General features: G+C 36.7%; 53 protein-coding genes and 2 pseudogenes (2 of these 55 running past the window's edge). 29 read left to right on the forward strand and 26 right to left on the reverse strand.

What is annotated here, in order from left to right:
* The 7 genes from rsxC to QSH13_RS00535 form a co-directional block, all read left to right on the forward strand.
* On the forward strand, positions 1-300 hold the 3' end of the coding sequence (rsxC, locus tag QSH13_RS00505; protein WP_286038682.1) for an electron transport complex subunit RsxC. It extends 2,097 nt beyond the left edge of the window; 300 of the gene's 2,397 nt are visible here — the last part of the coding sequence; the start codon falls outside the window, past its left edge; its stop codon occupies positions 298-300.
* Positions 301-306: 6 nt separating this feature from the next.
* Positions 307-1,383, forward strand: a complete 1,077-nt coding sequence (gene rsxD / locus QSH13_RS00510) for an electron transport complex subunit RsxD (RefSeq protein WP_109397376.1) — start codon at positions 307-309, stop codon at positions 1,381-1,383.
* 16 nt (positions 1,384-1,399) lie between these two features.
* Positions 1,400-2,026, forward strand: a complete 627-nt coding sequence (gene rsxG / locus QSH13_RS00515; RefSeq protein WP_109397375.1) for an electron transport complex subunit RsxG — start codon at positions 1,400-1,402, stop codon at positions 2,024-2,026.
* A gap of 1 nt (position 2,027) precedes the next feature.
* Positions 2,028-2,732: an electron transport complex subunit E gene (locus QSH13_RS00520; protein WP_109397374.1), complete on the forward strand. Its 705-nt coding sequence runs from the start codon at positions 2,028-2,030 to the stop codon at positions 2,730-2,732.
* Positions 2,733-2,744: 12 nt separating this feature from the next.
* Complete coding sequence (nth, locus tag QSH13_RS00525) at positions 2,745-3,383, forward strand: endonuclease III (RefSeq protein WP_109397373.1); 639 nt, start codon at positions 2,745-2,747, stop codon at positions 3,381-3,383.
* Positions 3,384-3,496: 113 nt separating this feature from the next.
* Positions 3,497-5,443: an exoribonuclease II gene (locus QSH13_RS00530; RefSeq protein ID WP_109397372.1), complete on the forward strand. Its 1,947-nt coding sequence runs from the start codon at positions 3,497-3,499 to the stop codon at positions 5,441-5,443.
* Positions 5,444-5,625: 182 nt separating this feature from the next.
* On the forward strand, positions 5,626-6,174 hold the full coding sequence (locus tag QSH13_RS00535; protein WP_109397371.1) for an RNA 2'-phosphotransferase: 549 nt from the start codon (positions 5,626-5,628) through the stop codon (positions 6,172-6,174).
* A gap of 71 nt (positions 6,175-6,245) precedes the next feature.
* On the opposite strand, the gene yciH is transcribed toward QSH13_RS00535, so the two are convergent.
* The 5 genes from yciH to pgpB all read right to left on the reverse strand — a co-directional run bounded on the left by yciH (position 6,246) and on the right by pgpB (position 9,728).
* Entirely contained in the window at positions 6,246-6,569 is a 324-nt protein-coding gene (gene yciH / locus QSH13_RS00540; protein ID WP_109397370.1) for a stress response translation initiation inhibitor YciH, read from the reverse strand.
* Complete coding sequence (pyrF, locus tag QSH13_RS00545) at positions 6,570-7,304, reverse strand: orotidine-5'-phosphate decarboxylase (RefSeq protein WP_109397369.1); 735 nt, start codon at positions 7,302-7,304, stop codon at positions 6,570-6,572. It abuts the gene before it with no gap.
* A gap of 45 nt (positions 7,305-7,349) precedes the next feature.
* Complete coding sequence (gene lapB / locus QSH13_RS00550) at positions 7,350-8,519, reverse strand: lipopolysaccharide assembly protein LapB (RefSeq protein ID WP_109397368.1); 1,170 nt, start codon at positions 8,517-8,519, stop codon at positions 7,350-7,352.
* Between the two features lie 12 nt (positions 8,520-8,531).
* On the reverse strand, positions 8,532-8,789 hold the full coding sequence (locus QSH13_RS00555; RefSeq protein WP_268842906.1) for a LapA family protein: 258 nt from the start codon (positions 8,787-8,789) through the stop codon (positions 8,532-8,534).
* 219 nt (positions 8,790-9,008) lie between these two features.
* Positions 9,009-9,728: a phosphatidylglycerophosphatase B gene (gene pgpB, locus QSH13_RS00560; RefSeq protein ID WP_109397366.1), complete on the reverse strand. Its 720-nt coding sequence runs from the start codon at positions 9,726-9,728 to the stop codon at positions 9,009-9,011.
* Between the two features lie 266 nt (positions 9,729-9,994).
* On the opposite strand from pgpB, the gene ribA reads away from it, so the two are divergent.
* On the forward strand, positions 9,995-10,594 hold the full coding sequence (gene ribA / locus QSH13_RS00565) for a GTP cyclohydrolase II (RefSeq protein ID WP_109397365.1): 600 nt from the start codon (positions 9,995-9,997) through the stop codon (positions 10,592-10,594).
* A gap of 241 nt (positions 10,595-10,835) precedes the next feature.
* On the forward strand, positions 10,836-11,651 hold the full coding sequence (locus QSH13_RS00570; RefSeq protein ID WP_286038683.1) for a MetQ/NlpA family lipoprotein: 816 nt from the start codon (positions 10,836-10,838) through the stop codon (positions 11,649-11,651).
* A gap of 55 nt (positions 11,652-11,706) precedes the next feature.
* Here the strand turns inward: QSH13_RS00570 and QSH13_RS00575 are convergent, their stop codons facing one another.
* Complete coding sequence (locus QSH13_RS00575; protein WP_286038684.1) at positions 11,707-13,116, reverse strand: LbetaH domain-containing protein; 1,410 nt, start codon at positions 13,114-13,116, stop codon at positions 11,707-11,709.
* A gap of 204 nt (positions 13,117-13,320) precedes the next feature.
* Positions 13,321-15,993: an aconitate hydratase AcnA gene (acnA, locus tag QSH13_RS00580; RefSeq protein ID WP_109406335.1), complete on the reverse strand. Its 2,673-nt coding sequence runs from the start codon at positions 15,991-15,993 to the stop codon at positions 13,321-13,323.
* A 219-nt stretch (positions 15,994-16,212) separates the two neighbouring features.
* Here acnA and QSH13_RS00585 point away from each other — a divergent pair, with 219 nt between their 5' ends.
* Positions 16,213-17,043: a hypothetical protein gene (locus tag QSH13_RS00585; RefSeq protein ID WP_286038685.1), complete on the forward strand. Its 831-nt coding sequence runs from the start codon at positions 16,213-16,215 to the stop codon at positions 17,041-17,043.
* A gap of 61 nt (positions 17,044-17,104) precedes the next feature.
* Here QSH13_RS00585 and cysB read toward each other — a convergent pair whose 3' ends face one another.
* From cysB to topA, 3 genes are all read right to left on the reverse strand, one after another.
* Positions 17,105-18,079, reverse strand: coding sequence for an HTH-type transcriptional regulator CysB (cysB, locus tag QSH13_RS00590; RefSeq protein ID WP_006536954.1), 975 nt, complete (start codon positions 18,077-18,079; stop codon positions 17,105-17,107).
* Positions 18,080-18,316: 237 nt separating this feature from the next.
* On the reverse strand, positions 18,317-18,841 hold the full coding sequence (gene sodC, locus QSH13_RS00595) for a superoxide dismutase family protein (RefSeq protein WP_196544532.1): 525 nt from the start codon (positions 18,839-18,841) through the stop codon (positions 18,317-18,319).
* A gap of 155 nt (positions 18,842-18,996) precedes the next feature.
* Positions 18,997-21,594 (reverse strand): type I DNA topoisomerase, encoded by a 2,598-nt coding sequence (gene topA / locus QSH13_RS00600; RefSeq protein ID WP_109397359.1) that lies wholly within the window; start codon positions 21,592-21,594, stop codon positions 18,997-18,999.
* 307 nt (positions 21,595-21,901) lie between these two features.
* Between topA and QSH13_RS00605 the strand changes: the two genes are divergently transcribed.
* Complete coding sequence (locus QSH13_RS00605) at positions 21,902-22,150, forward strand: YciN family protein (protein WP_109397358.1); 249 nt, start codon at positions 21,902-21,904, stop codon at positions 22,148-22,150.
* 473 nt (positions 22,151-22,623) lie between these two features.
* Here QSH13_RS00605 and sohB read toward each other — a convergent pair whose 3' ends face one another.
* Complete coding sequence (gene sohB, locus QSH13_RS00610) at positions 22,624-23,670, reverse strand: protease SohB (RefSeq protein WP_109397357.1); 1,047 nt, start codon at positions 23,668-23,670, stop codon at positions 22,624-22,626.
* Positions 23,671-23,883: 213 nt separating this feature from the next.
* Between sohB and QSH13_RS00615 the strand changes: the two genes are divergently transcribed.
* Both QSH13_RS00615 and cobO read left to right on the forward strand, forming a co-directional pair.
* Positions 23,884-24,645 (forward strand): YciK family oxidoreductase, encoded by a 762-nt coding sequence (locus QSH13_RS00615; RefSeq protein WP_194294846.1) that lies wholly within the window; start codon positions 23,884-23,886, stop codon positions 24,643-24,645.
* A 25-nt stretch (positions 24,646-24,670) separates the two neighbouring features.
* The gene (gene cobO, locus QSH13_RS00620; RefSeq protein WP_109397355.1) at positions 24,671-25,261 is read left to right on the forward strand and encodes a cob(I)yrinic acid a,c-diamide adenosyltransferase; all 591 of its coding nucleotides are present in this window, start codon (positions 24,671-24,673) and stop codon (positions 25,259-25,261) included.
* Between the two features lie 23 nt (positions 25,262-25,284).
* Here the strand turns inward: cobO and QSH13_RS00625 are convergent, their stop codons facing one another.
* The 4 genes from QSH13_RS00625 to rnm all read right to left on the reverse strand — a co-directional run bounded on the left by QSH13_RS00625 (position 25,285) and on the right by rnm (position 29,262).
* A complete protein-coding gene (locus QSH13_RS00625; RefSeq protein WP_196544531.1) occupies positions 25,285-26,235 on the reverse strand; it encodes a hypothetical protein in 951 nt (316 codons plus the stop codon).
* 179 nt (positions 26,236-26,414) lie between these two features.
* Positions 26,415-27,338, reverse strand: coding sequence for a 23S rRNA pseudouridine(2605) synthase RluB (gene rluB / locus QSH13_RS00630; protein ID WP_109397353.1), 924 nt, complete (start codon positions 27,336-27,338; stop codon positions 26,415-26,417).
* 418 nt (positions 27,339-27,756) lie between these two features.
* Positions 27,757-28,377 (reverse strand): L-threonylcarbamoyladenylate synthase, encoded by a 621-nt coding sequence (locus tag QSH13_RS00635; protein WP_072062510.1) that lies wholly within the window; start codon positions 28,375-28,377, stop codon positions 27,757-27,759.
* A 24-nt stretch (positions 28,378-28,401) separates the two neighbouring features.
* On the reverse strand, positions 28,402-29,262 hold the full coding sequence (gene rnm, locus QSH13_RS00640; RefSeq protein WP_286047512.1) for an RNase RNM: 861 nt from the start codon (positions 29,260-29,262) through the stop codon (positions 28,402-28,404).
* Positions 29,263-29,567: 305 nt separating this feature from the next.
* Here rnm and QSH13_RS00645 point away from each other — a divergent pair, with 305 nt between their 5' ends.
* The 6 genes and pseudogenes from QSH13_RS00645 to QSH13_RS00670 all read left to right on the forward strand — a co-directional run bounded on the left by QSH13_RS00645 (position 29,568) and on the right by QSH13_RS00670 (position 36,722).
* Positions 29,568-31,145 (forward strand): anthranilate synthase component 1, encoded by a 1,578-nt coding sequence (locus QSH13_RS00645; RefSeq protein ID WP_109397351.1) that lies wholly within the window; start codon positions 29,568-29,570, stop codon positions 31,143-31,145.
* Positions 31,145-32,738, forward strand: a pseudogene (gene trpD, locus QSH13_RS00650) (bifunctional anthranilate synthase glutamate amidotransferase component TrpG/anthranilate phosphoribosyltransferase TrpD). Before QSH13_RS00645 ends, trpD begins: the two are co-directional and overlap by 1 nt.
* A gap of 4 nt (positions 32,739-32,742) precedes the next feature.
* Positions 32,743-34,098, forward strand: coding sequence for a bifunctional indole-3-glycerol-phosphate synthase TrpC/phosphoribosylanthranilate isomerase TrpF (gene trpCF, locus QSH13_RS00655; RefSeq protein WP_109397348.1), 1,356 nt, complete (start codon positions 32,743-32,745; stop codon positions 34,096-34,098).
* A gap of 39 nt (positions 34,099-34,137) precedes the next feature.
* Positions 34,138-35,328 carry a tryptophan synthase subunit beta gene (gene trpB, locus QSH13_RS00660; RefSeq protein WP_069369250.1) on the forward strand — a complete coding sequence of 397 codons (1,191 nt, stop codon included), beginning with the start codon at positions 34,138-34,140 and terminating at the stop codon, positions 35,326-35,328.
* Positions 35,328-36,134, forward strand: a complete 807-nt coding sequence (gene trpA, locus QSH13_RS00665; protein ID WP_109397347.1) for a tryptophan synthase subunit alpha — start codon at positions 35,328-35,330, stop codon at positions 36,132-36,134. Before trpB ends, trpA begins: the two co-directional genes overlap by 1 nt.
* Positions 36,135-36,407: 273 nt before the next feature.
* Positions 36,408-36,722, forward strand: coding sequence for a BON domain-containing protein (locus tag QSH13_RS00670; protein WP_109397346.1), 315 nt, complete (start codon positions 36,408-36,410; stop codon positions 36,720-36,722).
* 675 nt (positions 36,723-37,397) lie between these two features.
* Here QSH13_RS00670 and ompW read toward each other — a convergent pair.
* A complete protein-coding gene (gene ompW / locus QSH13_RS00675) occupies positions 37,398-38,057 on the reverse strand; it encodes an outer membrane protein OmpW (protein WP_286038686.1) in 660 nt (219 codons plus the stop codon).
* A 432-nt stretch (positions 38,058-38,489) separates the two neighbouring features.
* On the opposite strand from ompW, the gene QSH13_RS00680 reads away from it, so the two are divergent.
* Positions 38,490-39,263 (forward strand): YciC family protein, encoded by a 774-nt coding sequence (locus QSH13_RS00680; protein ID WP_286038687.1) that lies wholly within the window; start codon positions 38,490-38,492, stop codon positions 39,261-39,263.
* A 119-nt stretch (positions 39,264-39,382) separates the two neighbouring features.
* On the opposite strand, the gene QSH13_RS00685 is transcribed toward QSH13_RS00680, so the two are convergent.
* On the reverse strand, positions 39,383-41,203 hold the full coding sequence (locus tag QSH13_RS00685) for a SulP family inorganic anion transporter (protein ID WP_109397343.1): 1,821 nt from the start codon (positions 41,201-41,203) through the stop codon (positions 39,383-39,385).
* A gap of 308 nt (positions 41,204-41,511) precedes the next feature.
* Here QSH13_RS00685 and QSH13_RS00690 point away from each other — a divergent pair.
* Both QSH13_RS00690 and yciA read left to right on the forward strand, forming a co-directional pair.
* Positions 41,512-42,066, forward strand: a pseudogene (locus tag QSH13_RS00690) (septation protein A); the annotation flags it as partial.
* Between the two features lie 499 nt (positions 42,067-42,565).
* A complete protein-coding gene (yciA, locus tag QSH13_RS00695; RefSeq protein ID WP_006536988.1) occupies positions 42,566-42,997 on the forward strand; it encodes an acyl-CoA thioester hydrolase YciA in 432 nt (143 codons plus the stop codon).
* A gap of 129 nt (positions 42,998-43,126) precedes the next feature.
* On the opposite strand, the gene tonB is transcribed toward yciA, so the two are convergent.
* Together tonB and QSH13_RS00705 are read right to left on the reverse strand one after the other, a co-directional pair.
* Positions 43,127-43,840 carry a TonB system transport protein TonB gene (gene tonB, locus QSH13_RS00700; RefSeq protein ID WP_109397341.1) on the reverse strand — a complete coding sequence of 238 codons (714 nt, stop codon included), beginning with the start codon at positions 43,838-43,840 and terminating at the stop codon, positions 43,127-43,129.
* A gap of 112 nt (positions 43,841-43,952) precedes the next feature.
* Positions 43,953-44,135 (reverse strand): YciY family protein, encoded by a 183-nt coding sequence (locus tag QSH13_RS00705; RefSeq protein ID WP_036913581.1) that lies wholly within the window; start codon positions 44,133-44,135, stop codon positions 43,953-43,955.
* Between the two features lie 305 nt (positions 44,136-44,440).
* Here QSH13_RS00705 and cls point away from each other — a divergent pair, with 305 nt between their 5' ends.
* Both cls and QSH13_RS00715 read left to right on the forward strand, forming a co-directional pair.
* Positions 44,441-45,901 carry a cardiolipin synthase gene (cls, locus tag QSH13_RS00710; protein ID WP_109406340.1) on the forward strand — a complete coding sequence of 487 codons (1,461 nt, stop codon included), beginning with the start codon at positions 44,441-44,443 and terminating at the stop codon, positions 45,899-45,901.
* Between the two features lie 111 nt (positions 45,902-46,012).
* Positions 46,013-46,342, forward strand: a complete 330-nt coding sequence (locus QSH13_RS00715) for an HI1450 family dsDNA-mimic protein (RefSeq protein ID WP_369961051.1) — start codon at positions 46,013-46,015, stop codon at positions 46,340-46,342.
* A 98-nt stretch (positions 46,343-46,440) separates the two neighbouring features.
* On the opposite strand, the gene QSH13_RS00720 is transcribed toward QSH13_RS00715, so the two are convergent.
* The 4 genes from QSH13_RS00720 to QSH13_RS00735 all read right to left on the reverse strand — a co-directional run bounded on the left by QSH13_RS00720 (position 46,441) and on the right by QSH13_RS00735 (position 48,886).
* The gene (locus QSH13_RS00720) at positions 46,441-46,722 is read right to left on the reverse strand and encodes a hypothetical protein (RefSeq protein WP_109406341.1); all 282 of its coding nucleotides are present in this window, start codon (positions 46,720-46,722) and stop codon (positions 46,441-46,443) included.
* Positions 46,723-46,893: 171 nt separating this feature from the next.
* Entirely contained in the window at positions 46,894-47,349 is a 456-nt protein-coding gene (locus QSH13_RS00725) for a GNAT family N-acetyltransferase (protein ID WP_109397337.1), read from the reverse strand.
* Between the two features lie 205 nt (positions 47,350-47,554).
* Positions 47,555-48,091 carry an Ail/Lom family outer membrane beta-barrel protein gene (locus QSH13_RS00730; RefSeq protein ID WP_109397336.1) on the reverse strand — a complete coding sequence of 179 codons (537 nt, stop codon included), beginning with the start codon at positions 48,089-48,091 and terminating at the stop codon, positions 47,555-47,557.
* Between the two features lie 477 nt (positions 48,092-48,568).
* Entirely contained in the window at positions 48,569-48,886 is a 318-nt protein-coding gene (locus tag QSH13_RS00735) for a hypothetical protein (RefSeq protein WP_109397335.1), read from the reverse strand.
* A gap of 286 nt (positions 48,887-49,172) precedes the next feature.
* On the opposite strand from QSH13_RS00735, the gene leuE reads away from it, so the two are divergent.
* Together leuE and ttcA are read left to right on the forward strand one after the other, a co-directional pair.
* Positions 49,173-49,814 carry a leucine efflux protein LeuE gene (gene leuE / locus QSH13_RS00740; RefSeq protein ID WP_036913180.1) on the forward strand — a complete coding sequence of 214 codons (642 nt, stop codon included), beginning with the start codon at positions 49,173-49,175 and terminating at the stop codon, positions 49,812-49,814.
* A gap of 291 nt (positions 49,815-50,105) precedes the next feature.
* A complete protein-coding gene (ttcA, locus tag QSH13_RS00745; RefSeq protein ID WP_109397334.1) occupies positions 50,106-51,029 on the forward strand; it encodes a tRNA 2-thiocytidine(32) synthetase TtcA in 924 nt (307 codons plus the stop codon).
* A gap of 307 nt (positions 51,030-51,336) precedes the next feature.
* Here ttcA and zntB read toward each other — a convergent pair whose 3' ends face one another.
* A complete protein-coding gene (gene zntB, locus QSH13_RS00750; protein WP_109397333.1) occupies positions 51,337-52,320 on the reverse strand; it encodes a zinc transporter ZntB in 984 nt (327 codons plus the stop codon).
* A gap of 378 nt (positions 52,321-52,698) precedes the next feature.
* Between zntB and QSH13_RS00755 the strand changes: the two genes are divergently transcribed.
* Together QSH13_RS00755 and QSH13_RS00760 are read left to right on the forward strand one after the other, a co-directional pair.
* The gene (locus QSH13_RS00755) at positions 52,699-53,040 is read left to right on the forward strand and encodes a DUF4377 domain-containing protein (protein ID WP_286038688.1); all 342 of its coding nucleotides are present in this window, start codon (positions 52,699-52,701) and stop codon (positions 53,038-53,040) included.
* A gap of 289 nt (positions 53,041-53,329) precedes the next feature.
* The gene (locus QSH13_RS00760) at positions 53,330-53,890 is read left to right on the forward strand and encodes an Ail/Lom family outer membrane beta-barrel protein (RefSeq protein ID WP_109397331.1); all 561 of its coding nucleotides are present in this window, start codon (positions 53,330-53,332) and stop codon (positions 53,888-53,890) included.
* A 607-nt stretch (positions 53,891-54,497) separates the two neighbouring features.
* On the opposite strand, the gene QSH13_RS00765 is transcribed toward QSH13_RS00760, so the two are convergent.
* On the reverse strand, positions 54,498-56,066 hold the full coding sequence (locus QSH13_RS00765; RefSeq protein ID WP_286038689.1) for a peptide ABC transporter substrate-binding protein: 1,569 nt from the start codon (positions 56,064-56,066) through the stop codon (positions 54,498-54,500).
* A 274-nt stretch (positions 56,067-56,340) separates the two neighbouring features.
* Here QSH13_RS00765 and tpx point away from each other — a divergent pair, with 274 nt between their 5' ends.
* A complete protein-coding gene (gene tpx, locus QSH13_RS00770) occupies positions 56,341-56,844 on the forward strand; it encodes a thiol peroxidase (RefSeq protein WP_109397329.1) in 504 nt (167 codons plus the stop codon).
* A 79-nt stretch (positions 56,845-56,923) separates the two neighbouring features.
* Here tpx and tyrR read toward each other — a convergent pair whose 3' ends face one another.
* Positions 56,924-57,671, reverse strand: partial view of a transcriptional regulator TyrR gene (tyrR, locus tag QSH13_RS00775; RefSeq protein WP_109397328.1) — the 3' portion only. It continues 812 nt past the right edge of the window; only the last 748 of its 1,560 coding nucleotides appear in the window; its start codon lies off the right edge, out of view; the stop codon is at positions 56,924-56,926.

Below are 57,671 nucleotides of genomic sequence, written 5' to 3' on the forward strand. Positions count from 1 at the left end.
GTAAAAGCGAAAAAAGAGACTCAACAAACCCAATCAACAGTTGATGAAGCACCTGAGCAACATGCTAAAGCGGAAGAAGTCGATCCGCGCAAAGCTGCTGTTGCTGCCGCTATTGCCAGAGTTAAAGCGAAAAAAGAAGCTCAACAAACCCAATCAACAGTTGATGAAGCACCTGAGCAACATGCTAAAGCGGAAGAAGTCGATCCACGTAAAGCTGCTGTTGCTGCCGCTATTGCCAGAGTTAAAGCGAAAAAAGAAGCCGAACAACGTCGAGCTAAAGAAGAAGTTACCTTGGATTAATCACAGATGAAATTCAGACCGATACAAACAAACAGTAGTAAATTAAAAATTGCGAGCTCCCCTTTTACGCATAATCAACAATCCACCAGCCAGGTTATGCTATGGGTAACATTAGCGGCACTGCCGGGGATCTTAAGCCAGATCTATTTCTTTGGCTTAGGAACTATTTACCAAATTGTGTTAGCTATTATTGTGGCGCTTGTCACTGAAACACTCTGTGTAAAACTCAAAAAAGAAGATCCCTTACTTTATCTGAAAGACAATTCAGCGCTACTGACAGGTGTATTACTCGCCATTAGTATTCCGCCTTTAGCGCCTTGGTGGATCATTGTGTTAGGCACTTTTGTTGCGATTGTTATCGCAAAACATATTTATGGTGGCTTAGGACAAAATCCATTTAACCCAGCAATGGTAGGTTATGTGGTTTTACTGATCTCATTCCCAGTACAAATGACATCTTGGATGCCCCCTGTTGAATTACAAACTGTCTCTTACAATGTAATGGATAGTTTAAGCATCTTCTTTACTGGACAGACACCATCTGGCTTAACACTGGAAGATTTAAGACGCTCTGTCGATGGCATTACACAAGCAACCCCACTTGATAGTTTTAAAACGGGCTTACTCACTCATTCTATTGATGAAGTTTTAGCGACACCTATCTTACAAGGTGAATTTGCCGGTATTGGCTGGCAATGGGTAAATGTGGCTTATTTAGTTGGTGGATTAATTCTACTTTATAAACGCATTATTAGCTGGCATATCCCTGTTGCGATGATTTCTGTATTAGCGCTATGTTCGGTTATTAGCTGGGGTATCGATCCTACTCGCTACTCACAACCGCTATTACAACTTTTCTCTGGAGCCACAATGTTAGGCGCATTTTTTATTGCCACTGATCCCGTTAGCGCCTCAACAACACCTAAAGGTCGTTTAATTTATGCTGGGATGATTGGTTTATTAGTTTGGATTATACGTGTTTATGGCGGATACCCAGATGCCGTTGCTTTCTCTGTATTACTAGCCAATATTGCTGTACCTCTTATTGATAGCTATACACGTCCTCGTGTTTACGGACATTAATACCAAGGAGAAAATAATGATCGAAATCTTAAAGCGCCATGGGCTCACATTAGCTATCTTTGCAGCTTGTACTACGGGTTTAACCGCTGTGGTCTATCACCTCACTGAAAATACCATTGCAGAACAAGTTGCCTTAGAGAAACAAAAATTATTAGATCAAGTGATCCCCCAAACGATATATAACAACTCGCTTTCCAAAGATTGTTATCTTCTTACCGCACCTGAATTAGGTAATACCAAACCTCATAAACTTTATGTTGCTCGTTTAGACGGTAAACCTGTTGCAGCTGCATTAGAATCGACTGCGCCAGATGGATATTCAGGAGCAATTGAGCTTCTTGTGGGAGCCGATTTTAAAGGAAATGTCCTTGGAGTGCGTGTGACGGCTCATAATGAAACGCCAGGATTGGGGGATAAAATTGAAACACGGATTTCGGATTGGATCACAACACTGAGTAATAAATTCATTTCCAGTGAAAACGATCCGCACTGGGCAGTAAAAAAAGATGGCGGAGATTTTGATCAATTTACTGGTGCGACGATCACCCCTCGTGCTGTCGTTAACTCATCAAAGCGTACTGCATGGTTAATACAATCTTTACCAGAGAAACTTGATACACTCTCTGTCTGTGAGGCAAATTAATATGAACTCAATTAAAGAGCTCTTTTCTCAAGGATTATGGAAAAATAACTCGGCTTTAGTGCAATTACTTGGATTGTGCCCTTTACTTGCTGTTTCCTCAACAGCAACAAACGCTTTAGGCTTGGGTATTGCGACAACATTAGTTCTATTTTGCACAAATGTGGCCGTTTCTAGCTTACGTCGTTGGGTTCCCTCTGAAATTCGTATCCCAATTTATGTTATGATAATTGCGTCTGTCGTCAGCGCTGTGCAATTACTGATCAATGCATACGCCTATGGCTTATATCAATCTTTGGGGATCTTCATTCCATTGATCGTAACTAACTGTATTGTTATTGGTCGTGCTGAAGCGTTTGCAGCTAAAAATGAAGTTTTTCCTTCTGCTATTGATGGTCTAGCAATGGGATTAGGTGCAACGGCCGCACTCTTTGTTTTAGGTGCTATACGTGAAATATTAGGTAACGGTACATTATTTGATGGTGCTGATTTACTATTAGGTGAATGGGCACAAGTATTGAGAATTGAGATCGTACATTTAGACTCTCCCTTCTTACTTGCTATTTTGCCACCGGGTGCTTTCATTGGCTTAGGCTTTATGTTAGCAGCAAAATACCTAATTGATGAAAGACAGAAAAAGCGCAGCGCTTCGCCAACGAAAACTTACGAAAAAGAACAAGGCTGTGGTAGTCATATCGTTAAAAATTAATTTGTGAGCATAATGAATCAAGCAAAACGTATTGAAATTCTAACTCGGTTGCGTGATAACAATCCGCATCCAACGACAGAGCTAAAATTTGACTCTCCGTTTGAACTATTGATCTCCGTATTACTCTCTGCACAAGCTACCGATGTGAGTGTTAATAAGGCAACAGCTAAACTTTATCCTGTTGCCAATACGCCACAAGCGATACTGACTTTAGGCGTTGATGGTCTTAAGAAATATATTAAAACCATTGGCCTATATAATACTAAAGCTGAAAATGTGATTAAGACATGTCAAATCTTAGTCGATAAACATAACAGTGAAGTTCCTGAAAACAGAGAAGCCCTAGAAGCCTTACCCGGCGTCGGTCGCAAAACAGCAAATGTCGTTTTAAACACGGCATTTGGCTGGCCGACAATCGCTGTCGATACCCATATCTTTAGAGTGAGTAATCGCACAGGTTTCGCCCCAGGTAAAAATGTCAATGAAGTTGAACAAAAACTGTTAAAGGTTGTTCCGGCAGAATTTAAAGTTGATTGTCACCATTGGCTTATTCTTCATGGTCGTTATACCTGTATTGCACGAAAACCACGGTGTGGCTCTTGTATTATTGAAGATCTTTGTGAGTTTAAAGAAAAAACAGATCCTGAATAATTTTTTGCCGATTTGTCTGTTTTTCTGATGCAATATTACTTGCGTCACTACACACAATCGAATAAAACTATTGCCCACTTTTATTATTAAAACTGCCGACTTTCCGGAAAAATATGTTTCAAGACAATCCGCTGCTTGCACAGCTAAAACAGCAACTCCATGCCCAGACACCGCGCGTGGAAGGCCTTGTAAAGGGAACAGATAAAGGCTTTGGCTTCCTTGAAGTTGATGGTCAGAAAAGCTATTTTATTCCCCCTCCGCAAATGAAAAAAGTGATGCACGGCGACCGAGTTATTGCTGCCGTTCATACAAATGGCGATAAAGAGTCGGTTGAACCCGAGGAATTAGTCGAACCTTTCTTAACGCGTTTTGTCGGTCGTATTCAGAAAAAAGAAGGTGATAACCGTCTGTGGATCATTCCAGACCACCCGCTTTTAAAAGACGCTATTCCTTGCCGCCCAGCTCAAGGCTTAACACATAAATTTGTTGATCAAGATTGGGCTGTTGCCGTAATGCGTCGTCACCCACTTAATAAAGGTGATAAAGGTTTTCAGGCAGAGATAACCGACTATATCACGGATAAAGATGATCATTTTGCGCCTTGGTGGGTGACCTTAATGCGTCATCAACTTGAACGTGATGCGCCTGAAATGGGTAACGAAGCGCTAACATTACATGACGCTTTACCTCGCGAAGATCTGACCTCACTCTCCTTTGTCACTATTGATAGTGCATCAACAGAAGATATGGATGACGCGCTCTTTATTCGTAAAGAAGAGAACGGTCAATTAACACTATTTATCGCAATCGCTGATCCAACCGCTTATATACTGCCAAATAGTGAACTAGATAAAATTGCAGCGCAACGCGCGCTCACTAATTATCTACCCGGCTTTAATATCCCGATGTTGCCTCGTGAACTGTCAGATAACATCTGCTCATTACGTCCTAATGAAAAACGCCCTGCATTAGTTTGCCAAGTCAATATCACCGAAGAAGGTGCTCTACTTGAAGACATTCACTTCTACTCTGCTTGGGTAGAATCAAAAGCTAAACTGGTTTATGACAACATTTCAGATTGGTTAGAAGGTGAAAACTCACCATGGCAACCTGAAAATGAAATGGTTCATGAGCAAGTGATGTTATTAAAAGAGATGTGTGAAAAACGTCATGAATGGCGTGAAAAACATGCATTAGTCTTTAAAGAACGTCCTGATTATCGTTTTATTCTTGATGAAGGCGGTAATGTTTTAGATATCGTTGCAGAAAAACGCCGTATCGCAAACCGCATTGTTGAAGAAGCAATGATCACAGCCAATATCTGTGCCGCAAAAGTTTTGGCGAAAAACTTAGGTTTTGGTGTTTACAATGTTCATACAGGCTTTGATCCTCTCTATATCGATCAAGTTGTACAAACCTTAAAAGATAACGGTATTGAAACGACATCTGAACGTTTATTAACGCTTGAAGGTTTCTGCCAATTACGTCGTGAACTTGATAATCAACCCAATCAATTCCTTGATAGCCGTATTCGCCGCTTCCAAAACTTTGCAGAAATCAAAGCTGAGCCAGGCCCTCATTTTGGTTTAGGATTAGAAGCTTATGCAACATGGACTTCACCAATTCGTAAATACAGTGATATTTTAAATCACCGTTTACTCAAAGCGATTATCAGCAAAGAACCCGCTGAAAAGCCACAGGATGAAGATGGTATTCGTATTGCAGAACGTCGTCGTGCTAATCGTATGGCTGAACGTGATGTGGGTGATTGGTTATATGCACGTTTCTTAAAACCGTTTGCTGGCACTGAAACATCATTTAATGCAGAAATTATTGATATTACGCGTGGTGGTGTTCGTGTCCGTCTAGTTGAAAATGGCGCAGTTGCCTTTATTCCTGCACCATTCTTCCATGCGGTACGTGATGAAATCCAATGTAGCCAAGAAACAGGCACCGTCATTATAAAAGGTGAAACTGCTTATAAACTCAATGATATCATTCCTGTTCGCATTGAAGATGTAAAACTAGAAACTCGTAATATCGTCGCTCGTCCTATCTAATAGGACTTTAATCGGTATACAATATAGCTGATAGTTCTCTTAGAACTATCAGCTTTTTTATATCTTTAATTTCTGGTCAAACTAGTGATAAAAGAAGAACCTTAAAAAAAGGAATGTTTTTATGATACATCGCTATTTTCTCTTGTGTCATAAATTTAATAAATAATAAATGGATTACATCAATGAAAGACAATGTACAAATTAGTCGTTTTTTAAGTTATATCTTACGTCATGCCCCTGAAAGTATCGGTTTAACCTTGGATGATCAAGGATGGGGTGAAATATCAAAATTAATCTCATTAGCACAGAAAAATGGCACCCCGCTAACTCTTGAATTAATTAAAGACGTTGTAGATACCAATGATAAAAAGCGTTTTGCTATTTCAGAAGATGGATTTTTTATTCGTGCAGTTCAAGGTCACTCGCTTAAAACCACCATTAATTATCAAGCTATTACTCCCCCTAAAAAACTTTTTCACGGCACAGCAACGCGCTTTATCGAAAGTATTTTTAATCAAGGCTTGATCCCTAACGGTCGTCAATATGTTCACCTTTCACAAGATTATAAAACAGCCGTGAATGTCGGTAATCGTCATGGAAAAGTTGTTGTTTTAACCATTGATAGTGAACAAATGTTCAGTGAAGGTTTTGAATTTTATCAAGCAGATAATGGTGTTTGGCTAACACTTTCAGTGCCAGTAAAATATCTAAAAATTGATGAAAAAGAATAAAATGAAATGCAAAAAAATAGGTGACAATGTCACCTATAATCTTATTGATGGACGCACTGTTTTACTATAAATTAACCACCAGCAAGTTTAACTTTCATTCCTTTGGCTTCTAATAGCGATTTAATTAAATCACGCTTATCACCTTGGATCTCAATTAAACCGTCTTTGACACTACCACCACAGCCACATTTTTTCTTCAGTTCAGCCGCTAGTTTGGCTAACTCTGCATCATCCAGATCAATACCTGAAACGACACAAACCCCTTTGCCTTTACGTCCACTAGTTTGGCGCTGAATACGCACAATACCATCACCAGCAGGTCGTACTGGCTTTTGCGCTTCTTCTTTTATGCGACCTGTATCTGTGGAATAAACCAAACGAGAGTTATTATCCATTTACATACCTTGTATAGAACGATTAATTTGTCGCAATGTTTCAAGAGGATTATCACTACGTGTGATCGGTCTACCAATCACCATATAGTCAACGCCCGCTTTAATCGCTTGCTCTGGCGTCATTACACGACGCTGATCACCAACATCACTTCCTGCTGGGCGAATACCCGGAGTCACTAATAAGAAATCATCACCACAAACTTGTTTAAAACGTGTTGCTTCATGTGCAGAGCAGACAACACCATCAAGACCACAAGATTTGGTCAGTAACGCTAAACGCTCTGCTTGCTCAGCAGGCGTTAATGTTATTCCCAATTCAATTAAATCAGATTGATCCATACTGGTAAGTACTGTCACTGCGGTTAAAAGTGGTGCATCTTTACCAAATGTCACAAGACTCTCTTTGGCGGCACGCATCATACGACTGCCACCACTTGCATGAACATTGACCATCCATACACCTAAATCAGCAGCGGCGGCGACAGCTCTTGCAACGGTATTTGGAATATCATGAAATTTTAAATCTAAGAAAATATCAAACCCTTCTTTTTGTAATTGAGTCACAAATTGAGGTCCAAAACGAGTAAACATCTCTTTACCAATTTTTAAACGACAAGATGAGGGATCAATACGCTGTGCAAAATCTAATGCACTTTTTTGGTCTTCATAGTCTAGTGCCACAATTACGGGCGCGCAGGTAAGCTCGGGCGATTTTTTATCACAATGAAATGACATTTTAGGGCCTTTATTTATAGAGAGACTATTAAAAAAGTGACATCGTCACTGACCATCTAAACCGCGAATAGGTTTAACGGTATCCCATGAACGACAGGATGGACAATGCCAATATAATGCATGAGAGGTAAAACCACATTTATGGCAACGATAATCTGGTTTCGTGCGAATTTGTTCCCCCACCATATAGCGCAATAAGATAAGACTCTCTTTGGCTCGTCCTTCTTCCGCTTCAGCTAAATGGTAACGCATTAAACGATAGAATAGGCGCATGGTTGGATGACGTTCTAATTGGCGATTAATGTATAACTGGGCCGCTTCAATACCTTCTTTAGCTTCAATAATGTCAGCAAGGTAAAGCTCCGCAATTGCGCCACAATTACTATCTACACATTGACGTAAATAAGTTTCCCAACGAGAAGTATCACCTTGGGCTTGGAAACATTCAAAAAGCATAGGTAAGGTTTCACTGACCATCTCTTTATCTTGCTCAATAACTTTCATTAAAACATCAATAGCTTTTTGTTTATCATCACGAGCAATATAGATACGACCATACATAATTGAAACCCGGGCACAAAGAGGATCCATTTGCCCTGCTTTTTGCAACAAATTAAGCGCACTATCAAGATTATCACTGCTCATTTCTTGAAGTGCCAATTCACAATAAAAATGTGAAATTTGCTCTTTTAATTCATGCTGACCTAATTTAACCAGTTTTTCAGCCGTTTCTATAGCTTTTCCCCAATCACTGGTTAACTGATAAATAGCCAACAAGGATTGTAGAGCACTTTGGCGAAATTCTTGTTCATCTATAAGTTGCTGAAACATATTTTCAGCACGATCGTAAACACCCGCCGCCACATAGTCACGACCTAACTGTTGAACAGCAAGTAGACGTTGATCAAAGGAAAGCGCAGCACTTTCCATTAACGATTGGTGAATACGAATAGCGCGTTCGACTTCGCCACGAGAGCGGAAAAGATTACCTAAAGTAAGATGTGCTTCAAAAGCAGAACTATCTTCTTTAAGCATTTCAAGGAAAAGATCAACTGCTTTATCTTGTTGATCAGAGAGTAAAAAGTTAACACCTGCCACATACTCACGTGACAGGCGATCGGCATTCTGCTGTTTGTCCTGTTGAGCGCCACGACGCCCCATATACCAGCCGTAAGCCGCCGCGACAGGTAATAACAGAAACAGCAATTCTAGCATCAGCTATCGTCCTTATTTCGTAGCAGAAGCAACCGTTGGGCGACTTTCTTGGCTTTCTTGTTTTGTTTGGGCGCTTTCAAGACGTTTAATTTTACGCTTTGCTCGGCCTAGTGATAAGCGCACACGTAGATAAAAAACACCACTTACAATCCAACCAAGTACAAAGCCCACACCAAATAGGGTAGCTAACAAGGTAGAAATACGATATTCACCTTGAGCAATAAGGTAATTAAATGTGACTACCTGATCGTTATTTGAGCCTAAAGTCATGGCAATCACCACGATGGCAAGAACAAGAATAACCAAAATAAAAAGTAGGACTTTTTTCACATTATTTCCTTTTTTATTCTCTTTTCTTTAGTAGACAGATAAAGGTAGCATTTTCACTGCGCATAAAGAAAGTCATTTCTTAGAATCATCTGATTTTCGTATATTTTTTCACATAAATACCGAAAAAGACATTCTGTATCTCAAAAATAAGGGCTATCGTCAGGATTTGAGCAATAAACGTCGCTCAATCACCTTAAATGCACACCAAACCAGCACTGTGCTGATAAGAATACCGACAATCACATCAGATGCCCAGTGCATTCCTAATACAATACGCCCTACCGTGACATCTATCCCCCATAATAACCCGAGTGACGCTAAAAAATAATGACGGCACAACATAAAAAGGACAAAAACAAATAATGCGAGGGTGGCTGAAAATAAACTATGACCAGATGGGAAAGCATAACCCGTTTCAGCTTTCCAATATTGAAGTTGCCATTCAGGGATCACCGATGAGTTAACTAATCCATTTTGGAGTAATTGTGCTCGCTCAGGTCTTGATACTTGATAAAAATCCTCAGCGCTAATGTGCAAATTTTCACTCACCCAAACAACATAAGGACGAGGTTCTTTTACTGTATTTTTAACCGCAACCTTAATTAATTGGCCAATAGATAATGTAACAATTATTATCACTGCCAATTGAATAAAATGATTACGTTTTAATTTCAAGGCGATAAAGAGTAACGCCAAAAAAACAATAACCGTCACAGCTCCCCAAGGTTTCGCAGCACTATCTGCTATCCATAATGTACTTATGCCACCTAAAGGGTGATCGGTAGGTTGCCATTTCCAACCCAATATCAACACTACACTTGGTATGATTAAGAGCAACATACTACCTAATAGAATCAACTTTGTTATTTGCTTACTCAATACATTGTCCCTTCTTAAATACAAATGTTATCTTCTGCTTACAGCTAAAGGTTATCAGTATAAACGATGCAAGTTTAGCAATAAATCATTATGCAAGAAGGCACAAAATCTGATAATTTGTACGGGTGTGAATTTATAAGTGTGTGTTATCCCATTTCCTTGCCTATCAGACATGGAAGCATTTCAGTGTTTTATTTCTCTTTGTTCTCGTTATAAAGTGTATAATCTTGAACGAGAGTTTCACCTGAAATTATGAGTCAAAAATAATGAAATTAAGACGTATCGCAGAAGCAAAACTACCTACTCCTTTTGGTGAGTTTTTAATGGTTGGTTTTGAAGAAATCGCAACAGGTAAAGATCATGTCGCCCTTGTTTATGGCGATATTTCAGGCTCAGAGCCTGTATTATCTCGTATTCATTCAGAATGTTTAACGGGTGATGCTTTATTTAGCTTACGTTGTGATTGTGGTTTCCAACTTGAAGCCGCACTTTCACAAATAAGCAAAACAGGTCGTGGCGTATTACTTTATCATCGTCAAGAAGGCCGAAATATTGGGTTACTAAATAAAATACGCGCTTATGCGTTACAAGATAAAGGCTTAGATACCGTTGAAGCAAACATCGAGTTAGGGTTTAAAGCTGATGAACGCGATTTTACCCTTTGTGCTGATATGTATAACCTATTAGGTATTCATGAAGTTCGATTATTAACCAATAATCCGAAGAAAATTGAAATCATGAAAGCGGCGGGAATTAATGTTATTGAAAGAGTACCTTTGATTGTCGGACGTAATCCAAGTAATGCACATTATCTTGATACTAAAGCCGATAAGATGGGTCATCTTTTATTTAAAAAAGCACAGTAATACAGTAACTGCACGACATTCATTATTTTCAAATCCGAGCCTGAGTTGCTCGGATTTTTATATGTGCCTTTTATTCTAAACCTTGTAAATATATTCACTATCTATTTTCTTATATCTTATTTTTAGGTCTTTTTTATCATTAAATTATATCATGTGAAAATTTGTCATATGCAATTTCATTGACTCCCCATCAGTTCCTAAGTTATTTATTAATAAATAAATTTTTATAGGAATACATTATATGCTATTACATTTTTCAGGTAGGATTTTAGGCGCACTATTATTAGCTGGAACATTATTAACAGGGTGTGATAATAGCGATAAAAACAACTATTCAATCAAAGTTGGTGTCATTAATGGAGCAGAACAAGATGTAGCTGAAATCGCCAAAAAAGTCGCAAAAGAAAAATATGGCTTAGAGGTTGAATTGGTAAGTTTTAGTGGTTCTTTATTGCCTAATGATCCCACTGCAAATAAAGAGCTTGATGCCAATGTTTTTCAACATCGCCCTTTTCTTGCCCAAGATAATCAATCTCGCGGTTATAATTTAGTGGATGTCGGTAATACCTTTGTTTTTCCTATGGCGGGCTATTCAACTAAAATTAAACATCCTTCGGAGTTAAAATCCGGCGATACCATTGCAGTACCTAATGATCCAACTAACTTAGGTCGTGCCTTACTATTATTAGATAAAGAAAAACTGATCACATTAAAGCCCAATAGTGGTTTATTACCTACCGCTATCGATATCATTGATAATCCGCTTAAATTAAACATTATGGAATTAGAAGGTGCTCAATTACCACGTGTTTTAAACGATCCTAAAGTTACCGTTGCAATTATTAGTACCACGTACATCCAACAAATTAACTTATCTCCGACAAAAGACAGTATTTTTATTGAAGATAAAAACTCTCCTTACACCAATATTATTGTGGCAAGAGAAGACAATAAAGACTCTGACAATGTACGTGATTTTATTAAAGCTTATCAATCCCCCGAAGTGGCAACAGCCGCTGAGACTATTTTTAAAGGTGGTGCTATTCAGGGGTGGTAAACGCAACTTATAATTTATCAGGTCACTTATAATCAGTGACCTCTTTATTTAATAGTTATGACCCAAAATAAAACTTTAATTTATTATTTTCATCTGCTTTAATTGATACTTTAAGATCATTACCATATTGATCATATATAATACAATTCATTTCTTTATCTTCCCTACTGGATGTAAATGCTTTCCCATATTCTACACTATAGCTCCAGAAACATAACCCACTCTCATTTTTTTCTGATGTGACTGGAATTAAAGTATCAGGTTTAAAATGAAATTCCTTAGTGTAATAATAAGGCGCTAATGGAATTTCTTTAATATGATTATCAGTCGAAGTGCTAATTATCTGATAATTACCTTTTTGAAAATAATGAAAAGATTTATTTTCTTCACATTCTACACTCTTAGTTACCGTTTTATTATTGCCGTTAAACCTTAGATAATATTTCGTCAAGACATCACCTGATGTTTCTACATTTTTTTCTATTTTAGGATTTACCAACGGATTTATGTCTACATCTGCTTCTGTAAATATTTTTTTGGGTGCGACATCCAGCGTGATAAAGTTTAAATAATCACTGTAATTATTTTTAAATGCTGTAGTATATTCTTTTCCTTTAATGTGAGTTTGTGCGCATACATTAAAGGTGTCTATCACTTTATTAACAGAAAGATAAATAACACAAGTGGATGCATCTGGGGAGTTCATTATTACTTCTTTACTGCTTGGAAATACAAACCCATTATCTTTATCAGATAAAGAAATATTATTATTGTTAATAATAGGAAGGTTTTTTTCATTTACAATATGTACATTTCTATAAATATCTTCTTTGGATATTTTTATGATACGACCATTTTTATCTAAAGCTTCTATATAAATAGTAATAGGCACCTGATGTCTACCATTAACATATGCAGTCGCTATTTCATCATATTTATTAATATAAATATAAAACGCTCTTAGGCTATCAATATCATCCCAAGAGCCAGGTTGGCTATCAATAAACTCATCTTCCGATACAATCGTACTGCCCTCAATAGTCGCATAACCAGTCACCCAACTGTTTTTTTCAATTATTGCATCACCACGAACAATAGCCAATCCTGATACTTTAGCATTATCTTTAATAACAGCATTATCATATATCACAGCGTTATCAGATATTGTCACATTATCTTCCACTAACACATTACCATAAATCTCTGCATTGTCTTTTACTTTACTATTTCCCTTAATTATTGCATTACCGTGGATCTTCACATTATTCCTGATAATTGCATTACCAGTGACTTTAGCATTACCAAATACCATAACATTATCAAAAATAAAACAGTTATCTTCTCTACTTAAATTACTTTCATTTTCTATCCATCCTCCTGGACTATCCGTATATACTCTTCTAATTCTATATAAAGTAACACCATTATATTCTTTTTTTTCATTCGTTATTTTATATTTCTTCATAAATACCTCGATAATAAAAATCTGTTAATATTGTTATATTAACTTAACGCTCATTAAAAATACGTTTAGCATTTAATGATTAGTTTATAGTATTAAATGAAGTCATTTGTCGATATTATTAAATATAAAAATATTCTATTAAAAAAGAAGGCGAAGAATTAATTCATCATTCTTCGCCAACTAATTAATATCTACTAAATTATTTTATAGCATATTACGAATAACATAATGCAAGATCCCACCATGTTCAAAATAAGCTAACTCTGTTTGTGTATCAATACGGCAACGAGCCATGATAGTTTCACGGCGATCATCTGCAAAAGTGATATTTACAGCAACATCTTGACCCGGTGTTAGTGAGTTAAGACCTGTTATCTCAATTTTCTCATTCCCTTTTAAGCCTAATGTTTGACGAGATACCCCTTTAGGAAACTCTAAAGGTAATACCCCCATACCAATTAAGTTAGAACGGTGAATACGCTCAAAAGAGCCTGCGATGACAGCTCGCACGCCTAATAAACGCGTTCCCTTCGCCGCCCAATCTCGGCTAGAGCCAGAACCATATTCACTACCAGCTATAATCACCAGTGGCGTATTTTCTTGCTGATAACGCATGGCCGCATCATAAATAGCCAGTGTTTCGCCTGTTGGAATATGCTTGGTAAAACCACCTTCAACGCCTGGTACCATCTCGTTACGAATACGAATATTGGCAAATGTGCCTCGCATCATTACCTCATGATTACCGCGTCTTGATCCATAAGAGTTAAAATCTTTCGGCTCAACACCATGTTCACGTAAATAACGTCCTGCAGGACTATCCGCCTTAATATTACCTGCGGGTGAAATATGATCAGTTGTCACTGAATCACCTAAAATAGCCAGAATACTGGCTTGATGAATATCTTTAATCGGAGCCGGCGTTTTTGACATTCCTTTAAAGAAAGGAGGATGTCGAATATAGGTAGAATCTGGTTGCCAATCATAAACAGGAGTATCTTGTATTTGCAGTGATTTCCATGTCTCATCACCTTCAAACACGGCGGAGTACTCTTTATGGAACATTTCTGTTTTCACTTTTTCGACAGCATCCGCAATCGCCTTACTGTCTGGCCAAATATCTTTCAAATAAACAGGCTCACCCTGTTTATCTTTACCTAATGGCTCTTTAGTAAGATCGATATTCATATTTCCTGATAAGGCATAAGCGACCACTAAAGGTGGCGATGCTAACCAGTTGGTTTTCACTAAGGGATGAATTCGACCTTCAAAGTTACGGTTACCAGATAATACAGCCGCAATAGTTAAGTCATTATCCTTAATCGCACTTTCAATCGGTGCTAATAAAGGTCCTGAGTTACCAATACATGTTGTGCAACCATACCCCACAAGATTAAACCCTAATTTATCAAGATAAGGTGTTAGTCCTGCTAAATTAAGATAATCCGTAACCACTTTAGAGCCTGGAGCCAAAGAAGACTTAACCCAAGGTTTACGCTGTAATCCTTTTTCTACCGCATTTTTAGCCAGTAATCCGGCGGCCATTAATACATTAGGGTTTGATGTATTGGTACATGATGTGATTGCTGCAATAACGACAGCACCATCAGTTAACTCAAAGGCTGGATAATCATCAATTTTTACTTGTGGAAATTGCGCCAGTGGTTTCTTGTTGGTTTCAAGATCGAGTGCAGCTTTAAATGCCTTAGGTACGCTCGGTAAATTAACTCTATCTTGAGGACGTTTAGGCCCAGCAAGGCTTGCCTCGACGGTTCCCATATCTAGCGATAATGTTGATGTAAAGATAGGTTCATCACCAGCATGTCTCCATAGACCTTGCTCTTTGCTATACGCTTCAACAAGTGCAATCTCTTGCTCTTCACGTCCTGTTAAACGCAGATAATCAAGAGTAATATCATCTATTGGAAAGAATCCGCAGGTCGCACCATACTCTGGTGACATATTCGCGATTGTTGCACGGTCGGCTAAAGGTAATGATGCTAGACCATCACCATAAAACTCCACAAATTTACCCACAACACCATGAGTACGTAACATCTGCGTGACAGTTAATACCAGATCAGTAGCGGTGATCCCTTCACGTAATTTCCCTGTCAGTTTAAAGCCAACAACATCTGGAATGAGCATAGAGATAGGTTGGCCTAACATTGCGGCTTCTGCTTCAATGCCTCCCACCCCCCAACCTAATACACCAAGGCCATTGATCATGGTGGTATGAGAGTCCGTACCGACTAAAGTATCAGGGTAAGCCACATGATGTCCATTTTGCATTTCAGACCAAACAGCTTTGCCTAAATACTCAAGATTTACCTGATGACAAATTCCTGTCCCTGGTGGCACAACCCGAAAGCGTTCAAAGGATTGTTGTCCCCAACGTAAAAAAAGGTAGCGTTCATAGTTACGCTCCATTTCAATCTCTACGTTTTCAGCAAACGCATTTTTACTGGCATATTCATCAACCATAACTGAGTGGTCGATCACTAAATCAACAGGTGATAATGGATTCACTTTATCCACTTGTCCACCCAAAGATTTCACAGCTTCACGCATAGCCGCTAAATCAACAACTGCGGGTACACCGGTAAAATCTTGCATCAATACTCTTGCCGGTCGATACGCAATTTCACGTGATGCATGAGCTGTTTTTTGCCACTCAACTAGTGCTTTAATATCTTCGTCAACAACTGTATCACCGTCGAGATAACGCACTAAGTTTTCTAATAACACCTTCAGAGATTTAGGAAGGCGGGTAATATCACCTAATTGGCGGGCAACTTCTGAAAGACGGTAGTACTCATATTTTTGAGATCCGACTAAGAGCGTGGAATGACTCTCTTTTTTCAAACGTAACGACATAGCTCCTCCTTCTTATTTTTATACTGACAGCATGTTTAAACTATCAAGATAGGTAAGGTTATTTATTAAACATACCATATAACGCTGAATTTCGCTTAAAGACCACACAATTTGTTAACACGATGTTATTGCTATCATGTTGTTAATAAATTTTGGTCTCTAGATTTTCACTTAATTAAGTTTTAATGAAGGAGGTATAACGACGTAAGGATAATATTTATGAATAATAAGCAATCTGATTTACTCAAAAACATTATGAATGCTGATCACTATTTTGCGGAGCCGGTTACTCCTCCTTTTCCACAAACCTTATCTATGAATGCATTGCACTCTCAAAATATAAAAGATACAGAAGGTTTAGTGCAATTTATCATCGCATCACCAAAACCTTTTGAGCCTTCCGAAATAGAAAAAATGTCACAACTCAAAAATATTCAAATTGGACTCATTTCTATTATGGCAAACCACCTTGCCGCATTAAAAAAAGAAGATAATGAAGCCTATTATCGCCCCGAACATTGGTTAGATACTCTCAACCATTTACCACTACTAGGACACAATAAAGTTGAGACTAAGAAACTTCATAAACAAACCTTTGATTTTTCTGTTGCTCAAGCATTTATTCAATTATTACTAGGAGCTGCAATCAATGCCACTTCTCCTGCATTTGGAGAATTTATTGATTTTTTACGAACTCAAGGACAAAAAATAGAAATCGGCTTACGAAAGTCATTAGACAGCTATCAAACAATAACTGTTGCGGGGATCACGGAGATCCTCAATCATAATAATCATCTTATTTTTGTTCCAAAGCTGAAAATTTTGAGTCTACGTTTTTCTTATCAATCAGCGAAAATGCTTCTCGCCAGTTGTATAGGTAGTAAATTTACTCTCTCTTTAGAGTACACCACCATTACCTCTATTTTTGATATGAGTGCTCTTGATGATCCGCTGATTAATCAGCAGTTTTATGATTTTCTGAATAAGTATCGTCAGCTAAGTATTGCAAAGTCAGACGCTTTTTTTAGTGGGGATTTTTATTTGAAATGAGTCATCACAACAATTAGGTTTATGAACACGCTTGAAGGCGGGAATAACCCGCCTTTCAGTATTACACTAATGGTAATTCAATATCTTTAAATAACTCTTCAATCTCTTCATTAGTTCGTAACGCAACAGCTTGCTCAATCAAATTACGTGTAAGATGAGGAGCAAAACGCCACATAAAATCATACATATAACCACGTAAGAAACCACTACGACGAAATGCAATTTTAGTGGTGCTATAACTAAACTTATCACGCATATCAATAGCAACTAAATCACTATCGAGTACGGGATCAAATGCCATACTGGCAATCACACCAATACCTAAATGCAGTCTCACATAAGTTTTAATGACATCCGCATCAGTCGCAGTGAAAACTATTTTAGGTTTTAACCCTACTTTACCGAACGCATCATCAAGATCTGAACGTCCTGTAAAACCTTGGGTATAAGTAACGATATCGTAATCCGCAAGTTCTTTTAGTGTCACTTCTCGTTTTTGTGCCAATGGATGATCTTTTGACACCACTACAATACGGTTCCAACGATAACAAGGTAGCATCACTAAATCGTTATAAAGATGCAGTGATTCTGTCGCTATCGCAAAATCACTTTTACCTCTGCATACATCTTCAGCAATTTGCGTTGGCGAACCTTGGTTCATATGCAATGAAACATCTGGATAGCGCTCAATAAATCCTTTTATTACAGGAGGTAATACATAACGAGCTTGCGTATGCGTTGTTGCAATCGATAGTGAACCTCTATCAGGGTAAGTGTGTTCACCCGCAGCTGAGCGAATAGCTTCCGTTTTTGATAAAATCTCTCGGGACAGCCTTACAATTTCTTCACCCGCCGGTGTCACATGCGTTAAATGCTTACCACTACGAGAAAATATTTGTATACCTAACTCATCCTCTAACATGCGAATTTGTTTACTTATTCCCGGTTGAGATGTATACAAACGCTCTGCCGTGGTCGAAACATTTAAATCGTTATTCACCACTTCAACGATATAACGCAACTGTTGTAATTTCATGGAGAGGCTATCCCTTCAACAAAAGACTTATTATTCCGTTATTCTATTTATATTCATATAACTAAAAAGAATAATAAAGATGTAATTTATAACCACTATATCATTTATTTCATTTCGGTCTAACGTAATTAATAGCGTTATTTAGATTTTGTTATATCAAATAGTTATAAGCTATAAATAAGAATAAAAAAAGCCGACCTTAGTTGTCAGCTTTTATTCCATAATAGTGGCACTAAATTATTTAATCACACCACATGCCATTCTTGCGCCACCACCGCCAAGAGCCTCAGGAGCATCAGAATAATTGTCGCCTCCCACATGCACCATGATTGCTTTATCTTTCACTTGCTCAAGCTTAGTAAGTTTTGGGGCTAATACTGCGTAATCAGCTACACCTTTGTTATTTACAACTAATCCTGGTAAATCACCTAGATGCCCATCTTTATTATAAGGCCCCAAATGAACACCGACTTTTTCAGGATCTAAATGCCCTCCTGCTTTTAAAGCCGGCACAGGTTTGCCATCTTTCATATCTGGCTCACAAGAACCATTAGCATGAATATGAAAGCCATGAATGCCCGGTGTTAATCCAGTGAGTTTAGGTGTAAATAACAGCCCATAATCAGTTTCAGTGATAGTGACAACGCCAATATCGTTGCCTGCACCTGTCGGTAAAGCTTCTTTTAACGTAACATCTAACGTTGCAGCACTTGCCACAGAAGTGAAGAGTAAGCTAGATAGTAACAAAGGCATCAGTTTCATAGTATCTCCGTCTTATTATTAGCAAAGTAAAACATCAGACAAATAGAAATTAACCATTAATACTGTTTTGGTGTATTTAATTAGCATACCTTCTTAATACAAAAAAGCGACTAACTCTCATTAGTCGCTTTTTTATTCACCACGTAATGCCAATGTTATTTGGTTTTTTCAACCCACTTGCCATCGACATAAAATGCGGACCAACCTGTTGCCTTACCCTCTTTCTCTGAAGAAACATATTGCTGTTTTGTTTTACGACTAAAACGTACAATAGTTGGGTTTCCTTCAGGATCAGCCACTGGGGCTTCTGCTAGATAACGCATTTTCTCTGCTAAACGGTCTTTAAAGCGCACCAGTTCTTCTACTTTTGGTGCTCGCGTTTCTCTTGATTTAGGAAACGTGTTCGCCGCTAAGAATACACCCGCTGCGCCGTCTCGTAAGACAAAATAAGCATCTGATTTTTCACATGGTAATTCAGGAAGTGGAACTGGATCTTCCTTAGGTGGTGCAATTTCACCGCTTTTTAAGATCTTGCGAGTATTTTTACAGTCGTCATTAGTACAACCCATGTATTTACCAAAACGCCCCATTTTTAGGTGCATTTCAGAGCCACATTTATCGCACTCAATAACTGGACCTTCATAACCCTTTAAGCGGAATTCACCTTCTTCAACTTCATAACCATCACATGCAGGGTTATTACCACAAACATGTAATTTACGATGTGTATCAATCAGGTAACTATCCATTGCAGTGCCACATTTCGGGCAACGACGACGTGCACGTAATGCGTTAGTTTCTGCATCTTCCCCTTCAAGAATATTTAATAATTCATCTTCTGGGATCAGATTAATGGTTTGTTTACAACGCTCTTTAGGTGGTAAAGCATAACCCGAACATCCTAAGAATACGCCTGTTGTTGCCGTTCTAATTCCCATATGACGAGAACAAGTTGGGCATTCAATCGACGTGATCACCATTGGATTTGGTCGCATTCCACCTTCTTCAGGATCTTTTTCAGCAACCTCTAGCTGCTGACTAAAATCGGTGAAGAACGCATCTAATACTTCTTTCCAGTTTTCTTCATTATTGGCAACATGGTCGAGGTGGTCTTCCATTTGCGCAGTAAAATCGTAATTCATTAAATCGCTAAAATTCTCTTCTAAGCGATCGGTTACAATTTCACCCATTTTTTCTGCATAAAAACGACGGTTTTCAACTTTCACATAACCACGATCTTGAATGGTGGAGATGATAGATGCATATGTTGAAGGACGGCCAATACCACGTTTTTCTAATTCTTTAACTAACGTCGCTTCGCTAAAACGTGCTGGTGGCTTAGTAAAGTGCTGAGTAGGTTCTAACTCAGCTAAAGCCAGTTTTGCCCCTACATCAACTGCAGGCAAAGTTTTATCTTCATCTTTATTACGCATCGCTGGCATGACTTTCGTCCAACCGGCAAAACGCAAAGTGCGACCTTTAGCACGGAGTTTATAATCACCTGCTTCGACGGTTAATGTCGTTGAATCGTATTTTGCTGGTGTCATTTGACAAGCAACAAATTGATTCCAAATCAGTTGGTATAAACGTTTGGCATCGTTATCCATATCTTTTAAAGATTCTGCGATAACGTTGATATCAGAAGGACGGATAGCTTCATGCGCTTCTTGAGAATTTTCTTTGCTTGAATAAATATTTGGCTCTTTCGGCAAATATTTAGCGCCAAAATTCTCATTGATATAATCACGCGCCATTTGAATGGCATCCTGACTTAAGTTTGTTGAGTCAGTACGCATATAGGTTATATAACCTGCTTCATAAAGGCGTTGAGCAAGCATCATCGTCTTTTTCACACCAAAGCTTAAACGCGTACTTGCCGCTTGCTGTAAGGTTGATGTGATAAGCGGTGCACTTGGTTTACTTGATGTTGGTCTATCTTCACGATCTTTTACCGTGAAGGCCGCATTTTGTAATGCCTTAACCGCAACCTGAGTTTCATCAGATGAAACTGGGTTGAAGGCTTTATCATGATAATGCGTGACTTCCATACGCAATGGCTGCTCGTCAGGCGTTAACAGTGATGCATGTAATTGCCAGTATTCTTCAGGAACAAAGGCTTTAATTTCACGCTCACGTTCAACTAAAAGACGCACAGCAACTGATTGCACTCGACCCGCAGATAATCCACGAGCCACTTTTTTCCAAAGTAAAGGTGAAACCATATAGCCCACAACACGATCCATAAAGCGACGTGCTTGTTGCGCGTTAACGCGATCTATATTTAACTCACCTGGAGTTTGGAAAGCTTGTGTAATGGCATTTTTAGTGATTTCGTTAAAAACCACTCGACTAAATCGTTCATCATCACCGCCGATAACTTCGCGTAAATGCCACGCGATAGCTTCTCCTTCGCGGTCAAGGTCCGTTGCGAGATAGACATGATCAGCTTTCTCAGCCAATGCTTTTAGTTCAGCCACGACTTTTTCTTTGCCGGGTAGAATTTGATAGTTCGCATTCCATCCATTATAGGGATCAACCCCCATACGGCTGACTAAGGCTGATTTCTCATCCTTTTTAACTTTTTTCACGCCTTTCGTGGCGGATGAGTTTTCGCTCTTCTGGCTGCCAGAACCACTCTTGGGCAAATCACGAATGTGACCCACGCTAGATTTAACCACGTAGTCATTGCCAAGATATTTATTGATCGTTTTGGCTTTAGCCGGGGACTCCACGATAACAAGAGCTTTACCCATAATTACCTTTACCTAATTAAACTTTGTTATGACGGTATTGTTTAATACCCTCAACTAAGAAAATGTTTAAAATCTCTTTTTTATATTGCGTTAGTTTTGCAATATATCAACCTGTTTTTATTCAAAGCTTTTGTTTGAGCTCAAAACTCATGACTTTTTTTGAGGTATTTTAATCACCTCACAGCTTTGATCAGGAACAGGCAAATCATTGTTTGCTACATATAGAGTAGCTAAGCTTTTAAAAATGCCACACTCTACCTGATAAAAAGTGAGGCGCAACAAATTATTTTTCTAAGGAGCACATATTATGTCAACACAAACTACACCGATTACAACAGAGATGCTACTTGAAAAAGCGAATAAAATCATATGTGAACATGAAGATTATTTACAAGGTATGCGTGCTGATTCAGTTGAACAGAAAGGTAATGTCCTCGTATTTAAAGGCGAATTTTTTTTAGATGAACAAGGTTTACCTACAGCAAAAAGTACCGCAGCATTCAATATGTTTAAGCATTTAGCTCATGTGTTATCTGAAAAATATCATTTAGCATAAGTCATCTTCGTGATTATTTTTTATTGACTAAAGTAGATAAACTTACTCTTTATTGATAACAAAAAAGAGACTTTGCTTGCCAGTTATTGCCTTCATCTAGATACCAATAACTGGCATAATTAAACGAAATAAAAGAATAAAAACTCACTTTTATCGTAAGGTGGCATTGTCTGTCATATCTTAATTCACGATTACACTTACCTATCAATACAATCAGTAATATCAATTATTTTTATTTTCTGTTTACAGCTATATTGAATGCGCCTAGAAAGAGGAAATATTTATCCTGTTTTTATAAGTAATATCAATTATTTCTCTGATTGCCAGTGACTTTTTCACTGGCTTTTTTTTGCCTTAGCAAAATAAAAGTAAGAATATTTATTCGGCAAGTTTAGGGATCGTATTTAAGTCAGGAAGGATGATATCAGCGATAATTTGTATCACTGATATCATGTATTACATATTTATTTGGCTTATAGAAGTGGTTTTTTGCTTCTTTGTACCCAACGCATCATCAATTTATCAATGCTTTCCATTGCACCACTTGTAACGCGCTCAACCATTTTCTTTTTGGTAACATATTGGACAGAGAGAACTTCAAAGTCATTAATATGATTGATCAACCAATCATCACTCACGCCAACCTCATCAATTAAACCTCTATTTAGCGCTTCTGAGCCGTACCAATATTCTCCAGTTGCAACACTATCGATATCAAGTTGTGGGCGATATTTATGCACAAATGATTTAAACAATAGATGCGTTTCATTTAAATCTTGCTTAAATTTTTCACGGCCTTCTTCGGTATTTTCACCTAACAAGGTCAATGTTCGCTTATATTCGCCAGCAGTATGTAACTCAACATCAATATCATTTTTCTTAAGTAAACGGTGAATGTTAGGGATCTGAGCGACAACACCAATCGAACCAATAATCGCAAATGGCGCAGCAACAATTTTATCTGCCACGCATGCCATCATATATCCCCCGCTAGCAGCCACTTTATCGACAACTGCGGTCAGTTTAATCCCTTTTTCTTTTAAACGTGTTAATTGAGCTGCGGCTAATCCATATCCGTGAACCATACCACCCGGACTTTCTAAACGCAGTAACACTTCATCATTTGCTTGTGCAACAGAAAGAATGGCACTAATTTCTTCACGTAATGCCCCCACTTCGTGTGCATCCATACTACCGTTAAAATCAAGCACATATAAACAAGGTTTTACAACGCCTTTTTTACCTTCTTTTGCATTGTTTTTACTCTGTTTATTCTCTTTTTTCTGCTGTTTTTTAAACGCTTTATACCAGACTTTTAATTCAGCATCGTCCATTTTTGCTTGTTGCATAACACGCTGTTTTTCTTCGTAAGCTTCAGCAAGATCTGTAACTCTTAACGTCCCTTTACGATTTTGTTTTTTATTTCCAATCACAACGAAAAACAACACGATAGCGATAATCGCCACCACAACAGTGACAATTTCTGCTAAAAACAACCCATATTGCAAAATATACTCCACAAAGACCTCTTTTTAAGGTTAATAACACTGACTAAAACCAATATGCCTAGTTTAACGAAATTCTGCTTTAGCGCCAGCAACAAAGGCATGATTATGTTTAATACCATAAAGAAAATAGCCATAAATTGTAAACAAAAAATCTAGCAAAACTGGTCGCTAGGCAAATAAGACGTTACACTTTATTTACTTTTTACTAGACAGGATATCAATATGTTGCAATATCAACCCGATCATAGCGTGCTAAAAGATAAAATTATTCTAGTAACAGGTGCTGGTGATGGTATAGGAAAAGAAGCCGCACTAACTTATGCGCAATATGGCGCAACACTTATCTTATTAGGACGTACTCTATCAAAACTGGAAGATGTTCAAGAAGAAATCATCACATCAGGTGGTCAACAACCCATGTTATATCCACTTGATCTACTTACAGCAACAGAGAACGACTTTCAACAGTTTGCTGACACGCTCGTTAAGCGTTTCCCCCATCTCGATGGTGTATTACAAAACGCAGGCTTATTAGGCGTTATTGAGCCTATTATTAATCAACCAAGTAACCTTTGGCATGATGTGATGCAAGTCAACGTCAATGCAACTTTTATGCTCACGAAAGCACTATTACCATTGATGCTCAAGGCACCTCATGCAAGCCTTATTCTTACTACATCCAGCGTTGGTCGCCGAGGCCGCTATGGCTGGGGAGCTTATTCTGTTTCTAAATTCGCTACAGAAGGCTTTATGCAAATACTTAATGAAGAATATAACGAAAGTACCTTACGTATTAACTGTATTAATCCTGGTGGCACTCGTACCGCAATGCGGGCAAGTGCATTCCCTGATGAAAATGCACAAAAACTAAAAACACCTAAAGATTTGATGCCGTTATATCTCTATTTAATGAGTGATGACAGTATTGATGTGAAAGGACAATCTTTAGATGCACAACCCGGTCGTAAAGCGGGTCCCGCTGAATAACGTAATTTAAGTTTAAGGTAGCACAATGAATAATGCACAACACCAAAAACGCCAACAACGTTTAAAAGAAAAAGTCGATACCCGAATTGAGCAAGCTCAGCGAGAACAAGGCATTGTGATAATTTTTACCGGTAATGGTAAAGGAAAAACAACTGCAGCAATGGGCACAGCGACACGTGCAGTAGGTCATCAAAAAAAGGTCGGTGTTGTGCAATTTATTAAAGGTACGTGGGAAAACGGTGAACGTAATCTACTGGAACAGTTTGGTGTACCTTTCTATGTGATGGAAACAGGATTTACTTGGGAAACTCAAGATAAAAGTACAGATACAGTTGCCTGTTTAAATACTTGGCAATATGCACTCAAACTACTTAATGACCCAGAATATGATCTAGTTATTCTCGATGAAATTACTTATATGATTACCTTTAACTATTTACCATTAGATGAAGTTATTTCAGCTCTTAGTTCTCGCCCTGCCCATCAAAATGTCATTATTACCGGAAGAGGCTGCCATAGAAAATTAATCGAGTTGGCAGATACAGTGACAGAAATGCGTCCTATTAAACACGCTTTTGATAGTGGGATAAAAGCACAAAAAGGCATAGATTGGTAACCACTATGTAAAGAACTCGAATATTAAATAAGAATGGGCTCCCCTAAAATACCAGCACCAAATATACGCCCATTTTTTTTAATAAAATCTAAATACATCTCTCTATCAACAAAAATCTGACGTCTTATTTGTTGATCATAAAGTATTGCCATTTTCATGATATGTTTATGATACTCACTATAAAATAATTTTCTTTCTGAAGGATCTCTTGAGGTTAAATATTTTTTAACTACCTCCTGAATGCTTATCGCTTCTTTCATCAATTTTTCATCATTGAAGCTAAAGTTATCTTCTAACGGAGATAAATCATCTGTTCGTGTATTATTTTCATCGATCCAATTAAAATTATCTTCTGCTATATATTGAGTTAATAAATCATGCTCAGAATAAAATTTAATACCATAGGGAAATTTAATGATATATTGGTAAAAATCATCTTTTGTAAAACATTTGGTCAATGTACTTACTTTTTCATTACCTTCCCAATCAGATAAATAAGTAGGTAGTGGTTCATCGATTGGAATATCACAACTAAAAATATTATTATCAATAAAGAGAGAATCAGAACTATTAATCGCACCTTTTAAAAGAATACCATTTACCCATACAGTACGTTCATCTATACGGATTTCCTCAGATGGAGGATATTCTTGTTTAAATAACGTGGTGAAACTATAATAGATATCTCTATTGGGATTAATTATTCCTCCACGGTTTCCGGGATAAACCATAAATATACTTTGTTTACCTTGACTATCAACAAGTATATGTTCGCCATTATTAAGTTTAATTTTTTTTACTTCACCTTTCCCCATCACAAATTTAGTATTATCAATTTTAAACTCTAAAGGTTCCAATTGATTATTGTTGATGTAGAAAACACCATTTTGTTTTTCTCTTATTGCAGGATAATCACATCCTGTTACTAAAGAGGTTATATATAACACAGTAATTAAATAAAAATAACGATACATATTATTTTGAATACCTTATCGTTAAATATAAAGTTATTAATAAATACGTCCTAATAGTGTCATCATAAATAGATTTATAAAAAAAAGAAAGTAGTCAAAAAAATAATCGCCCTATTAAAATAGGGCGATTATTTTCAAAATGACATTTTAATTTAAAATAATAAATAATTATTCGTTTATTATTTTTTATTTCCTGCTGATTGACGACGACTTGATGCTCTTTTAGCAGGTGATGTTGAAGTGCGTGTTGAGATTTTAGTATGACGCTTAACCGCACGACGGATCTGATTCGCTTTGATGCGACGCTGATCTTTTTCCACTGCAACTTTTGTTACTGTTTCGTCGTTTAATTCAACTAACTGACGTAAATAGTTGATTTGAGCTAACCCCAGTTCAACCCAGCCACCACGCGGTAAACCTTTTGGCAAATCAATATCACCATAACGAACACGAATAAGACGGCTAACTTGTACACCAACAGCTTCCCACATACGACGAACTTCACGGTTACGTCCTTCAGTAAGTGAAACATTGTACCATTGATTAATCCCTTCCCCACCACGGTAAGAAACCGAACGGAATGAAGCAGGACCATCTTCTAATTGTACACCTCGCGTTAATTGACGAATTTTCGCATCATCGATTTCACCAAAAACACGAACTGCGTATTCACGCTCAACTTCACGGCTAGGGTGCATTAAACGGTTAGCTAATTCACCATCTGTTGTAAATAACAGTAATCCACTAGTATTGACATCAAGACGACCAACAGCAATCCAGCGAGCACTGTTAAGGCGAGGAAGACGTTGGAAAACAGTTGGACGACCTTGTGGATCACTGCGAGTACACAGTTCCCCTTCAGGTTTATAATAAGCAAGCACACGACAGACATCTTTTTGTGCTTCACGAATATTTAGAATGCGACCATCTAAGCGGATTTTTGCTGTAGTGGTGACATCAATACGATCACCTAATTTCGCTTTTGTGCCATCAATGCTGATACGTCCCTCTTGAAGATAACCTTCAATTTCACGGCGAGAACCGTGACCAGAACGAGCAAGGATTTTTTGTAATTTTTCAGTGCGTTGCGATTTATCGCTCATGAAACAACCTCATGTGTCGCCTTCACAGGCGTCATAAAATAGAATTAATTTTTAAAAATCAATCAAATAAAAATAACCCATGTTTATTAATATAAGAAATAAACACAGGTTTATTGATTCAATAGTGAACAATATTGACGCTTTTTCACATCAACAGTGTGATAAATAGTGGCGACAAAGCGATGTCGGTAAAAACCTAACGACAATTAGCCGTTTGTCTGCAAATCGAGTTATTGTATTTAGCGTCTAAAATACGCGTTGATATAACCGATTTCAAAAACAAACACCGTGATTTTTATCGCAATGTATAAATTTAACACAAGCGATAAATCCCTTCACCTTTTATCTCTTTATCTCGTGATAAATTTCTTCACTATCGCGCCATTTGCTTCTAATCCCGTTTAATCAACTCAATAATTTACTGAAATGGCGTAATATCACCCGTACCTTCGCGCACAATGACTGGGGTATCTTCTGTTAAATCAATTACCGTTGTCGGTTTTTGCCCTAAATAACCACCGTGGATCACCAAATCAACTTGTTTGCTTAATAAATCTTCGATTTCTTCCGGATCAGACTCAGCAAAATCATTGCCCGGTAAAATCAGGCTTGTTGACATTAATGGCTCACCAATATTTTCTAATAATGCCAATGCAATAGGGTTAGAAGGAACACGTAAACCTATGGTTTTACGTTTATCATTCATCAAACGCTTTGGTACATCTTTAGTCGCTTTTAAGATAAAGGTGTAATTACCTGGCGTGTTATTTTTTATTAAACGAAACACGACATTATCAACATAAGCGTAATTAGCAATTTCTGATAAATCACGGCACATCAGGGTAAAATTGTGTTTTTTATCTAATTGGCGAATACGACAAATTCGCGTCATTGCATCTTTATTTTCTAAACAACAGCCAATAGCATAACCAGAGTCTGTTGGATAAATCACCACACCGCCCTTGCGTAAAATATCAGCACTTTGTTCAATTAAACGAGCCTGCGGATTATCTGGGTGAATATAAAAAAGTTGGCTCATATATCCCTCAACAAATTTCTAAAGTTACTCTTGCCATAGCGACCAAACAGGTTCTACGCCACTGGGTAACCATAAATTACGCCCTAATTCTATCCACGAACAAGGGCGATGAAAATCAGAACCTAACGAAGCTTTTAACCCATAAAATTGCGCTAAGGCTGCGTGTTGTTCTCGTTCTTGTGGTGGTTGTTGGCATTGTGCCACTTCGATTGCATCACCACTGAGTTGTTTAAAATAGAGCATTAAACGTTTTAACCATTTAGAGGATAGACCATATCGTCCCGGATGCGCTAATACTGCAACACCACCAGCCTCATGAATTGCAGTGACAGCGTCACCTATTGAGCACCATTGTGGTGGCACATAACCTGTTTTACCTTTTGCTAAATAACGTTTAAACACTTTATTAACCGAAGCAACATGCCCTTCATTGACAAGAAAACGAGCAAAATGTCCTCTTGTAACTTGCCCCCCCTGGGCTAAGGCTTTTGCCCCTTCAAATGCATTGACAATACCCGCTTTTTCTAATCGCTCACCTATCATTATCGCACGTGTTTCACGACATTGACTTTGTGACAAAAGAAGCGTCTTTATTGCGTTATGGTTGATATCAATATTCAATCCAACGATATGGATTTCTATATTCTCCCACAAAGTCGATATTTCGACACCTGATATCAAAGTAAGAGGCAACTTTTTTTCTGCAATATATTCATTAGCAGGGGTAATCGCCGCCGTTGTATCGTGGTCAGTAATTGCTAAGACATTAATTTGACGCTCTATCGCTCTCTCAACCAATTCTTCTGGTGAAAGCTCGCCATCTGACGCGGTAGTGTGGCTGTGCAAATCATAAATCACTCTTAAATCAGATAGCACTTCAGTCATCGCTTCTCCCTTTTCATCTTAGCAAGATAATAAATTTTAAAGAGTATGCCATAAAGTACTTGACGAACCTAACGCAATCCAGTTTACTAGTACACAACACGAGCTAGTCTATTAAACATTATCTGTCGTTAGCTGTAAGGAGATCTTATGAATACTAATCAACATCTTATCGCTCTTTGGTGGCGCAATACTCTTTTATGGGCGGTTTGATCTCCGGCTTTACGTCAGTGATATCTAAAACCCGCCTACGCGGGTTTTTTTATGCACTAAAAACAGTTAGTAAAAAATAATATAGAGCGATAATAATGAATACATCAATTGCATTCTCATTTAATACCAAGGCAACGCCACTGCCTTACCATAGAGAACCTGCTTTACTTTTCAATACATTATGTGGAAATAAACATCACACATTGCTGTTAGAATCTGCACAAATTGACACTAAAGCGAACTTAAAAAGTTTGTTAATTGTTGATAGTGCATTACGCATCAGTGCAGTAAAAAATCAAGTCACTATTGATGCATTAAGCGTTAATGGGCAAGCGTTATTACCAGCATTAAAAATCGCACTAAAAGAAAAAGCTATCTTAATGCAAGAGAGCGATAAACAATGTGTTTTTACTTTCTCAGCACCCGCCCAAGATATTGATGAAGAAAGCAAATTAAAATCAGCTAGTGTATTTGACGCTTTACGCTTTTTTCTTGCTAACAAAGAGACGAAAGATGCTAATGCCATTTTTGTTGGTGGCTTATTTGCTTATGACTTAGTCAGTGGATTCGAACCCATTCCTGAATTAGACACTATTTTTTCATGCCCTGATTACTGCTTTTACTTAGCAGAACAATTAGTTGTGATCGACCATCAAAATGAAGATAGTCAGTTAATTTCTATTGCTTTTACTGACGATAAAACAGAATGTCAGCGTCTCACTGTTCGACAAAATGAGTTAATTTCGCTAGCTAAACAACCCTTAAAACATCCTATTCGTCGCGCTTTAACAGCAACAGAGTCAACAATACAAGGCAATATGGATGATAAAGGTTATGGCGATATCGTTGAGGCAATGAAAACTTATATTCGTCGTGGTGATATTTTCCAAGTTGTTCCATCTCGTCGCTTTCAAGTTGCTTGCCCTTCACCACTTGCTGCTTATCAAGTGTTAAAAGAGAAAAATCCAAGCCCTTATTTATTCTATATGCAAGATGCTTCATTCACAGTATTTGGCGCATCACCAGAAAGTGCATTGAAATATCAAACTAGCGATCGCCAAATTGAAATCTACCCAATTGCAGGAACTCGTCCAAGAGGACGTAACGCAGATGGTTCGATCAATGCAGATTTAGACAGCCGAATTGAACTTGAAATGCGCACTGATACAAAAGAGCTTTCTGAACATTTAATGCTCGTTGATTTAGCACGTAATGATTTAGCGCGCATTTGCCAAGCAGGTAGCCGTTATGTCGCGGAATTAACAAAAGTTGACCGTTATGCTTTTGTCATGCACTTAGTCTCAAGAGTCGTGGGTAAACTACGTGATGACTTAGATATTTTTCATGCGTATCAAGCTTGTATGAATATGGGAACGTTATCGGGTGCGCCTAAAGTCAGTGCAATGCAATTAATTGCTCATTATGAAAAAACAAAACGTGGCAGTTACGGTGGGGCTATCGGCTATTTTACTGGCGCAGGAGATTTTGATACTTGCATAGTTATTCGCTCTGCTTATGTTGAAAATAATATTGCCACTATTCAAGTTGGTGCTGGAATTGTGCTTGATTCAGATCCTCAAATGGAAGCTGAAGAAACACGCAATAAATCACAAGCTGTAATCAACGCTATTTTACAAGCACATACAGATACACAACAGCAGGAGGCTTGCTAATGGCGACTATCTTACTGCTCGATAACATTGACTCATTTACTTATAACCTTGTGGATCAATTACGTAGCCTTGGTAATAACGTGGTGATTTATCGCAATAGTGTCACCGCCGATTTTATTGAACAAAAATTACGTGAACTCGATAACCCTATTCTACTGTTATCTCCGGGGCCTGGCGCACCGTCACAAGCAGGTTGTATGCCTGAATTGTTAAAACGTGTATTAGGCACATTACCGGTGATTGGTATTTGTTTAGGCCATCAGGCCATTATTGAAGCTTACGGTGGCAAAGTTTCTTCATGTGGAGAGATCTTACACGGTAAAGCGACATTAGCTAAACACGATAACAGCGAAATGTTTGTGAATTTACCTAACCCTTTACCCGTTGCTCGTTATCATTCGCTTTCAGGAGAACAAGTTCCAGAACAACTCATTATTAATGCTTGGTGCGATAACACTGTTATGGCGGTGCGTCACCGTCAACATAAAACGTGTGGTTTTCAGTTTCACCCCGAATCAATTTTAACCACAAAAGGCGCGCAACTTTTAGAACAAACAATCGCATGGGCATTAACTCCTAAAGGAGACGAATAAAATGGAAACTATCTTCAACAAATTATTTAGTGCACAACAGTTAACATTAGAAGAAAGCCAAACTCTGTTTAGCGCCATTATCCGCGGTGAGTTAACGGAATCACAATTAGCAGCTGTTTTGATCAGCATGAAAATGCGTGGTGAGCACCCTCAAGAAATCGCGGGTGCAGCACGCGCATTGCTAGATAATGCACAACCCTTTCCTCGCCCTGATTACACTTTTTGCGATATCGTCGGCACGGGTGGAGATGGTGCCAATAGTATCAATATTTCAACAGCAAGCGCATTTGTTGCAGCTGAAGTTGGGATCAAAGTTGCGAAACATGGTAATCGTAGCGTATCCAGTCGCTCTGGCTCTTCCGATTTATTAGCTGCATTTGGTATCCCTTTAGATAGAAGTGCTGATGATGCACGCCAATTACTGGATGAGGTAGGTTTATGCTTTTTATTTGCGCCTCAGTATCACAGCGGTTTTCGTTTTGCAGCACCAGTTCGCCAACAACTAAAAACACGCACGCTATTTAATGTATTAGGCCCGTTGATTAACCCAGCTCGTCCGCCATTAGCATTAATCGGAGTATATAGCCCAGAGTTATTGATGCCTATTGCAGACACATTAAAAGTTCTAGGTTATGAGCGTGCAGCTGTTGTTCACAGTGGTGGAATGGATGAAGTTTCACTGCATGCACCGACTCAAGTCGCTGAATTACATCATGGTGAAATCACACGTTATGAACTGACTCCCAGTGATTTTGGTCTTCGTCCTTGTGCTATTACTGATTTAGAAGGTGGTACACCTGAAGTAAACCGTCAATTATTAGCAGATTTACTACAAGGTGAAGGGAAAAGAGCACATACCGAATCTGTTGCAGCTAATGTCGCTTTATTAATGCGTTTACATGGGCAAGAAGATTTAAAAGTAAATACTGAAGTTGCTATGCACGCCATTTATAGCGGTAAAGCAATAAATCGTGTAACTGCATTAGCAGCGAGAGGATAAGAGCATGACTGTATTAAACGCCATTGTAAAAGATAAAGCTGAATATCTAATTGCACGTAAAGCAAGCCAACCGTTATCAGAATTTGTGCAGCAAATAGTGCCATCAACGCGCTCGTTTTATCAGGCATTAACTCAGCCTAATACCGTTTTTATTTTAGAATGTAAAAAAGCATCGCCCTCAAAAGGTTTAATTCGTGCTGATTTTGATCCCGCTACGATCGCAAAAATTTATCAGCCTTATGCTTCTGCAATTTCAGTATTAACTGATGAGAAATATTTTCAAGGAAACTTTGATTATTTACGTCAAGTTAGTCAAGCCGTGCATCAACCCGTTTTGTGCAAAGATTTTATTATTGATGAATACCAAATCTATTTAGCGCGTCTTTATCAAGCAGATGCCATTTTATTAATGCTCTCTGTCTTAAATGATGAGCAATATCGTGCACTGTCAGCCGTTGCTCATCAATTAAATATGGGTGTATTAACCGAAGTAAGCACCGAAGAAGAGCGTCAACGTGCTATTAATCTCAATGCTAAAGTTATCGGTATTAACAATCGTGATTTGCGAGATCTCTCTATCGATTTAGTTCGTACCCAGCAGTTAAGCCAAGGATTACCTAAAGATGCAATCGTGATCAGTGAATCAGGTATTCATACCCACCAGCAAGTTCAAGAGTTAAGCCAATATGCTAATGGTTTTCTAGTAGGTAGCGCATTAATGTCACAAGAAAATATTGACCAAGCGGTGAGAGCGCTGGTTTTGGGAAAGCATAAAGTGTGCGGGTTAACTCGTACACAAGATGTAAAAGCGGTTTACCAAGCAGGCGCTTATTATGCTGGGTTGATTTTCGCAGAGAAATCGCCTCGAAAAGTGACGTTGTCACAAGCACAAGAATTGATAACACAAGCTCCCTTAGCATTTGTGGGTGTTTTTCAAAACCAACCTATTGAACTTATTTGTGACTATGCAGAAAAACTTAATTTATCTGCCATTCAATTACACGGACAGGAAGATGCTGAGTTTATTGCACAGCTTAGACAAAAAATTCAACCTAATTGTGAGATTTGGCAAGCCATAAATATGGCAATCCACTCGGATATTCTTCCCGTTTCACACGTTAATAAATATGTACTTGATAATGGCACTGGTGGCACAGGAGCCACATTTAATTGGCAAAAAATTCCGAATACATTACGTGAAAAAGCATTACTTGCAGGTGGTCTTAACAGTGAAAACTGTTTAGATGCCGTTAAAACAGGCTGTATCGGACTTGATTTTAACTCCGGTGTAGAATCTGCTCCTGGCATAAAAGATGCACAACGGCTGAATCAAATCTTTGCACAATTAAAGCTAAACTAAATTTCACAAAAATAAAATTTTAAATAGGATGACATCACAATGAGAAAACTTAACCCCTACTTTGGCGAATTTGGTGGCCAATATGTACCTGAAATATTAATTCCTGCATTGGATCAACTCGAACAAGCGTTTATTGATGCACAAAACGATCCCTCTTTTCAGCAAGAATTCCAAGATTTATTAAAAAATTATGCAGGCAGACCAACGGCATTAACCCTTTGTCGTAATTTAACAGAAGGCACACGAACTCGTTTATATCTAAAACGTGAGGATTTACTGCATGGTGGCGCTCATAAAACTAACCAAGTATTAGGGCAAGCTTTGTTAGCAAAACGTATGGGTAAAACTGAAATTATTGCAGAAACTGGTGCGGGTCAGCATGGTGTTGCAACTGCTTTAGCCTGTGCACTGCTTAATATGAAATGTCGTATCTATATGGGTGCTAAAGATGTCGAACGCCAATCGCCTAATGTATTTCGTATGCGCTTAATGGGTGCCGAAGTTATTCCTGTTCACAGTGGTTCATCTACCTTAAAAGATGCCTGTAATGAGGCATTACGTGACTGGTCTGGCTGTTACGATCGCGCGCATTACTTATTAGGAACAGCAGCCGGTCCTCATCCCTATCCAACCATTGTCCGTGAGTTTCAACGTATGATTGGTGATGAAGCCAAAGCACAAATCCTAGAGCGTGAAGGTCGCCTGCCTGATGCCGTTATCGCTTGTATTGGTGGTGGTTCTAACGCTATCGGTTTATTTGCTTCTTTTATTCCAGAAACGTCTGTGCAACTGATTGGCGTTGAACCTGCGGGTAAAGGAATTGAAACAGGTGAACATGGCGCACCACTGAAACATGGAAAATTAGGGATCTATTTTGGGATGAAATCCCCCATTATGCAGACGGATGAAGGGCAAATTGAAGAGTCATATTCAATTTCAGCGGGCCTCGATTTCCCATCAGTTGGACCACAACACGCACATTTAAATAGTATTGGTCGTGCTGATTATGTTTCTGTTACCGATGACGAAGCCATAGAAGCATTTAAAGCACTTTCTCGCCGAGAAGGAATTATTCCAGCCTTAGAATCTTCTCATGCTTTGGCTTATGCACTGAAATTAATTGCACAAAATCCTGACAAAGAGCAACTATTAATTGTGAACTTATCAGGCCGTGGTGATAAAGATATTTTTACTGTAAACGATATTTTAGCAGCAAGAGGAGAAATCTAATGAGCCGTTATCAAGTATGCTTTGAGGCATTAGCACAAAAACAGCAAGGCGCATTCGTTCCTTTTGTCACATTAGGTGATCCTTCTCCTGAACTGTCATTACAAATTATTGATGCGCTAATTGAAGGTGGCGCAGATGCATTAGAGATTGGTATTCCATTTTCCGATCCTCTTGCTGATGGCCCGACTATTCAAGGCGCTAATTTACGAGCATTGAATGCAGATGTAACCCCCTCGGATTGCTTTGCACTTTTAGCCAATGTACGCAAAAAACATCCTAATATTCCTATTGGCCTATTAGTTTATGCCAACCTTGTTTTTAGTAATGGCATTGATAATTTTTATAATAAATGTGAACAAGCAGGTGTGGATTCTGTCTTAATTGGTGATGTGCCTTTACGCGAATCAAAAGCGTTCCGTGAAGCAGCACAACGCGCAAATATCAATCCTATCTTTATTTGTCCCCCTAATGCCGATGATGAACTTTTACAAGAGTTAGCAACATCAGGTGAAGGTTATACTTATTTACTATCAAGAGCAGGTGTAACTGGCACAGATAAACGCGCAGAACAATCACTCACACATCTTACTGACAAGCTAAAAACCTATAATGCGCCCCCAGCATTACAAGGATTTGGGATTTCAGAACCAAAACAAGTGAAAGAAGCAATTGCAAATGGTGCAGCTGGCGCAATTTCAGGCTCGGCAGTTGTTCAGATTATTGAGAAAAACTTACATCAGCCCGATGTAATGCTGAAAACATTGACTCAATTTGTTAAAGAAATGAAAGTGGCAACTATCGCTTGATCACCCTTTTGATCCGCTTTAGAAGAATAGTTTGCTATTTTTCTAAGCGGATTACTCTGAAATCCACACCGCTTAACTCACACTTTTTATTGCTTATTTTTCTGCTAACCCGCATAAAATGGTGCTGTATTCTCTCTTCTCTTATTTCAACAGACTTGAACCGCACTGATAAAAATTTGGCAAAATTTTATTTTTTGCACATACTTCATAAAGCGCTTTATATTTTCTTTTCAGAAATACTCAATCAATAATGTGATTAAAAGGAGTTTGATGATGAAACTATGGGCAAAGATCTCCGCTGTTATGGTGGCATTACTTATGGCGTTTACTTTATCTGCATGTTCACCCACGGCAACATCAGAAGGTACTGGGGGTTATTTTGATGACTCCGTGATCACGACTAAAGTAAAAACGGCATTAATAGGTGAAAAAAATCTTAACTCAACACAAATTAGCGTCGAGACATTTAAAGGCAAAGTGCAATTAAGTGGTTTCGTCTCTTCCCAAGCAGACGCCAACCGTGCCATTGAAACAACCCGTAAAGTGACTGGCGTAAAAGGTGTTATCAACTCAATGGTTATTCGCTGATCCCTTCTTTAATTCTAGTCTTCCTTTAGCCTTACTTCTTAGACCACCCTTGCGGTGGTCTTTTTTTAGCCATCACGGTATTCTCAATCTTCCTTTTATCATAATTCAGATCAATTTTTATAAAAAACGCCAATAGATTAAAAAAAGGTATTTTCACTCCGACTTAAAAAAATGTTCGTAAAGAGAATAATTGAAAAGAATAATTAATCATTTAATGGTTAAAAACCAACCTTCTTATTTTTATGAATATTGCTTCTCTTAACCCTCTTTTATTCTTTTTTTATTTCTTTCTATCTCTTGATACACAAAGCACTTTCACTAAAACCAAATTAAAGTTGCATTTAAAATATACCTATTTAATACCCTATTTTATTTATAAAAAGAACATTGGTTTTTAATAAATAAAAATACACTTTTTTATCTTATTAAGAAGGTAAAAACAAAAGATGCGTATTAAATGCATCTTAATTATTATCTTAATATTAAATGTTATATTTAAAATATATCTTTTCTATTTATCTCTATTTTCAATTACTCATAAATGATGTATTTAACAATAAAATAGAAACTTTATATAATCTAAAAAAGAAAGGTTCTGTGCAAATTTAAAAGATAAAAAAAGCGAAGATAAACCTCGCTTTTTCATTATGAGATATTCTTTTAAAGAAAGAAGAATTAGAAACGGTAGCCCACACCAAACATAAATACAAATGGGTCTAAACGTGTTTTAACGTCAAAGTCTTTATCAGCAACACTACTATTAAATCTTGCTTTTGTTTCGATATTCATCCACCAAACAGAAGCATTCAACATCCAGTTTTTATCCAGGTTATAATCTAAACCTGCTTGTGCTGCAAAACCCCATGAATCCTTAAGATCAAGCCCATTTAAGCCTAAACCACCCGCTCCAGTGCCTACTGCAGGGTTGTTATTAAATTTCTCATCAAAGAAAGTGGTAAAGTTCAAACCAGCACCTAAATAAGGACGCAGTTTATCTTCACTATTACCAAAGTAATACTGTGCCATTAATGTTGGTGGTAAATGTTTAACTTTTGCAATTTCACCAACACCAGTTAATGATACTTTATGTTCAAAAGGAGTCGCTGCTAATAACTCAACACCAATATTATCAGTAATCATATACCCAAAGGTTAAACCTAATTGAGTATTATTATTTACTTCAAAATGGTCGCCACCTAATATTGCATCAGAACCCGCATTAGGACGAACTGTTGCTGTACCTGCACGGAATAAGAAATCACCTGCTTGGTGAGCAAAAGAAATAGAAGGCGCAAGAGTTGCAGCCGCTAAAATAAGCGCAGAAAGTTTTTTCATTATTTAACCCATTCCTGTAATAAGTAAAATCTCCGCTAAAAATATAACCATTTATTGATAATTATGATCTAATACCGATCACAACTTTGGAATTATTTTTGCAGAAAGTGTTATTTCTCTTATTATTATTTATCAATGCGATTATTTATAATTGATCTGCATCAAATTACAGATTAATACAATTTTTTCTTATAATTAAATTTATTTTTATTAATAATTTTTGAATAAAAAATACCCTAAAAAATGTATTTAAAAATAAGGTTGCCTTTATGTTAAAAGAATGTTTTATTTATTTTAAATAATAAGTATATTCTAATTATTGATAGTAAGAAAAAAACCAAATAAGAGAAGTAAGAGAAAATATCCCATTTTGTTGTTGTAGAAGGTACAATAGCGCGCATTGACACAGTCTATTTTTATAGGAGCAGTTTCATGCCTACCACGGCACGCACAATCTACCGAGACAGTCTGAATTTTTATAAGAATGAACGACGTAGCATTGTTACCCTTTCCGCTATCCTTGCTGCTATTTTAGCGATAGTTCATGTCTTAATTGGCCCCAATCCTCAAGAATACCAATTGATGATTGAATTTGTGGCTAATTTTAAAAATACGCAACTTTCCTCTGCTTCTCCTGCTGAGTTAGAAGCAATGTCAAACAGTGTCGTGGGTATTGCCAAAAAAGTATTATCACTGTATGCATTTGAAACATTACAACAAAGCATTTTGGTTCTCACCTTATTGATGTTCGCTATGGCAATCTCTGCTGGTCACAATGTGACTCTAGGACAAACATTTAACGCATGCTTATCTCGCTTGCCAAAAATGTTTTTATTGATTGTACTGTGCTCTATTTTAATTAGCGCAGGTTTTATGGTGATGATTATTCCCGGTATTATTTTGCTCATTGGTTTTGCATTAGCACCGGTTGTTTTAGTACGCCAACAAAATATGGGAAGTGCAATACGTTTAGGTTGGAAAATTGGGTTTAGTGAATCTGGCTCACTTATTCCAGCTTTAGGTATTTGGATTTTATTGCAATTTGGCATCGGATTTGTGAGTAATCTGACTATTCAACTACCTGATCTTATCCATAACTTCTTATTCTATCTTCTGAAAAACATGGCTTCAGCATGGATGATTATTTACCTATTTCGTTTGTTTATGTTGATTGAAAACAAATACATAACGCAACAAACGCGCTAATTTATTCAAAACATAGCTACCCATCAAATTTACCGATAAAAAATCCCGTGTATAAGCTAACGACTTATCGCGGGATTTTACTGTTTATTAATTACCATTCATAAAATTAGCTGAAATACTTAAGGTGTTGAGGTCTGACTCTCTATTGGTACTTCTGATATCGATGCTTTGTTACTCTCGGCTTCTTGGCTTTCAGCTTCTTGCTTTAACGCTTCTTTTCTTGCTTCTTTCTGTTTTTCTTTGATCTGCTGTCGGCTTTGATAAAGTCGGATCACAAAATAGAGATCAGGAGCAATAATTAAGTCATCTTCATTGAGCGAAATTCTGTTACGTTCAATCCAACGATTTAACTCTGTTCTGCGTCCAGCTAAAACCAACTTAACGCCTTTTATTCGCAACTCTCGTATTAGTTCATCAATAGCGGCAAATACACTGACATCATCATAGGTAAAGCTTACAGCCGCATCTACCGCTAACCAAGCTGGACGTTGAGGTGCACTATCAACAAGTTGAAGTACCCGTTTTTTAAAATAACCCACATTAAAATAAGTCAGTGGTGAATTAAAACGGTACATCATTAAGCCATCGATAGGCTCAATACCATTATCCTTATTCATTGAGTGAACCATTCCTTGTTCGTCAACACCTAATAGTTGATCACTTGGTCGAAAAACAATACGTAAAAATTGTAATAAGCCTAATAAGACCGCAAAGCCTATACCATTAATCAACCCTGCTAATAACACTGCTAATAAAGTAAATGATGCCAATGTAAATGCTTGTTTATTACGTTTACGATAAGACCAAATATGACGAATACTCAGCAATGACCATGATGAGACGATCAACACAATTCCGAGCGAAGATAATGGAATATAGGCGAGAAAATCTGTCATAAATAATAGCACCAGCAGAATAACCAGTGCTGCAATAATAGAAACTAATTGCGTTTTACCACCGACAGAATCATTGACTGCGGTACGACTACTTGCAGCACTTACAGCAAATCCTTGTGAAAGTGCTGCCGCAATATTGGCAATACCTAATGCTTTTAATTCTTGATCTGCATCGACATCATAACCATTTTTGCTGGCAAAACTACGAGCTGTCATCATAAAACTCACAAAGCTAATGACAGCCAAGTTTATAGATGGAACCAATAATTCTCGTAATACACTAGGATGAAATCCACTCATCGACACGACTGGCAGAAATAGGTCAACATTTCCTGCCTCTTTATTCACAATAGCAATACCATAACTTGCTAAATCGAATTGCCAGCTAAGATAAGTCATCACAACCATGGCAATTAGTGGTGCAGGCCATCGGCTACGAAAATAACGAATACCTAATAATAAGGCGAGTGTTACCGCTGACATCAATACCGTAGGTAAATGCGCATCCATTAATCGAAATGGAACTTCAATAAGTTTTTCAATTAAGTGATCGGGAGAAGTATCAAAACCAAATACTTTACTAATTTGCCCGACCATAATGGTGATCGCGACACCATTTAATAACCCTTGAAGAATAGGACGAGACAAAAAGTCAGTGAAAGCCCCTAATCGAAAATGGCTAGCTAAAATACACCAAAACCCCGTCATTGCAGTCATAATAATGGCAAGTTGCCATCGTGTATTTTCATCACCAGCAGATAATGGAATAACGACTGCAGCAATAACGGCACACGTTGCTGCATCTGGCCCCGTAATTAATTGGCGAGAAGTACCAAATAATGCATAAATAATCATGGGGAAAATACAGGCATACAATCCAACAATAGCATTAATGCCTAATAATTCAGTATAAGCAATGGCAACAGGTAGCGCGACGGCAGCAACCGAAAGCCCTGCTTTTAAGTCATAGCCAAAATATTCACGCTTATAGTTAAATAATAAGCCTAATCCTGGCATCCATTTTATTATTCTTTTTCCGTTCATTGATTTCCTCTTATCAGAAATACTTTTTATTTATGCATTCATCAAAAAGTGGCGGGTGATAATGATGAGTAATCAAATCATATACTAGAGCAATGTTTAAATCCTCTTTCATAACTCAAGCTTGAGTTTTAATTTTACATAAATACAATTACGTTTATTTTTCATTGAGTTATTTCAGATAAAAATCGCGTTTTTTGTATAAATTAACACTCTGTCGTTAAAGATATGCAATTGTTTACCCATTTTCTGTCGCTTTGCATTAGAATAGCCAAGTTTATGAATTTAATTACCATAGGTTCCTATCTGTTATGAAAAATGGCTGGCTAAAACAATTACTTGATTTTGCTCCACTATTAGTGTTTTTTATCTTCTATAAATGGCAAGATATTTTCTATGCTTCAGGTGCATTAATTATCGCGACGTGGATCTCAGTCGGTTTGACATGGCTTATTTTCCATAAAGTTGAGAAAGCTCCGCTCATAACTGCCATCGTGGTCACTATTTTTGGCTCATTAACGATCTTCTTCCATTCTGCTGATTTTATTAAATGGAAAGTGACAGCTATTTATGCCATTTTTGCTATCGTTTTAATTGGTATGCAGTTATTTACGCCAAAAACGTTAATGGAAAGAATGCTAGGTAAAGAGCTCGCTATGCCACCTGCAAATTGGAAAAAACTCAATATTGCATGGGTGATTTTCTTTTTTGCTTGTGCTCTTGGTAATATTTATGTGGCATTTTCTTTAGCGGAAGAGACTTGGGTTAATTTTAAAGTCTTTGGCTTAACTATTTTAACCTTTATCTTTACGATCGCCAGTGTGGTTTATATCTGGAATAACCGTTTACCAGAAGAACAAACTAAAGACGAAACGGCAGAAAATAGTGAACACGAATTATCAGATGATAGGGTAAAACGAGTATCTAAACCGACATCACATGATGCTCATTCAAAATCTGAATAATCATTTTTATTTTATTGGGAGATGTGTGCTCTAAATAATTCAAAATGTAACCAACAACGTTACAGCTTGAAGTATGACGAGACTCTTACTCTAAATAATTCGAGGTGTAGCTAGGCGACGAGTGAATGAGACGCTAGGAGCATACATCAGTATGTGACTAGTGCAAATGAGCGAAGTCAACAACGCTGCAACTTGAAGTATGACAAGACTCTTACTCTAAATAATTCGAGATGTAGCTAGGCGACGAGTGAATGAGACGCTAGGAGCATACATCAGTATGTGACTAGTGCGAATGAGCGAAGTCAACAACGCTACAGCTTGAAGTATGACGAGTAAACTTGAAGTATGACGAGTAAACATCTCCTTGGTTTCAACATTATTTACAGATACATTATTCCCCATGACTGAACAACAATCTTTGCCTAATGGTGAGCTCGTTTTACGTACCCTTGCCATGCCTGCTGATACTAACGCTAATGGTGATATTTTCGGTGGCTGGTTAATGTCTCAAATGGACATCGGTGGTGCAATTTTAGCAAAAGAAATTGCGTTAGGTCGTGTCGTTACTGTAAGCGTAACAGGCATTACCTTTCTTAAACCTGTTGCTGTTGGCGATGTCGTTTGTTGCTATGCACGTTGCTTAAAAACAGGTAACTCTTCAATTACTGTTAATATTGAAGTCTGGGTTAAGAAAGTTGCCACAGAACCTGTTGGCCAACGCTATCGTGCAACAGAAGCGGTGTTTACCTACGTTGCCGTTGATGAGAATAATTCAGCTCGTCGATTACCTGAAGGTAAAGCTCACTTTACGTTAACAAGCACAATGGAATAAAACACCATTACCAAATTAACGAAAAGTATGTAAGTTGAAATACTAAAAAAGGCACTTATTAAAAGTGCCTTTTATTTATCTGGTATTAAATAATGATATCGCGTTGTGTAACGGCTAGCGTTATAAAAATTAGCTTGTGGATATCCCTGTCATTTTAAACTCAATAAGAACCACTTTTCCTTTATAAGGAATTTTTTCATAACGCCACTGGCGCATAGCTCTTTTTACTTCACGTTCAAACACATTTTTTGGATCAGCAGAAATAATTTCTACATTGTCCACTCGCCCATCAGCATCAACATCAAAACGTACTTTTATAGAGCCTTCAATTCCCACAGCTTTTGCTCGCGAAGGGTATTCAGGTAAACCTTGGCGTACTACATTAGGGACTTTGCCTTCACCACTGCTTGCCACTGCAACTGGCTTTTCATCACCTTTATCGCTTGGCTTTGCCGTCGGGTTAAGATTTTTGAGATCATTACCTTTATTAACAACTAAAGGTTGTAGTCGCTCAACAGGCGGTTTGGGTTTGTCCACTGGTTTTGGCTTAGGTTTCGGTTTTGGTTCAGGCTTTTTCTCAATTGGTTTTTCGATAACAGGTTTTACATCAGGAATAGGTTCTGGCTCAGGTTCAGGCTCAACAACTGGCTCTGGCTCTGGCGGAGTAACTTCTTCAACTACAGGCTCTGGTTCGCCTGCAGGCTCATCTGCTGCAAATGCCAACATCTGTATAGAGATAGGCTCAGGTGTAACGGGCTTATCTTCTACAACATATAACATCGCAGCCGCAACAAGTGAGGCATGTAGACAAAGTGATATGAGTACCCAAAGCTTCCAACGCATAACTGATCTTATTTCACCTAAAGAAAAAATATGCCTCTAGTTTAAATGCAAATAGCAATCATATTCAATAACGTTTAGCAAAATGATTGATATTAACTGTTAAAAAGTGAAATTATGAGTTCCATTCTATGTGTTGTACAAATAAAAGTGCTCTATGTTTTCTAGAAGTATCAAGTTTACGCAGTTTATAAATTCGGAAATTACGGCGAGATTGCCCTTCTAACCATCGACGTCGTTTACGTATAGCTTGTCTCATCATTCGCCAACGAGCTACTTCAGTCCTACTGTGTCTCATACTATCAGCACCTATTTTTTCGAATAAGTGGACTATTATAAGACGTTCATTTTGTGATCCAAGGGGGGATTTATGATTTGCTTAAATTTCATCCAGTATTTAAGCATTTCTCACAAAGAAAAAATGAATAAAGAATTGTATCTTATTACTTATTTAATGCTTATCTCTTAAGAAAGAGATTTGACAGAGATAATAATCCTGATTTAATAACAACATTCGGCAAATAACAAAAATAATGAACTATTTTTAGTAAATTGCCTTTAGCTTCTCCATGCAATTCATTTTCAACGGAAAATAGCTCTACTATGACAACATTTTATACTGTATTAAGTTGGCTAACCTTTTTCTTCTATTGGCTATTAATTGCAGGGGTCACATTTCGTGTCCTAATGCACCGACGACCTGTTACATCAACAATGACATGGTTATTAATCATCTATATTCTGCCATTAGTCGGAGTTATTGCGTATTTTGCTTTTGGTGAATTACACCTAGGGAAACGACGCGTTGAACATGCTAAACAGATGTGGCCTTCTGTTGTTGCGTGGCTTGAAGACTTGAGAAAATGTAAACATATCTTTGCTACAAGTACGAGCGATATTGCAACCCCACTTTTCCAATTAACCGCTAAACGCCAGGGTATTAGAGGTGTTAAGGGTAACAAAATTGAACTTCTAACTACCTGTGACGATTCGCTAAATTCAATTACACGAGATATTAATAACGCTCGTGATAATATTGAAATGGTCTTCTATATTTGGCAATCAGGTGGTTTAGTTGACGAAGTCACCGATGCCTTAATCAGAGCAGCTAAACGTGGTGTAAAATGCCGAGTCATGGTTGATTCTGCGGGTAGTTGGAATTTCTTCCGTACTAATGGCCCAGAAGTAATGAGAGCCGCAGGTATTGAATTCGTTGAATCACTGCATGTTAATTTATTTCGTTTCTTCTTACGCCGTATGGATTTGCGTCAACATCGAAAAATCGTATTGATCGACAATTACATTTCCTACACAGGAAGTATGAATATGGTTGATCCTCGTTATTTCAAGCAAGATTCCGGTGTGGGTCAATGGGTTGATATTATGGTAAGAATGGAAGGCCCAGTTTCTACTACATTAGGTATGATTTATGCCTTTGACTGGGAAATGGAAACGGGTGAGCGCCATCTGCCCCCTCCTCCTGATGATAATATTATGCCTTGTGAGCAAGAAAGTGGTCATACAACACAAGTCATCGCCTCAGGCCCAGGGTTTCCTGATGAGCTAATTCAGCAATCACTTATTACAGCAATTTACTCCGCAAGAAAAGAATTGGTACTGACAACTCCTTATTTTGTACCTAGCGATGATCTAGCTCATGCAATCTCAACGGCTGCGATGCGAGGGGTTAATGTCAGTATTATTATTCCTCGCAGTAATGACTCTTTCCTTGTGCGTTGGGCAAGCCGTTCTTTCTTTACAGAAATGCTAGAAGCGGGTGTAAAAATATTTCAATTTGAAGATGGTTTATTACATACCAAAAGTGTAATGGTTGATGGACAACTCAGTATGGTAGGTTCAGTTAACCTTGATATGCGTAGCCTATGGTTAAACTTTGAAATTACAGTTGTCATTGATGATGAAGGTTTTGGAAGTGATTTAAGCATTGTTCAATATGATTATATTGCTCGCTCGACAGAATTAACCATGGATGAATGGGAAAAACGCCCCTTCTTAAATCGTGTATTAGAGCGTATCTGCTATTTCTTTAGCCCTCTGTTATAACAGAAATGTTATAATCAATAGACGACTAAGAACGGGTAAGATATAACGGTGCTACATTAGTCAAAAAGCGATAAAAATAACGCGATAATTATTGGAACAATAGACACAGGCATTACCATGAATGAACCAACCTTAATCAGTGAAGACGACGCTTTAGAACAAGCTTATGATCTATTTTTAGCCCAAGCAGCTGATAATTTAGATGTTGCAGATCAATTATTATTTAACCTGCAATTTGAAGAACGAGGCGCAGCTGAAGTGGTTCCATTAGGTAATGATTGGCAATTTATTGTTGGTTTGCCTGTCACATCAGCCCGTTTTAGCGAAGTGATTATTGGTCTTGCTCCAGATGATGATTCTGATATCGATGATATTTTTGGTCGAGTTCTAATTAGTCGTGATCCACTACAACCTATGTTCCATATCATTTGGAAATCATAATCATTTTTCTCTTCACCTGCTGATGTTTTAGCAAAATCCGCTGTAGACCCTCGCCTAATATGGGCGAGGAACAGCCATATTGTTTCACTTAATATCTGTTATTCGAAGCATTTAGATGAATGCGCGATAGTTAAAAACATGGTGCCTTCTCTTGTCAGTGTACTGTCTTGTTTTATTGGTGGTGATTTGACCATTCTATCTATTTCAGTTGAAGAAAATTTATCACTTGCTTCATTATAAAAACACAAACATTGATCTTTACTCACATGACTATAGATATTTAATGTGTCCATACAATATTCAATAACTTTATTTTCTTGTGATTCAGAGCAAGAGGGTAATAAAAATAAAGAAAAAATAACAATTAAGGTTTTTTTCATAACTATTCCACTGTTGTGTTCGATTTATTTAATTATGAAAAAATTATTTCATTAAAGTAGGTAAGTTATTACGATATAAATCAAGTTTGAGTGGATAATTATTACTTGCATAAGATAAATAAAGAGAGTTCTTACTTTTCTTCCTATTTTATATCTTTAACATCTTTTTATTTAGTATTTATACTTATTTTTATTTAATCTTAAATGTAACAATGGAAAAGGATTTCCTTGCCCATCTAATTCTGAACGCCCTACTTGCTCAAATCCAATATAAAGATAAAAGCCAATCGCTTGAGGATTTTGTTCATTGACATCTAACTCATCAATATGCAGTGTATTTATCGCAAAAGTTGTAAGCAATTTACCACAACCATGCCCTCTAGAATTAGCATCGACAAAAAGCATTTCTAACTTATTTTCCGCCGTACCTAAAATTCCATGAATGACATTATTATTGTCTATTGCAATATAGGTATTAAGCATAGGAAAATAGTGTTCTACAATATCTTTTTTAAGCGATAAGATGATATCTTCAGATAAAAATGTATGTGTCGCTCTAACTGACGATTCCCAAACTTCAATCATTTCATCATAGTGCGAAGGTTCTGCTTTTATTACAGTTAACATAATTTCTTCTCCATAAAATATGAGATCTTAAATATTCTTTATTGACAGTCAAGTGTCCCGAATAAAAAACACACATTTAGTGTATATTAAATACATTTTGATAAGTGACATCTCAAATATAGTAATAAATATTTATGTTTATACTTAAATTAACAAAAAGGTCACATTACGTGACCTTTTGAAAATATTATTTATCAGCTTAAAATTAAAAACGATAACCGATGCCTAATACCCAAGTACCAAATTTTGCATCGTCAAATTTTGAATACTCATAAGATGCATCAATTGCTACGTTTGGGATTGGATTAATTTGTAAGCCTAATCCATAAGCCATAGAGGTTTTACTGTATTCGTCATTAACATAATAGTACTCATCATCTTGGTTAACATGACCAAAGCCGATTAAACCATAAGCACTAAAATAGTCATTAAAACGATAGCTAGGCCCTGCCGTTAATGAAACATAATCGATTTCAGTTGAACCCACTTTTCCCCAACGACTATAATAATTATAAGTTAATTTTGTGTATGTCAGTGATCCAATAACGCCCCAATCATTATCAAACTCATGATTATATTTAAAGTTAAATCCTTTAGGGTTATTATCGAATTTATCTTCACTCACTTTAATTGAACTCTGTGCATAACCTACTGACAAAGTATTATCTAATGCAGCTTGTGCATTAAAAGAAAATGTAGAAATAGCTAACAATGAAGTAGAAAGAAATATATTACGACGCATCTTTATTCTCTATGTAAAAAAGGATAGACAAATGGAACTAAATTAAAATTTAGCTCTCTTATTAAATCGAGTGTAACACTCGATAAATTTTATTTATTAATAATACGTTATTAATAATATTTAATAAAGAAAACCTTATGATTTAAATAATAATTAAAATACCATTTGTCTCAACAATAAACTTACCTTATTTTTCACTATTACTAAAGAAATATTAAGTTCATAACGTTATGAGAAAAGAGGTAACACCAATTGTTCTTTAGTTTCAGCGCTGTTTAAACATGATTAAAAGTTCAATTGAAATTCTATTGGTTATTAATCAGTAAAATAAAAGATACTCACTAAGTAAAATTAATTTGTCTTAATCTATATAACATTGACTAATATTTAAGTATATTTCTAATCTGGAATTTAAGATAAATAACCTTATTAATATTAATGTGTATAAAAAAGCCACTTATAAAGTGGCTTTTCCTTTTATATATTATTAGCAAGTTGCATTTTTAACCAAAAACTTTGCTGGCATAAATTAAAAAATTCTTTTCTACAAGGAGAAATCGGTTTGTTATTTGACTCTACAATTTCCCAAGTGATCCAACATTCTGGACATTGAGCGTCATTATCATAGTGTTCTGTTTCTATCTCTTCTGTGCATTTCAAGATGACACCATCAGGAAATAACCAAGTACAAGTTGCTCTGGTTATTTCTGTTAAGTGATCTACAAAATTCTGGGTACTTAAAATTTGATAGCTATCTTCTTGATTTACAATTTGAGATATATACTTCGCTAACATCACCTTCTCTCTTGTTTTACTTCTTCTTATCTAATGTACTCACTATAAATGAGCCGAGTTTCATGACTTTTGTTTTTCATCAATAGACAGAGACTCTTTCTTAGTCACTTCAACAAGTCCACGATAAAGAGATAAAACAATTTCTATCGCTTCTGTTTTAATAAAATCTTCGCAATGACTTATTTATCTTCTATCTGAGTGAAAATATGCGTTTAAATAATGCTGATTCTCTTTATATAATAGAAACTCATTAAGTAACACAGAGAAAATAGTATTGGGGGTTAACGTGTGGCTTGAACAATTTGGTGTACTCAATATCTGGACATACCTTGCAGGCATGTTTTTTATTATCCTCGTTCCTGGCCCTAATACACTCTATGTGCTAAAAACAAGCGCATCTGGCGGTGTTCGCGACGGGTATCGTGCTGCATTTGGTGTGTTTTTAGGTGATGCTATTTTGATTTTTCTCGCCTTTATTGGTGTCGCATCTGTTATAAAAGCCTCTCCTGTACTCTTTACTATTGTTCGTTTTTTAGGTGCTTTTTATCTCCTTTATTTAGGAATAAAAATTATCCATGCCACTTTTTTCTCCAAAAAAGTACATTCAGAACAAACAACAACAGTACAGAAACACGTTTTTAGAAAAGCACTTACATTAAGTATGACCAATCCCAAAGCGATTCTGTTTTATATTTCATTTTTTGTTCAATTTATCGATTTTAATTATGCACATACTGGATTATCTTATTTAATCCTCGCCTCCATGCTTGAAGCATTTAGTTTTATCTATCTCTCTTTTCTAATATTTGGTGGTGTAGCCCTTGCCCGTTTCTTTGGCTCACGTAAAAATATCGCTAAATTAGGTAATGGTGTTATCGGGCTTTTCTTTATGGGATTCGCGACTAAATTAGCAACATTATCATCATGATTTTATAGTTTAATAGCCTTACTCAAGTTATAAGGCTATTACTTCTTACTTTTTACCACCTTGAAAGCGCTTAACTGTAGTTATCTATATCGAAACTACCCTACCATCTGGTATCATTGGCGACTTATCCATTTTCTTGCCATAAATAACTTTGTTTTTCACACAACTTATTATTTGAATCTATAAAATATTTTATTTATTTATCATATTGTTAAGATATCAAAACACCGAAGAACAAAGCCTTGGTTAGCAAGTTACAGAATAATCAGCAACGATATAGAACCGTAAAAAATGAGCATCCCAAAAGAGCAGTATAATTTCAACAAACTACAAAAACGCTTACGCCGTGATGTTGGGCAAGCTATCGCTGACTTTAATATGATTGAAGATGGCGACAAAATCATGGTCTGCCTTTCTGGTGGTAAAGATAGCTACACGCTACTTTCTATCTTAATGAATCTGCAAAAAAGTGCGCCAATCAATTTTTCACTTATTGCGGTCAATTTAGACCAAAAACAACCCGGATTCCCTGAGCATATTTTACCTGAGTATTTAAATGAACTTGGTGTGGAATATAAAATTGTTGAAGAGAATACCTATGGGATCGTTAAAGATATTATTCCTGAAGGTAAAACAACCTGCTCTTTATGCTCACGTTTACGCCGTGGTATTTTATATCGCACAGCGACAGAACTTGGTGCAACTAAAATCGCTTTAGGCCACCATCGTGATGATATTTTAGAAACATTGTTTTTAAATATGTTCTACGGTGGCAAGCTTAAAGGTATGCCTCCTAAATTGATGAGTGACGATGGCAAACAAATCGTTATTCGCCCTCTTGCTTATGCTCGTGAAAAAGATATTGAGCGTTTTGCACAAGCTAAACAATTCCCAATTATTCCATGTAATCTTTGTGGCTCACAACCTAATCTGCAGCGTCAAGTTATTAAAGAGATGCTAAGAGATTGGGATAAACGTTATCCTGGTCGTATTGAGACTATGTTTAGAGCAACACAAAATATTGTCCCATCACACTTATGTGATACTCAATTATTTGATTTTGCGAATATCAAACATGGTGATGAAGTCATTAATGGTGGTGACTTAGCTTTTGATAAAGACGATATTCCAGCTGTTCCAGTGATGTTCCAAGAAGAAGATGATGAACGTCCTGATTTTAGCCAAAACAAACTCGATATTGTTGAAGTGAAATAATGCACTATCTCCTAAGCCTTGTATTCAAGGTTTAGGATTTTCATGACCAAATAATCGCCAATAATAAGTGTAAGCAAAAAAAAACCGATGTTAATAAACATCGGTGTAATAATGGTCAATTATTCTGTATTAAGAACTCAATATGAGAAAAACTACAATTATGGAGCACAACGTTCATCGCTCAACGTTGTATTCACCTGCGAGAGTTATAATGCCAGATGTTCTATTTTAAAAAATTGATATATCTCAAACAGGGTTAGAGAATTCTTTTTTAAATCCATTTAGTTACGATTAATTTGCTGAAAATTTACAACCACCTGCTACGTTTTAACCACCAAGTAACAATCACAATCAAAATAAAAAGAGATAAACAAAAAATGGTAAAACCATAAGGAAACTCATTTCCCGGTATTCCACCTAAATTGACACCAAATAGCCCAGTTAGAAATGTTGTTGGTAAAAATAACATCGCCATTAGTGACATAGTATAAGTACGTCTATTCATTGCATCAGCCATCATTGATGTTATTTCATCAGCAATCACCGCAGTACGAGAAATACTACTGTCCAAATCCTCTAAACGTCGAGAAAGTCTTTCTGAGATTTCTAGCATCGTAACCCTATCGCTATCACTCATCCACGGTAATTTTTCAATAGAGAGTCTTGAGAATACATCTCGCTGAGGCGCCATATAACGCCGTAAAACAATTAACTGTTTTCTTAATAATGCAAGTTCACCTCTTGCTGGTATTTGTTGGTCGAGGATCATATCTTCCAATTCAATTAATTGGTCATGTAGCGTCTCAACAAATTCACCTATTTCATCGGTTACTGCATCAGCCATTGTAATTAACCAATCACCACTACTTTCAGGCCCATTACCTAGCTCTAAAGTATGAATAACAGAATCTACTGAATTGACTCGACGGTGACGACTTGAAACAATTGTTTGACCGTTAATATAAATTCTAAAAGCAACAAGCTCATCAGGACGATCATTAGGATTATTATTAATTGTTTGCAAATTAATGACGACACCTTCACCAATGCGCTGTGCTTTTGGCCTAACGTTCTCTGCAAGTAATATATCTTTCGCAACAGGAGGAAGTAATTCTGTCTCTTGTATCCATTGAGCACTTCGTGGTTTGCGGTAATCTAAGTGCACCCAATAGGGTTTTTCATTTGTTGCAACAGTCTCTGCCGTAATTTCTGTTGCTCCTCCATGCCCATCAAGTTGAGTCATATAAATAGCATCTGAATCTTGTATAACAGAGTCATTAATTGTTTTCACTGAGCTTCCTCCATAACTTTTGCCTTAAATGTAATACTTGAATTCAATGCTCAATTAACAAATAGGATTAATCTACCTTCATTTTATAACGCTATGTTTTGAAACGCCATTCTATACTTTTTGGCTAGCTAACTGTATATCAACACTATTTTTGTTTAATTCATCCAAAGTTTCTATTTATCTTCATTACTTTAGGATTATTACACTAAATTGAATACTGATAGTTACGTTAAGATAGTAATACTTAAAACAACAGCAGGTAACTTATTTTATTTGTAGGAAAAAAATTACCTGCTGTAATTTATAATAACTATTTGCCTAGTGTATACTAAATATTCTTTAATATATTTATTGCACCCTAAAAATAAGGTCATCAATATGAACAAATTTATCGCTATTCCTTTATTTGTGCTTTTAGCTGGATGCAATGACACAACTTCAACTGAAAGTGCAAATACAACACCATCTACGGGAACAACAAAAACACTTCTCGTCGATTCACAACTGTATGATTGTGTTGGTGTCGCACCAATGAAGTGTATGAAGGTGAAAGAGTTACCTTCTGGTGAATGGTCGCTGTTCTATCAAAACATTGATGGCTTTGAATATAAAGCAGGCACTGAATACACCTTAAAGGTTAATGTTACAAATATCCCTAACCCTCCAGCAGATGCATCAAGTGTAAAATATACACTGATTGAAGTTGTAGATAAAAAATAAAACACCGCACTAAAATCTGGCTCACAATAGGTGTTAACGCTTATTGTGAGTATTCCCACCTATTCTATTTTCTCCTATTTAAATAATATCTCATTATTACATCATCATTAAAATTATTAATGAATTTTATATTAATTAATGATTAGCTATTTATGATAGTTTGATTTTTTATTTAGTCTAAAAATTAGCACTCAAACTTTTTTTAAGAGTAATTTCAATCAATTAATATTGAAATCAACACTTATTTTACTAAAAATAGTGCTCTACATATCAACATAGAAACTCTATAATGAATAAATTAGCTCTTGTTTTAATTAGCTTAACTTTATCTTATTCCTCTACATTACACGCCTATGATAAAAGTCATACCCTCTCTATTGGCTATCTTTATGGTAAAATAAAAGGTGACACTGCAAAAGGAGAAATAATCAATTATCGTTATGAAACAGAAAACACTTGGGGGATATTAATTTCCCTACTGAATTTAAATGCCAACCGTAAAGAATATTTTATTGATCCTCGTTTTACCACACCTTCAACAGTAAGGTACCGGACTAAAACGACAGGCCTATTAATCGGCCCTACTTATAGGATAACACCTGAAATTTCTGTTTATGCTCAAATGGGGCCTAATAAATTAAAACACCAAGAGGATAAATATCACCCTAAAATAAATACAACCGATTCCCACACTGTTAATACAACTAGTGTAATTGGTCAAGTTGGCATCGATTATAATCCTGTTAAGGATATATCATTTAGCATCGGCTATCTTTACTCAGATACGACAGCAAATAAACGACATCTTGAATTAAATGTTTTACAATTATCTCTAGGCTACCGTTTTTAAATGATTTTCTAATAATTATTGCAAATCGGTAATTTCATTTAATAATAAAGGAAAACAAATAGATAATTCAGATTATGAATTCTTCATGCACCATAATTAATATATTAAATATTATTATAACTAAGTATTTATATCTATAAATAAAACAATACATAATATTTAACATCAAGCACATTGCACAATTAGTCAAAACAATACCATAAAAATGTATTAACATATCATCTGCAATGTTTATTCCTTTTGAGTCTCCTTCTGTTTTTATAACAGAGGGATTTTTTTTATAAATATCTTATTAATCACTGTAACAGTTAGATACAATTAAAAGCGTGCAATAAAGGCATAAAAAATATAATTTATATTTAGACAATAATTCATCCTGCTTTATTTTGCTACGCCCCTTTTTAAAAGGGGTTCTTTTTTATACTTTTTTTATTTTCTTAGCTTACCTACTAACAATATATATCAACTTATAAATTAAAAAATTTTCACTTTTACTATTGATAATAGTATAAAAAAATACCTCAAAATAAATTTTAACTTTGAGGTATAATTTATAATCAATAATTTTATATTAGTTTAGTTTTAAGCTTCTAATTTAGTATTTACATTAATGCTTAAGAATATAAAACGTATGACTATAAGCAACATCTTCAGGGTTCTCAATGGGATACCCTTTTAACCATGGTTTTATTAAGCGTCCATTCGTATATTGATAAATAGGTGCGATTGGCGCATCTTCAGCAATCATTTGCTCTGCTCGATTATACAAATTATTTCTTTCATTTGAATCGATAGCCATGCTTGCGAATGCTAATATTTCATCATATTGTTCATTTTGATATCTCGAAATATTACCTGCATGTTTAGAGCTCAATAAACTTAAAAAAGTAGAAGGCTCATTATAATCACCGACCCAAGATGCTCTTATAACATCAAAATCCCCCGAGTTTCGGCTATCAATATATGTTTTCCATTCTTGATTACGTAATTGGACTTTCACCCCTAGCTTTTTCTTCCACATAGAAGCAACAGCAATAGCAATTTTCTGATGATTCTCTGAATTATTGTATAGCAATGAGAGGGTTAATGGATTATGAGGGCCATAACCAGCAGCCGCTAATAAGATCTTAGCTTGACTATCTAATTCATCTTGATTGTATTCATCATAAATTGTTGGTTCAGGAGTAAATCCCGCCGTTACATCAGGTGTAAAACGGTTTGCTGATTTTTCCCCTGTTCCTAATACTTTATCAGTGATAATTTTTCTATCTATTGCCATCGCTAACGCTTTACGTACACGAATATCTTTTGTTGGTCCTGATTGGGTATTAAAAGCGTAATAATAAGTTCCTAACTGGTCTGGAATGTATACCTCATTAGGAATATCTTTCATTAATTTATGATATAAATTTTTCGGGAACGACTCTGTAATATCAATATCACCAGCTAAATAACGTTTAGTCGCATGTGATTCATGATTAATTGGCACAAAAGTGACCTTGGTTAATACTGTATTTTTATGATCCCAATAATAAGGATTTGGCGTCAATACAATTTTTTCATTAACCACTCTATCTTTTAATACAAAGGCGCCATTGCCCACTAAATTACCAACGTTGATCCATTCTGAACCATATTTTTCAACATGATGACGAGGCACTGGATATAGTGAAAAATTAGTCGTTAAACTTGGAAAATAAGAAACCGGTCTCTCTAATGTCACTTTTAGTGTTTTTTCATCTATCGCTTCTACACCTAATGATGTTGGTTTTAATTTTCCATCAATAATCTTTTGTGCATTTTCAATAGATGCAAGTGATGCATACCATGCAAAAGGTGAAAGATTCTTAGGGTCAACTAACCTTTGCCAACTATAGACAAAATCTGTAGCTGTTACTTTTTCACCATTAGACCATTTTGCATTATCACGTAAAGTGAAGATCCATACACGATTATCTTCTGTACGCCAACTTTGAGCGACACCCGGAATAGGACGTCCATGCTCATCTTCTATCGTCAACCCTTCAAATAAATCACGTTGCACTTGAGCTTCTGTTAACCCTACTGCATTAATAGGATCAAGTGATGCAGGCTCATCTTTTAAATGCCGAACTACTTCTTGCTTTTTATCGAGTATCGTTCCTGCAGGGACTACTGCCGCATTTACCTGCGACATGATTAATCCTTGAACGACAAGTGCACATGAGATGACGAATATTTTGCGCATGTCTGTTTCGTCCTGTAATCTGTATGGGAATGAACTGCACAATTATAAGAGCCTGATAAAAAGGCACAATCACTGATTACAAATATTTTATAAATTTTTATGTTTTTAGTGGTGAATATGCCAATAATGGCAAATTTTTATAATGGTTAAGCATTAACGATAATTATCGTTAATAATGAGTATTAATAACAATTAGTCTGACAACTAATAAAGGAGAACAACAATGGCACATCAAGTTACTTTACAAGGAAATTCAGTGGCACTTGCGGGTAATTTCCCAACAGTAGGTCAAAAAGCTGCAGATTTCTCTCTCGTTGGTAAAGATCTTAATGATGTTTCTTTAGCGAATTTTGCAGGTAAACGTAAAGTTTTAAACATTTTCCCAAGTGTCGATACAGGGGTTTGTGCTGCAAGTGTTCGTCAGTTCAATAAAGTTGCAAATGAATTAAATAACACTGTTGTTTTATGTATTTCTGCTGACTTACCTTTTGCTCAAGCACGTTTTTGCGGTGCTGAAGGCTTAGATAATGTAGTAACATTATCAACAATGCGTGGCGCTGAATTTAAAGAAAATTACGGTGTTGCAATTACATCAGGACCGTTAGCTGGTTTAACTAGCCGTGCTGTGATTGTTTTAGATGAAAATAATACCGTTATCTATACCCAATTAGTTGATGAGATCACAACAGAACCAAATTATGATGATGCATTAAATGCATTGAAATAATATTGTTCATAAAAAAATAGACGAGCATCTGGCTCGTCTATTTTTTATTGGATAGAAAAAATCATCATGACATTAAATCTTATGATTTGTCATTCTTATTATTTGTCAAATTATATTCTCTTAGTTTGTTCGCAATCGCTGTATGTGAGATCCCTAAGCGTTTTGCTAATTTACGTGTACTTGGATAATCACGATATAAACGAGCCAAAATAGAAGCTTCAAAACGTTTTGTCATTTCATCTAATGAGCCTTCTAATAAATTCTCATCAAACATCGTTTCTTCTGTATGTTCAGGTAAAGCAATATCTTGGACTCGTAACGTATTTCCACTTAATTGCGCCATTGCTTGATAAACGATATTTCGTAATTGACGAATATTACCAGGCCAAGAATATTGTTTTAAATAATTTGAGAAATCAGCAGAAATAGACGGTACGCCCATCTTCTGTTCTTGACAATATTGATTAATAAAATGAGTTGCTAGCGGAATTATATCGTCCCTTCTTTCTCTTAATGGAGGCAAAGTAAGTGTTAATACATTCAGTCGATAATAAAGATCTTCCCTAAATAGACCTTTTTGCACTAATTCCCACAAGTTTTTCTGAGTAGCACAAATAATACGCACATCAACATTAACTTCTTCTTCTTCGCCTACTCTACGGAACGTTCCATCATTTAAAAAACGTAAAAGCTTAATCTGCATTTGCGGTGACATTTCACCAATTTCATCAAGTAATACAGTGCCACCATTAGCTTGTTCAAAAAATCCTTTTTTTCCTTCTACTGCATTAGGATAAGCACCTGCAGCATAGCCAAATAACTCACTT

Origin of the sequence: Proteus faecis (assembly GCF_030286765.1) — a bacterium.
In the GTDB taxonomy this organism is placed as follows: domain Bacteria; phylum Pseudomonadota; class Gammaproteobacteria; order Enterobacterales; family Enterobacteriaceae; genus Proteus; species Proteus faecis.

Excerpts from the sequence above, each read along its gene's own strand:
- rsxD (WP_109397376.1), top strand. The coding sequence starts at position 307 with ATGAAATTCAGACCGATACAAACAAACAGTAGTAAATTAAAAATTGCG.
- rsxG (WP_109397375.1), top strand. The coding sequence starts at position 1,400 with ATGATCGAAATCTTAAAGCGCCATGGGCTCACATTAGCTATCTTTGCA.
- QSH13_RS00520 (WP_109397374.1), top strand. The coding sequence starts at position 2,028 with ATGAACTCAATTAAAGAGCTCTTTTCTCAAGGATTATGGAAAAATAAC.
- nth (WP_109397373.1), top strand. The coding sequence starts at position 2,745 with ATGAATCAAGCAAAACGTATTGAAATTCTAACTCGGTTGCGTGATAAC.
- QSH13_RS00530 (WP_109397372.1), top strand. The coding sequence starts at position 3,497 with ATGTTTCAAGACAATCCGCTGCTTGCACAGCTAAAACAGCAACTCCAT.
- QSH13_RS00535 (WP_109397371.1), top strand. The coding sequence starts at position 5,626 with ATGAAAGACAATGTACAAATTAGTCGTTTTTTAAGTTATATCTTACGT.
- yciH (WP_109397370.1), bottom strand. The coding sequence starts at position 6,569 with ATGGATAATAACTCTCGTTTGGTTTATTCCACAGATACAGGTCGCATA.
- pyrF (WP_109397369.1), bottom strand. The coding sequence starts at position 7,304 with ATGTCATTTCATTGTGATAAAAAATCGCCCGAGCTTACCTGCGCGCCC.
- lapB (WP_109397368.1), bottom strand. The coding sequence starts at position 8,519 with ATGCTAGAATTGCTGTTTCTGTTATTACCTGTCGCGGCGGCTTACGGC.
- QSH13_RS00555 (WP_268842906.1), bottom strand. The coding sequence starts at position 8,789 with ATGACTTTAGGCTCAAATAACGATCAGGTAGTCACATTTAATTACCTT.
- ribA (WP_109397365.1), top strand. The coding sequence starts at position 9,995 with ATGAAATTAAGACGTATCGCAGAAGCAAAACTACCTACTCCTTTTGGT.
- QSH13_RS00570 (WP_286038683.1), top strand. The coding sequence starts at position 10,836 with ATGCTATTACATTTTTCAGGTAGGATTTTAGGCGCACTATTATTAGCT.
- QSH13_RS00575 (WP_286038684.1), bottom strand. The coding sequence starts at position 13,116 with ATGAAGAAATATAAAATAACGAATGAAAAAAAAGAATATAATGGTGTT.
- acnA (WP_109406335.1), bottom strand. The coding sequence starts at position 15,993 with ATGTCGTTACGTTTGAAAAAAGAGAGTCATTCCACGCTCTTAGTCGGA.
- QSH13_RS00585 (WP_286038685.1), top strand. The coding sequence starts at position 16,213 with ATGAATAATAAGCAATCTGATTTACTCAAAAACATTATGAATGCTGAT.
- cysB (WP_006536954.1), bottom strand. The coding sequence starts at position 18,079 with ATGAAATTACAACAGTTGCGTTATATCGTTGAAGTGGTGAATAACGAT.
- sodC (WP_196544532.1), bottom strand. The coding sequence starts at position 18,841 with ATGAAACTGATGCCTTTGTTACTATCTAGCTTACTCTTCACTTCTGTG.
- topA (WP_109397359.1), bottom strand. The coding sequence starts at position 21,594 with ATGGGTAAAGCTCTTGTTATCGTGGAGTCCCCGGCTAAAGCCAAAACG.
- QSH13_RS00605 (WP_109397358.1), top strand. The coding sequence starts at position 21,902 with ATGTCAACACAAACTACACCGATTACAACAGAGATGCTACTTGAAAAA.
- cobO (WP_109397355.1), top strand. The coding sequence starts at position 24,671 with ATGAATAATGCACAACACCAAAAACGCCAACAACGTTTAAAAGAAAAA.
- QSH13_RS00625 (WP_196544531.1), bottom strand. The coding sequence starts at position 26,235 with ATGTATCGTTATTTTTATTTAATTACTGTGTTATATATAACCTCTTTA.
- rluB (WP_109397353.1), bottom strand. The coding sequence starts at position 27,338 with ATGAGCGATAAATCGCAACGCACTGAAAAATTACAAAAAATCCTTGCT.
- QSH13_RS00635 (WP_072062510.1), bottom strand. The coding sequence starts at position 28,377 with ATGAGCCAACTTTTTTATATTCACCCAGATAATCCGCAGGCTCGTTTA.
- rnm (WP_286047512.1), bottom strand. The coding sequence starts at position 29,262 with ATGACTGAAGTGCTATCTGATTTAAGAGTGATTTATGATTTGCACAGC.
- QSH13_RS00645 (WP_109397351.1), top strand. The coding sequence starts at position 29,568 with ATGAATACATCAATTGCATTCTCATTTAATACCAAGGCAACGCCACTG.
- trpCF (WP_109397348.1), top strand. The coding sequence starts at position 32,743 with ATGACTGTATTAAACGCCATTGTAAAAGATAAAGCTGAATATCTAATT.
- trpB (WP_069369250.1), top strand. The coding sequence starts at position 34,138 with ATGAGAAAACTTAACCCCTACTTTGGCGAATTTGGTGGCCAATATGTA.
- trpA (WP_109397347.1), top strand. The coding sequence starts at position 35,328 with ATGAGCCGTTATCAAGTATGCTTTGAGGCATTAGCACAAAAACAGCAA.
- QSH13_RS00670 (WP_109397346.1), top strand. The coding sequence starts at position 36,408 with ATGAAACTATGGGCAAAGATCTCCGCTGTTATGGTGGCATTACTTATG.
- ompW (WP_286038686.1), bottom strand. The coding sequence starts at position 38,057 with ATGAAAAAACTTTCTGCGCTTATTTTAGCGGCTGCAACTCTTGCGCCT.
- QSH13_RS00680 (WP_286038687.1), top strand. The coding sequence starts at position 38,490 with ATGCCTACCACGGCACGCACAATCTACCGAGACAGTCTGAATTTTTAT.
- QSH13_RS00685 (WP_109397343.1), bottom strand. The coding sequence starts at position 41,203 with ATGAACGGAAAAAGAATAATAAAATGGATGCCAGGATTAGGCTTATTA.
- yciA (WP_006536988.1), top strand. The coding sequence starts at position 42,566 with ATGACTGAACAACAATCTTTGCCTAATGGTGAGCTCGTTTTACGTACC.
- tonB (WP_109397341.1), bottom strand. The coding sequence starts at position 43,840 with ATGCGTTGGAAGCTTTGGGTACTCATATCACTTTGTCTACATGCCTCA.
- QSH13_RS00705 (WP_036913581.1), bottom strand. The coding sequence starts at position 44,135 with ATGAGACACAGTAGGACTGAAGTAGCTCGTTGGCGAATGATGAGACAA.
- cls (WP_109406340.1), top strand. The coding sequence starts at position 44,441 with ATGACAACATTTTATACTGTATTAAGTTGGCTAACCTTTTTCTTCTAT.
- QSH13_RS00720 (WP_109406341.1), bottom strand. The coding sequence starts at position 46,722 with ATGAAAAAAACCTTAATTGTTATTTTTTCTTTATTTTTATTACCCTCT.
- QSH13_RS00725 (WP_109397337.1), bottom strand. The coding sequence starts at position 47,349 with ATGTTAACTGTAATAAAAGCAGAACCTTCGCACTATGATGAAATGATT.
- QSH13_RS00730 (WP_109397336.1), bottom strand. The coding sequence starts at position 48,091 with ATGCGTCGTAATATATTTCTTTCTACTTCATTGTTAGCTATTTCTACA.
- QSH13_RS00735 (WP_109397335.1), bottom strand. The coding sequence starts at position 48,886 with ATGTTAGCGAAGTATATATCTCAAATTGTAAATCAAGAAGATAGCTAT.
- ttcA (WP_109397334.1), top strand. The coding sequence starts at position 50,106 with ATGAGCATCCCAAAAGAGCAGTATAATTTCAACAAACTACAAAAACGC.
- QSH13_RS00755 (WP_286038688.1), top strand. The coding sequence starts at position 52,699 with ATGAACAAATTTATCGCTATTCCTTTATTTGTGCTTTTAGCTGGATGC.
- QSH13_RS00760 (WP_109397331.1), top strand. The coding sequence starts at position 53,330 with ATGAATAAATTAGCTCTTGTTTTAATTAGCTTAACTTTATCTTATTCC.
- QSH13_RS00765 (WP_286038689.1), bottom strand. The coding sequence starts at position 56,066 with ATGTCGCAGGTAAATGCGGCAGTAGTCCCTGCAGGAACGATACTCGAT.
- tpx (WP_109397329.1), top strand. The coding sequence starts at position 56,341 with ATGGCACATCAAGTTACTTTACAAGGAAATTCAGTGGCACTTGCGGGT.